This is a genomic window from Streptomyces sp. NPDC007929, assembly GCF_042959065.1.
In the GTDB taxonomy this organism is placed as follows: domain Bacteria; phylum Actinomycetota; class Actinomycetes; order Streptomycetales; family Streptomycetaceae; genus Streptomyces.
This window is the reverse complement of the sequence record NZ_JBIBKD010000012.1, coordinates 115343-171243: the sequence shown is the minus strand read 5'-3', so window position 1 is coordinate 171243 and position 55901 is coordinate 115343. Positions and strand designations below refer to the sequence as shown.

The 55901-nt window shown below is 71.8% G+C and carries 51 protein-coding genes, 1 pseudogene and 1 riboswitch (2 of these 53 running past the window's edge); of the genes and pseudogenes, 22 read left to right on the top strand and 30 right to left on the bottom strand.

The window, feature by feature from the left end; genetic code table 11:
• The 3 genes in view from ACFZDE_RS33585 to ACFZDE_RS33575 are tightly spaced (at most 55 nt apart) and all read right to left on the bottom strand, a layout consistent with a single transcriptional unit that may run on beyond the window.
• A protein-coding gene (locus tag ACFZDE_RS33585; RefSeq protein ID WP_391206496.1) for an AMP-binding protein crosses the window boundary here: on the bottom strand, nucleotides 1-1210 show its 5' portion. The gene continues 383 nt to the left of window position 1, outside the view; 1210 of the gene's 1593 nt are visible here — the first part of the coding sequence; it begins with the start codon at nucleotides 1208-1210; its stop codon lies off the left edge, out of view.
• 40 nt (nucleotides 1211-1250) lie between these two features.
• Nucleotides 1251-1802: an SRPBCC family protein gene (locus ACFZDE_RS33580; protein ID WP_391206494.1), complete on the bottom strand. Its 552-nt coding sequence runs from the start codon at nucleotides 1800-1802 to the stop codon at nucleotides 1251-1253.
• Between the two features lie 55 nt (nucleotides 1803-1857).
• Nucleotides 1858-2895, bottom strand: a complete 1038-nt coding sequence (locus ACFZDE_RS33575) for a beta-ketoacyl-ACP synthase 3 (RefSeq protein ID WP_391206491.1) — start codon at nucleotides 2893-2895, stop codon at nucleotides 1858-1860.
• A gap of 278 nt (nucleotides 2896-3173) precedes the next feature.
• On the opposite strand from ACFZDE_RS33575, the gene ACFZDE_RS33570 reads away from it, so the two are divergent.
• Together ACFZDE_RS33570 and ACFZDE_RS33565 are read left to right on the top strand one after the other, a co-directional pair.
• Complete coding sequence (locus ACFZDE_RS33570) at nucleotides 3174-4109, top strand: amidohydrolase family protein (RefSeq protein ID WP_391206485.1); 936 nt, start codon at nucleotides 3174-3176, stop codon at nucleotides 4107-4109.
• Nucleotides 4110-4122: 13 nt separating this feature from the next.
• Nucleotides 4123-4923 carry an arylamine N-acetyltransferase gene (locus ACFZDE_RS33565; protein WP_390994621.1) on the top strand — a complete coding sequence of 267 codons (801 nt, stop codon included), beginning with the start codon at nucleotides 4123-4125 and terminating at the stop codon, nucleotides 4921-4923.
• A 16-nt stretch (nucleotides 4924-4939) separates the two neighbouring features.
• On the opposite strand, the gene ACFZDE_RS33560 is transcribed toward ACFZDE_RS33565, so the two are convergent.
• Nucleotides 4940-5335, bottom strand: coding sequence for a DUF4440 domain-containing protein (locus ACFZDE_RS33560; protein ID WP_390994624.1), 396 nt, complete (start codon nucleotides 5333-5335; stop codon nucleotides 4940-4942).
• A 197-nt stretch (nucleotides 5336-5532) separates the two neighbouring features.
• Between ACFZDE_RS33560 and ACFZDE_RS33555 the strand changes: the two genes are divergently transcribed.
• Nucleotides 5533-6201 carry an NAD(P)H-dependent oxidoreductase gene (locus ACFZDE_RS33555; protein WP_390994626.1) on the top strand — a complete coding sequence of 223 codons (669 nt, stop codon included), beginning with the start codon at nucleotides 5533-5535 and terminating at the stop codon, nucleotides 6199-6201.
• Nucleotides 6201-7022 (top strand): VOC family protein, encoded by an 822-nt coding sequence (locus tag ACFZDE_RS33550; protein ID WP_391206480.1) that lies wholly within the window; start codon nucleotides 6201-6203, stop codon nucleotides 7020-7022. The genes ACFZDE_RS33555 and ACFZDE_RS33550 overlap by 1 nt, the downstream gene beginning before the upstream one ends.
• Before the next feature lie 23 nt (nucleotides 7023-7045).
• Here the strand turns inward: ACFZDE_RS33550 and ACFZDE_RS33545 are convergent, their stop codons facing one another.
• Nucleotides 7046-8665, bottom strand: coding sequence for a carboxylesterase family protein (locus ACFZDE_RS33545; protein WP_391206477.1), 1620 nt, complete (start codon nucleotides 8663-8665; stop codon nucleotides 7046-7048).
• 284 nt (nucleotides 8666-8949) lie between these two features.
• Here ACFZDE_RS33545 and ACFZDE_RS33540 point away from each other — a divergent pair, with 284 nt between their 5' ends.
• The 4 genes from ACFZDE_RS33540 to ACFZDE_RS33525 are packed head-to-tail and all read left to right on the top strand — an operon-like array spanning nucleotide 8950 to nucleotide 13570.
• The gene (locus tag ACFZDE_RS33540; protein ID WP_391206472.1) at nucleotides 8950-10167 is read left to right on the top strand and encodes a 3-deoxy-7-phosphoheptulonate synthase; all 1218 of its coding nucleotides are present in this window, start codon (nucleotides 8950-8952) and stop codon (nucleotides 10165-10167) included.
• A 2-nt stretch (nucleotides 10168-10169) separates the two neighbouring features.
• The gene (locus ACFZDE_RS33535) at nucleotides 10170-10958 is read left to right on the top strand and encodes a 2,3-dihydro-2,3-dihydroxybenzoate dehydrogenase (protein WP_391206469.1); all 789 of its coding nucleotides are present in this window, start codon (nucleotides 10170-10172) and stop codon (nucleotides 10956-10958) included.
• 15 nt (nucleotides 10959-10973) lie between these two features.
• On the top strand, nucleotides 10974-11654 hold the full coding sequence (locus ACFZDE_RS33530) for an isochorismatase family protein (protein ID WP_390994637.1): 681 nt from the start codon (nucleotides 10974-10976) through the stop codon (nucleotides 11652-11654).
• On the top strand, nucleotides 11651-13570 hold the full coding sequence (locus ACFZDE_RS33525) for a chorismate-binding protein (RefSeq protein WP_391206466.1): 1920 nt from the start codon (nucleotides 11651-11653) through the stop codon (nucleotides 13568-13570). Before ACFZDE_RS33530 ends, ACFZDE_RS33525 begins: the two co-directional genes overlap by 4 nt.
• Nucleotides 13571-13598: 28 nt before the next feature.
• Here the strand turns inward: ACFZDE_RS33525 and ACFZDE_RS33520 are convergent, their stop codons facing one another.
• Nucleotides 13599-14579 (bottom strand): zinc-binding dehydrogenase, encoded by a 981-nt coding sequence (locus tag ACFZDE_RS33520; RefSeq protein ID WP_391206463.1) that lies wholly within the window; start codon nucleotides 14577-14579, stop codon nucleotides 13599-13601.
• Between the two features lie 189 nt (nucleotides 14580-14768).
• Here ACFZDE_RS33520 and ACFZDE_RS33515 point away from each other — a divergent pair, with 189 nt between their 5' ends.
• The 5 genes from ACFZDE_RS33515 to ACFZDE_RS33495 all read left to right on the top strand — a co-directional run bounded on the left by ACFZDE_RS33515 (nucleotide 14769) and on the right by ACFZDE_RS33495 (nucleotide 21743).
• Nucleotides 14769-16775 (top strand): FAD/NAD(P)-binding protein, encoded by a 2007-nt coding sequence (locus ACFZDE_RS33515; RefSeq protein ID WP_391206460.1) that lies wholly within the window; start codon nucleotides 14769-14771, stop codon nucleotides 16773-16775.
• Nucleotides 16772-18160 carry a lyase family protein gene (locus ACFZDE_RS33510; RefSeq protein WP_391206457.1) on the top strand — a complete coding sequence of 463 codons (1389 nt, stop codon included), beginning with the start codon at nucleotides 16772-16774 and terminating at the stop codon, nucleotides 18158-18160. The genes ACFZDE_RS33515 and ACFZDE_RS33510 overlap by 4 nt, the downstream gene beginning before the upstream one ends.
• A gap of 742 nt (nucleotides 18161-18902) precedes the next feature.
• Nucleotides 18903-20126, top strand: coding sequence for a transposase (locus tag ACFZDE_RS33505; RefSeq protein ID WP_391206454.1), 1224 nt, complete (start codon nucleotides 18903-18905; stop codon nucleotides 20124-20126).
• Nucleotides 20127-20397: 271 nt separating this feature from the next.
• On the top strand, nucleotides 20398-21069 hold the full coding sequence (locus ACFZDE_RS33500) for a potassium channel family protein (RefSeq protein ID WP_381038107.1): 672 nt from the start codon (nucleotides 20398-20400) through the stop codon (nucleotides 21067-21069).
• The gene (locus tag ACFZDE_RS33495; protein ID WP_390994650.1) at nucleotides 21069-21743 is read left to right on the top strand and encodes an NAD-binding protein; all 675 of its coding nucleotides are present in this window, start codon (nucleotides 21069-21071) and stop codon (nucleotides 21741-21743) included. The genes ACFZDE_RS33500 and ACFZDE_RS33495 overlap by 1 nt, the downstream gene beginning before the upstream one ends.
• A gap of 110 nt (nucleotides 21744-21853) precedes the next feature.
• Here ACFZDE_RS33495 and ACFZDE_RS33490 read toward each other — a convergent pair whose 3' ends face one another.
• From ACFZDE_RS33490 to ACFZDE_RS33460, 7 genes and pseudogenes are all read right to left on the bottom strand, one after another.
• The gene (locus ACFZDE_RS33490; protein ID WP_390994653.1) at nucleotides 21854-22588 is read right to left on the bottom strand and encodes a DUF3159 domain-containing protein; all 735 of its coding nucleotides are present in this window, start codon (nucleotides 22586-22588) and stop codon (nucleotides 21854-21856) included.
• 3 nt (nucleotides 22589-22591) lie between these two features.
• Entirely contained in the window at nucleotides 22592-22990 is a 399-nt protein-coding gene (locus tag ACFZDE_RS33485; protein WP_390994656.1) for an OB-fold nucleic acid binding domain-containing protein, read from the bottom strand.
• A 63-nt stretch (nucleotides 22991-23053) separates the two neighbouring features.
• Nucleotides 23054-23170, bottom strand: a pseudogene (locus ACFZDE_RS33480) (DNA-binding response regulator); the annotation flags it as partial.
• Nucleotides 23171-23301: 131 nt separating this feature from the next.
• Nucleotides 23302-24468: an alginate lyase family protein gene (locus tag ACFZDE_RS33475; RefSeq protein ID WP_391206450.1), complete on the bottom strand. Its 1167-nt coding sequence runs from the start codon at nucleotides 24466-24468 to the stop codon at nucleotides 23302-23304.
• 158 nt (nucleotides 24469-24626) lie between these two features.
• Nucleotides 24627-25379, bottom strand: a complete 753-nt coding sequence (locus tag ACFZDE_RS33470; protein WP_390994661.1) for a DUF3710 domain-containing protein — start codon at nucleotides 25377-25379, stop codon at nucleotides 24627-24629.
• 1 nt (nucleotide 25380) lies between these two features.
• Nucleotides 25381-25917, bottom strand: a complete 537-nt coding sequence (dut, locus tag ACFZDE_RS33465) for a dUTP diphosphatase (protein ID WP_390994983.1) — start codon at nucleotides 25915-25917, stop codon at nucleotides 25381-25383.
• 65 nt (nucleotides 25918-25982) lie between these two features.
• Complete coding sequence (locus ACFZDE_RS33460; RefSeq protein WP_390994664.1) at nucleotides 25983-26567, bottom strand: hotdog domain-containing protein; 585 nt, start codon at nucleotides 26565-26567, stop codon at nucleotides 25983-25985.
• A gap of 58 nt (nucleotides 26568-26625) precedes the next feature.
• On the opposite strand from ACFZDE_RS33460, the gene ACFZDE_RS33455 reads away from it, so the two are divergent.
• The gene (locus ACFZDE_RS33455; protein ID WP_390994666.1) at nucleotides 26626-27084 is read left to right on the top strand and encodes a DUF3093 family protein; all 459 of its coding nucleotides are present in this window, start codon (nucleotides 26626-26628) and stop codon (nucleotides 27082-27084) included.
• Nucleotides 27085-27171: 87 nt separating this feature from the next.
• Here the strand turns inward: ACFZDE_RS33455 and ACFZDE_RS33450 are convergent, their stop codons facing one another.
• The 4 genes from ACFZDE_RS33450 to ACFZDE_RS33435 form a co-directional block, all read right to left on the bottom strand.
• Nucleotides 27172-28188 (bottom strand): hypothetical protein, encoded by a 1017-nt coding sequence (locus tag ACFZDE_RS33450; RefSeq protein ID WP_391206446.1) that lies wholly within the window; start codon nucleotides 28186-28188, stop codon nucleotides 27172-27174.
• A gap of 13 nt (nucleotides 28189-28201) precedes the next feature.
• The gene (locus ACFZDE_RS33445) at nucleotides 28202-28498 is read right to left on the bottom strand and encodes a DUF4193 domain-containing protein (protein ID WP_003993510.1); all 297 of its coding nucleotides are present in this window, start codon (nucleotides 28496-28498) and stop codon (nucleotides 28202-28204) included.
• Nucleotides 28499-28904: 406 nt separating this feature from the next.
• Nucleotides 28905-30137, bottom strand: a complete 1233-nt coding sequence (locus ACFZDE_RS33440) for an ATP-binding protein (protein WP_390994672.1) — start codon at nucleotides 30135-30137, stop codon at nucleotides 28905-28907.
• Between the two features lie 6 nt (nucleotides 30138-30143).
• On the bottom strand, nucleotides 30144-30797 hold the full coding sequence (locus tag ACFZDE_RS33435) for a response regulator (RefSeq protein ID WP_390994675.1): 654 nt from the start codon (nucleotides 30795-30797) through the stop codon (nucleotides 30144-30146).
• Between the two features lie 414 nt (nucleotides 30798-31211).
• Between ACFZDE_RS33435 and ACFZDE_RS33430 the strand changes: the two genes are divergently transcribed.
• Entirely contained in the window at nucleotides 31212-31385 is a 174-nt protein-coding gene (locus tag ACFZDE_RS33430; protein ID WP_390994678.1) for a hypothetical protein, read from the top strand.
• Between the two features lie 115 nt (nucleotides 31386-31500).
• Here ACFZDE_RS33430 and ACFZDE_RS33425 read toward each other — a convergent pair whose 3' ends face one another.
• Nucleotides 31501-32316 (bottom strand): inositol monophosphatase family protein, encoded by an 816-nt coding sequence (locus tag ACFZDE_RS33425; protein WP_390994681.1) that lies wholly within the window; start codon nucleotides 32314-32316, stop codon nucleotides 31501-31503.
• Between the two features lie 8 nt (nucleotides 32317-32324).
• Entirely contained in the window at nucleotides 32325-33452 is a 1128-nt protein-coding gene (locus ACFZDE_RS33420) for a ferrochelatase (RefSeq protein ID WP_391206443.1), read from the bottom strand.
• A 171-nt stretch (nucleotides 33453-33623) separates the two neighbouring features.
• Between ACFZDE_RS33420 and ACFZDE_RS33415 the strand changes: the two genes are divergently transcribed.
• Nucleotides 33624-34865, top strand: coding sequence for an MFS transporter (locus ACFZDE_RS33415; protein WP_390994686.1), 1242 nt, complete (start codon nucleotides 33624-33626; stop codon nucleotides 34863-34865).
• Nucleotides 34825-36144, top strand: a complete 1320-nt coding sequence (locus ACFZDE_RS33410) for a D-arabinono-1,4-lactone oxidase (protein ID WP_390994688.1) — start codon at nucleotides 34825-34827, stop codon at nucleotides 36142-36144. The genes ACFZDE_RS33415 and ACFZDE_RS33410 overlap by 41 nt, the downstream gene beginning before the upstream one ends.
• Here ACFZDE_RS33410 and ACFZDE_RS33405 read toward each other — a convergent pair.
• Complete coding sequence (locus ACFZDE_RS33405; RefSeq protein WP_391206440.1) at nucleotides 36068-36883, bottom strand: hypothetical protein; 816 nt, start codon at nucleotides 36881-36883, stop codon at nucleotides 36068-36070. The two genes, ACFZDE_RS33410 and ACFZDE_RS33405, sit on opposite strands and share 77 nt — an antisense overlap.
• Before the next feature lie 470 nt (nucleotides 36884-37353).
• On the opposite strand from ACFZDE_RS33405, the gene sepH reads away from it, so the two are divergent.
• Entirely contained in the window at nucleotides 37354-38388 is a 1035-nt protein-coding gene (gene sepH, locus ACFZDE_RS33400; RefSeq protein WP_391206437.1) for a septation protein SepH, read from the top strand.
• A 100-nt stretch (nucleotides 38389-38488) separates the two neighbouring features.
• On the opposite strand, the gene ACFZDE_RS33395 is transcribed toward sepH, so the two are convergent.
• Nucleotides 38489-39337: a rhodanese-like domain-containing protein gene (locus ACFZDE_RS33395; protein ID WP_391206433.1), complete on the bottom strand. Its 849-nt coding sequence runs from the start codon at nucleotides 39335-39337 to the stop codon at nucleotides 38489-38491.
• A 251-nt stretch (nucleotides 39338-39588) separates the two neighbouring features.
• Between ACFZDE_RS33395 and ACFZDE_RS33390 the strand changes: the two genes are divergently transcribed.
• On the top strand, nucleotides 39589-40392 hold the full coding sequence (locus tag ACFZDE_RS33390; RefSeq protein ID WP_391206430.1) for a VOC family protein: 804 nt from the start codon (nucleotides 39589-39591) through the stop codon (nucleotides 40390-40392).
• Between the two features lie 24 nt (nucleotides 40393-40416).
• Here ACFZDE_RS33390 and ACFZDE_RS33385 read toward each other — a convergent pair whose 3' ends face one another.
• The 4 genes from ACFZDE_RS33385 to ACFZDE_RS33370 all read right to left on the bottom strand — a co-directional run bounded on the left by ACFZDE_RS33385 (nucleotide 40417) and on the right by ACFZDE_RS33370 (nucleotide 45806).
• Nucleotides 40417-41067 (bottom strand): thymidine kinase, encoded by a 651-nt coding sequence (locus tag ACFZDE_RS33385; RefSeq protein ID WP_358566892.1) that lies wholly within the window; start codon nucleotides 41065-41067, stop codon nucleotides 40417-40419.
• A gap of 81 nt (nucleotides 41068-41148) precedes the next feature.
• Nucleotides 41149-42345, bottom strand: a complete 1197-nt coding sequence (locus tag ACFZDE_RS33380) for an alkaline phosphatase family protein (protein WP_390994701.1) — start codon at nucleotides 42343-42345, stop codon at nucleotides 41149-41151.
• Complete coding sequence (locus ACFZDE_RS33375) at nucleotides 42345-42932, bottom strand: DUF5998 family protein (RefSeq protein WP_189592852.1); 588 nt, start codon at nucleotides 42930-42932, stop codon at nucleotides 42345-42347. Before ACFZDE_RS33375 ends, ACFZDE_RS33380 begins: the two co-directional genes overlap by 1 nt.
• A gap of 51 nt (nucleotides 42933-42983) precedes the next feature.
• The gene (locus ACFZDE_RS33370; protein WP_391206425.1) at nucleotides 42984-45806 is read right to left on the bottom strand and encodes a GNAT family N-acetyltransferase; all 2823 of its coding nucleotides are present in this window, start codon (nucleotides 45804-45806) and stop codon (nucleotides 42984-42986) included.
• A gap of 180 nt (nucleotides 45807-45986) precedes the next feature.
• On the opposite strand from ACFZDE_RS33370, the gene ACFZDE_RS33365 reads away from it, so the two are divergent.
• Nucleotides 45987-46268, top strand: a complete 282-nt coding sequence (locus tag ACFZDE_RS33365) for an HPr family phosphocarrier protein (protein WP_003993478.1) — start codon at nucleotides 45987-45989, stop codon at nucleotides 46266-46268.
• Between the two features lie 187 nt (nucleotides 46269-46455).
• Here the strand turns inward: ACFZDE_RS33365 and ACFZDE_RS33360 are convergent, their stop codons facing one another.
• The 4 genes from ACFZDE_RS33360 to ACFZDE_RS33345 form a co-directional block, all read right to left on the bottom strand.
• Nucleotides 46456-47151 carry an FCD domain-containing protein gene (locus ACFZDE_RS33360; RefSeq protein ID WP_391206422.1) on the bottom strand — a complete coding sequence of 232 codons (696 nt, stop codon included), beginning with the start codon at nucleotides 47149-47151 and terminating at the stop codon, nucleotides 46456-46458.
• Nucleotides 47152-47340: 189 nt separating this feature from the next.
• Complete coding sequence (locus ACFZDE_RS33355; RefSeq protein WP_390994711.1) at nucleotides 47341-48129, bottom strand: peptidoglycan DD-metalloendopeptidase family protein; 789 nt, start codon at nucleotides 48127-48129, stop codon at nucleotides 47341-47343.
• 12 nt (nucleotides 48130-48141) lie between these two features.
• Nucleotides 48142-48306: riboswitch (cyclic di-AMP (ydaO/yuaA leader) on the bottom strand.
• A gap of 200 nt (nucleotides 48307-48506) precedes the next feature.
• A complete protein-coding gene (locus tag ACFZDE_RS33350; RefSeq protein ID WP_390994714.1) occupies nucleotides 48507-49895 on the bottom strand; it encodes an insulinase family protein in 1389 nt (462 codons plus the stop codon).
• The gene (locus ACFZDE_RS33345; RefSeq protein ID WP_390994717.1) at nucleotides 49892-51271 is read right to left on the bottom strand and encodes an insulinase family protein; all 1380 of its coding nucleotides are present in this window, start codon (nucleotides 51269-51271) and stop codon (nucleotides 49892-49894) included. The genes ACFZDE_RS33350 and ACFZDE_RS33345 overlap by 4 nt, the downstream gene beginning before the upstream one ends.
• 219 nt (nucleotides 51272-51490) lie before the next feature.
• Here ACFZDE_RS33345 and ACFZDE_RS33340 point away from each other — a divergent pair, with 219 nt between their 5' ends.
• Complete coding sequence (locus tag ACFZDE_RS33340; RefSeq protein WP_390994720.1) at nucleotides 51491-53947, top strand: DNA topoisomerase (ATP-hydrolyzing); 2457 nt, start codon at nucleotides 51491-51493, stop codon at nucleotides 53945-53947.
• On the opposite strand, the gene ACFZDE_RS33335 is transcribed toward ACFZDE_RS33340, so the two are convergent.
• Nucleotides 53944-55068: a GTP-binding protein gene (locus tag ACFZDE_RS33335; RefSeq protein WP_391206418.1), complete on the bottom strand. Its 1125-nt coding sequence runs from the start codon at nucleotides 55066-55068 to the stop codon at nucleotides 53944-53946. The two genes, ACFZDE_RS33340 and ACFZDE_RS33335, sit on opposite strands and share 4 nt — an antisense overlap.
• Nucleotides 55069-55389: 321 nt before the next feature.
• Between ACFZDE_RS33335 and ACFZDE_RS33330 the strand changes: the two genes are divergently transcribed.
• Nucleotides 55390-55901: the 5' portion of a DUF6082 family protein gene (locus tag ACFZDE_RS33330; RefSeq protein WP_391206415.1), read on the top strand. Its footprint extends 46 nt past the window's final position; the window shows 512 of its 558 coding nt (coding positions 1-512); its start codon is at nucleotides 55390-55392; the stop codon falls past the right edge of the window.

Here is a 55901-nt window from a genome sequence, read left to right as displayed (position 1 = left end):
GCCACCAGCGTTGGTCGGCCTGCCGGTCGAAGCGGTCCTGCTCGCCCAGGTAGGTGCGGATCCGGCCGTCGCTGCTGACCTCGATGTACCCCGGTGAGGACGAGGTGGGCCGCTTGCCGTCGCGGCTCACCACCCGTACTCCGGTCATGCCCGGGAACGGTATGCCCACGCAGCGGCCGTCCGCCTCGGGGGAACGGTAACGGCCGTAACTGCGGGCGACGGTCGGCCCGATCTCGCTCTGCCCGTAGATCTGGCCGAACTTCGGAGAGCGGCGGCGGGACGCACCGATGAGGGTGCGCACCGTACGCGGGTGCAGCGCGTCGAACGTGCTGCTGAAGAGCTTGACGTTGGCGAGCGGTTCGAGCGGCTCGCCGGCGAGCCGCTCCCAGCTCATGTACGTGTTCGGGTGGGCTTCCAGGACGGCGGGGCGCAGCCGGGCGAACAGCCGTGCCACGTGCCCGGGTTCGGCGTCGGCGAGGATCGCCACCGGGAAGCCGCGCAGCAGGGCGATGGCGAGTGCCGTGAAGAGCCGCGAGTGCACGAACGAGACGTGGATGGCGACCGGTTCCCGTCGCCGCATCAGCGCGGTGGCGAGCGCCTGCGGCCGGTACCGGGCCTGGAGGCTGAACGCCGTGTGGACGGCCAGCTTCGGGATGCCCGTGGTGCCGGAGGTGTGTGTGACGAGGGTCGGATGGTCGGCGGGCAGCTCCAGCAGGGGGATGCGCGGGGCGCCGGCCAGGTCGGCCAGCGGGGTGGCGCGGTCATGGGTGCCGGACGCGAGCAGCACGCGGCGGGTGAGGGCGAAGACCGCCTCCGGCAGGGAGCCGGCGAGCAGTGCGGCGTCCGTGATGAGGTACGGCCGGTCGACCCTGCGCAGCAGGGCGGTGACCGTGTCGCCGTCCAGCTGGGGGGACAGCAGGACCGGTACGGCGCCGATCCGGGTGGCCGCGACGGCGAGCAGGGTGATGTCGAAGGCGTTGCTCTTGTGGATCACCACGTGGTCGCCGGGCCGGAGTCCCGCCCGCCACAGGCGCGAGCCGAAGTCGGCGACGAGGTCGGCGACGTCGGTCATCGTCATGGCCCGGCCGCGTTCCGGCGCGATGTCCAGGTCGTGGTCGAGCAGCAGGACGTTCGTGGGGTATCGGGCGGCCGCCCGGTCGAACAGCGCACCCAGCCTGATGCCGCGATTTCCTACGCGCTGGAGAAACATGCGTCAACCTCGATCTGGTCGGATGTCCGGGAACGCCGTGTCAGTCGCTTTCGATGATCTTTTTCAGCCGTTCGAGCGTGGCGGTCATGTCGTTCTCGACCTTTGTCCCCCACTCGTGGAAGAACCTTTTCCGCTCGTCCTCGTCCATATCGGCGGTGATCTTCTGGATGCCTTCGGTGGGGGCGCCCATACGGAAGTGGTGGACGAGCCGGGTCGCGCCGTCGGCGGTGTGCAGGGTGAAGCCCCAGACGCTGTCCTGGGCCCGGCCGGACAGGGTGCGCATGGCCCAGGCGAAGCGGTGCGGGGGTTCGCTGGTCACGATCTGGGCCGTGGTGGTCCAGGAGCCGCGGACCACCGGTGCCCAGGCCACGACGTCGGCGGGCCGGGTGTTGTGCCCGCGGAAGACGGCGCCGAGGGCGCCGGGTTCGCCCTCGATCCACTCACCGCCCGTGCATTCCTCGCTCCACTGGTGACTGCGCGGCAGATCACTGACCACCGTGTAGACGAATTCGGGAGTACGGGCGACGTGCGTTTCGACGGACAGGTCGAAGAGGGGCGGCTTTTCGTTTTCCGTATTGATTTCTGAGTCCATGGGCTCATGGTGGTCGGGTGGGTGAGGGGCGGGCAATGCGGCCCTGCCGGATTCGTCAGGTCGCGTCCGTCCGCCCGCGTGGCCCTTTCGCGGACCATTCGACCAGGGCCAGCCCCGCGGCCATGCCGCCGCCGAATCCGGCCAGGACCACCAGGTCGCCGGGGGCGATCCGGGCGGCGGCCCGGTCCAGGGTGAGGGGGACGGAGGCGGATCCGGTGTTGCCGGACCAGGTGACGGTGGTGTGCACGCGCTCGGGCGGGAAGCCGAGGTCCGCGGCAAGTCGTTCGATCATCCGGCCGTTCGCCTGGTGCGGCACGAAGTGCAACGGCCGTGTGGCGTCCGGGAGATGGGTGTCCAGGAAGGTCCGGATCAGCGGTGCGACCCGGCTCTCCACGAAGCGGCGTACCGCCGGGCCGTCCATCGTGAAGTGGTGCAGGCCCTGTTCGACGGACTCCGGTGAGGCGGGGATCTGCGAGCCGCCCGCGGGGACCCGGATGAGGCCCCTGTGCTCGGCGAAGGTGGCGAGCCGGGTCGCGAGCACGCCACCGCTCCCGGTGGGTCCCAGGACCACGGCGCCGGCTCCGTCACCGAAGAGGATGACCGTGCTCCGGTCGTGCGGGTCCAGGGTGCGGGAGTAGATGTCGGCGCCGATGACCAGGGCGCGGCCGCCGGAACCGCGGATCATGCGTTCCGCCGTGGCCAGGGCGAAGACGAAGCCGCTGCAGACGGCGTTGAGGTCGAAGGCCGGTGTTCCGGGGGCGACGCCCAGTTCCGCCGCGACGGCGGTGGCGGTGGGTGGCTGGGGCGAGTCGGGCGTCGACGTGGCCACCACGACCAGCGTGATCTCCTCCGCTCGCAGGCCGGCGTCGTGGAGCGCCATGCGCGCGGCCATCGTTGCCAGGTCCGAGGTGGACTCGTCGGACTTCGCCCAGCGTCGTTCCCGGATGGCGGTCTTCCGCCTGATCCATTCGTCCGTCACACCCGCGGGGAGTCCGACGTCGTCGTTGGTGACGACGTTGCCGGGCAGGCACGAGCCCGTGCCCAGGATCCCGATCGCGTCCTCGTCACGGACCCGTATTGCACGACTGTCCATGGTGGCTCATTTCAGGTCGCCCGATACTTCGGTTCCGCGTCGGAAGATAGTCAGCCGTGCGGGGCCAGCCCCAGTGTCGGGGAGAATGAGTGTCACCTCCGGGGCGTATACGTCCGTCACTCGTACGGGAGTTGACAGACTTCCCGTCGGATTCGTCGACGCCGCGGAGTTCGAATCGTAGCGTTGGGGCCCGATATGCCTGTCCGTCCGACAAAGGACACCGCATGGGGAGTAGTGACCCGGCGACGAGAGATTCGCCTTGGTCCAATGCCATCGACGTGCATCACCACATCATTCCGGATTTCTATGTGGAGGAACTGGGGAACATCGGGTTCGCCTCCACTCTGCCCGGTGTCGACAAGCCCGAATGGCGGGTGGAGACCAGTCTGTCGATGATGGACCGGCAGGGCATCCGGGCCGCCGTGGTCAATGTGTGGCCCGGTGTGCCGGCCGTCGACGCCGTCACCGCGGCCCGGTTCGCCCGCCGGGTCAACGAGCACCTCGCGGAGCTCGTCGCCGCGCACCCCGGGCGCCTCGGGGCCTTCGCGGTGCTGCCGCTGCCGCACGTGGACGCCTCGCTGGAGGAACTCGCCCACAGCACCGACGTCCTCGGTCTGGACGGAGCGGGGCTGGTCACCAACTACGGCGGCGTGTACGTCGGGGACCCGTCCCTCGACGCGTTCCACGCCGAGGCCGCCCGGCGCGGGACGCCGCTGTTCGTCCATCCGACGGCGCCTCCGGTCGATCAGCCGGCCTTCGGTCTGCCGGTCTCCCTCTGCGAGTTCCCCTTCGAGACGGTGCGGCTGGCGGCCCAGTTGCTCTACAACCGCACCCTGGACCGCCATCCGGGACTGCGCGTGATCCTGTCCCACGGCGGTGGCGGTCTGGCGTACTACGCGGCGCGGCTGGCCTGTGGGCCGCTGATCCGGGCCGATCTCGCCGAGCGGCTGCCCGCCGACCCGATCGCGTATCTGCGGCGTCTCTACAGCGACACCGCCATGATCGGCGATCCGCACGCGTTTCCCGCGGTGCGTGCGTTCGCTTCGCCGGACCGGGTTCTGGTCGGTTCGGACTTTCCTTTCATGCCGGAGGAGTTCAGCGGGCAGGGCGGCCGCTACATCACCGAACACGGCGGATTCTCCGGCCAGGAAATGGAACGCATCGAGACCGGAAACGCCCTCGACCTTTTCCCTCGGTTGGCGAAGTACCAGTAGAGAGGCTCTCAGCGTGCTCGACGAAACCACGATCACCGCGTATCTGGACCGCATTTCCGCACCGCGCGCTCAGCGGGCGGACCTGGAGTCGCTGCGGAACCTGCAGATGCGTCATCTGCTGTCGGTGCCCTTCGAGAATCTGGGCTACCACCTCGGTGAAGAGATCCACATGGACGAGAGGGTCGTCGAGAAGATCGTCAAGGAGCGTCGCGGCGGCGGTTGTTACGAGGTCAACCCCGGCCTGGCGTATCTGCTGCGCGGCCTCGGCCACGACGTGTCGTTCCTGCCGGGGCGGGTGTGGATCAAGGGCCGGCTGACGGCGCCGCTGTGCCACCTGGCGCTCAAGGTCCGCGTCGACGGGCACGCGTGGCTGGTCGACGTCGGCTTCGGGCGCAACAGCCGGTACCCGCTGTCCCTGGAGACGGGCGGCGTGCAGCCCGACCCGCACGGCGAGTACCGGGTCGAGGCCGCCGACGACGGCGGTGTGGACGTGAGCGTCAACGGCGCGCCCCTGTACCGCGTGTACGACGTGCCGTGCGAGGTCGCCGACTTCGGGCCCACCCTGTGGTGGTACCGCACGGCACCGGACTCGCCGTTCCTGCAGAACCTGTTCTGCTCGCTGCCGACGGAGAACGGCCGGGTCACGCTGAAGGAGAACCAGCTCACGCTCGTCGACGGCGGTGAACGGGAGAGCCGGGTGCTGGCCGACGACGACGAGGTGCGCGCGGCGTACGACAAATGGTTCGGCATCAGGCTGGAGCGGCTGCCGGTGAAGGCGGACTCGGGCACGAGCGTGCCGATGTCGTTCGACTGAGCCCGCCCGCCCGGGGTCAGCCCGTACCGGACGGGTTGGAGATGAGGTAGCGCCAGTGCCCGTCGGTTCCCCGGCGGGCGATGTCCGTGGCCGTGCCCTCGGTGTGCACCCGGGCACCGTCCGGCCCGATGCCGTCGTGGACGTAGTCGTTGATGATCAGGGCGATGTCGCCGACCACGTAGGCCTGACGCAGCGACACGGTGATGGGGATCCGGTCCCGCACCACCGTCGGCAGCGCCGCGCGCCGTCGCGCACCGGACGACACCGTGCCGGGCCGCACGACATGCGCGGCCTCCGGTTCGAACAGGGCCTGGAGCAGATCCAGGTTCCGCGCGTTGAAGGCGTCGGCGAACACATAGGGAAGGTCGGCCGCGTCGACGGGCAGGCCGGCACTGACAGGTATGTCGGACATGGGACCGAGTACAGCAGCCCGGAATGCCTGCGGGCAGTGCGCGAAACCGATATCTGTCACCTTTGCCCGCCGGCCGAGCGGAACGTGACGACCTGACAGATCACGACGGTGGACGTGGCCGGTCGCGGGAGCGCACGGGCACGATGCCGATGAAATGCGCAGCCATGAATCCGCAAGGCCGGCAAGGAGTGTTTCCTTTGACGAACCTCACCATTGTCTTCCATTCCCGCAGCGGTAACGTCCATCAGCTGGTGGAAAGGGCGGCGAAAGCGGCGCTCGACGCGGGTGCCGAGGTCCGCGTCCGCAAGACGCCCGAGCTCCCCGACCCGATGATCCTCGACCGGGAGGCGTACGCCGACCTGGCCGCCGCCACCCGGGACGTGCCCGAGGCGGGCCTGGACGACCTGGTCTGGGCCGACGCGATCATGGTCGGCACACCGGTGCACTACGGCCTGCCGGCGCCGCAGATCCTCAACTTCATCGACCACACCGGTCCCGTCGCCATCCCGGGCAAGCTGATGGACAAGGCGGTGTCCGCGTTCGCCTCCGGCTCGATGCCGCACGCCGGCCAGCAGGCGGCGATCCTGGCGCTGCACAACGCGTTCTGCCACTGGGGCGCGATCATCGTGCCGAACGGCTCCGCGGCGGCCGTGCTGCACCAGCCGGGCAACGGCGCCCCGTACGGCACCGGGACCATTTCGCGGCACCAGGCCAACAGCGTGACCGAGGACAACTTCGACGCGATCGAGTACCAGACGCTGCGCACGCTGCAGGTCGCCCGGGCGCTGTCCGAGGGGCTGCGACCCGAGCCGAAGATCGCCATGGTGAGCGACGAGCGGCTGCGCACGTTCGGTCTGGACATCTGATGCGCCCCGGCAAGGTGCTGCGCGACGGGCCCTGGCCGGAGGGTCAGCCGTGCTGGGTCGAGGTTCAGGTCGAGGACGTCGAGCGGGCCTCCGCCTTCTACGGGCAGCTGTTCGGCTGGACGTACTTCGACCACGGCCCGGACTACCAGCACTATCTGACGGCCCGGCTGGACGGCCGGGCGGTGGCCGACATCGGGCCGAGGCCCCCCGAGCACCCCGGGGAGGGGCCCTCCGCCTGGCTCGTCTGCTTCGCGGTGGACAGCACCGACGCGGCGGCGCAGCGGATCACCCGGGCAGGAGGCACCCTCCTGCTCCCCCCGCTCGACGTGGGGACGCACGGCAGGTTCGCGGTCGCCGCCGACCCGGCCGGGGGGACGTTCGCCGTCTGGCAGGCGCGGGAGTACGCGGGCACGCAGATCGCCGGTGTGGCCGGTGCGGTGGTGTGGCACCACTGTCTGAGCACCGACGTGGCGGCGTCACTGGCCTTCTGCACCGAGGTGTTCGGGCACACCGTGGGCCGGTCCCGCGGCCCGGACGGCGAGCGGCACCTCGTGCTGGAACTCGACGGGCGTCCGGTGGCCGGGATCGGCGAGGCGGGTACGGACGGGTCCGCCGGGGTCTCCTCGCACTGGCGGGTCCGGTTCGGCGTCGGCGATCTGGACACAGCCCTGAAGACGATCACGGAACTCGGCGGCTCGGTGCACGAGGGCCCCTTCGGCACCCCTCAGGGACGGTGCGCCCGCGTCGCCGACGAGCAGGGCACGCCGTTCGAGGTGCTGGAGGTCGGCGCGGAGGTGCCGGAGGCCGGCGAGCCGCTCTGACCTGGTCGCGCGGCCCCGGCCGGTCAACGGCCGGGGCCGCCGCGCGCGCCCGGAGCCGGGTGCCATCCGGCCGTGTCCCAGAATTCCAGCTGGGCCGCCTTGGGCAGGGCCGTGATCCGCGGCCCCGCCGGACCTCCGAGGCACAGGACCCTGGGGTCCCGCGCGGTGAAGGCGGGCCAGTACGGAACCTCCTTACTGCGGGGGACGCCGTCGTGCGCGAAGGACGACACCAGGTCCATGAGGGTCCGCGACACCTGCCGTTCGACCGGTCCGTCGCCGAAGATCTCGCGGTGCCAGGGGATGCCGTGGGTGCCGAAGAGGAACGGCGCGGTCGCTTCGTGCGGCGTACCGAAGGAGGGCGGTCGCACCGGGTGGTCGAAGTGCAGGACGTATCCGGGCGCCCTGCTCTGTGTGGCGGCCCGCTCGGTCAGGCGGACGATCTGGTGGCGGAACATGCTGTCCCCGACGATCTCCGCGTAGAGGGAGACGGCGTCGTCGGCGCGTCCCTCCTCGCGGGCCCGTGCGCGGTAGTGCCGGACGGCCAGGTCCGCGACCTCGCCGGGGACGCCGGCCCGCCCGTGGAGCAGGTGGGCCCGCACCATGGCGCGCAGTTCCGTGGCGTCGACCGGATGCGGCAGCGCTCCGGCGGTGTAGAACGAGCCCTCGGTGTCGGTCGTCACGGTCAGGGTCGGCAGGTCGGGCACGGGCCGATCGGTGTCCGGTCCGGGCACCAGCTCGCCGTCCTGGACGGGCCCCCGGTACCAGCGTCCCGAGGCCACCGGCCGCTGGTCCGGGGCGCCGCTGAAGCAGTCCTCCCAGGCGGCCAGCAGCGTGTCCGCGGCCACGCCGCGCAGCCCGGCGACGCCGACGCCGAGCCGGTCCGCGAGGACGTCGAACGCCGTGCGGGCGTCGTCCGGTTCCAGGGCGTAGGCGGGCGCCCAGAGGTGGGCGGCGCTGATCGGAACCAGGCGGCGGACCGCGCCGCGCAGCCGTGGCAGCAACGCGAGCTGCCGGACGGCGGCACCACCGGCCGACGTACCGCACAGCGTGATGTTCTCCGGGTCGCCCCCGAAGGCCGCGATGGAGGACCGCACCCACTCCACGAGGGCGGCCTGGTCCTGGAGGCCCCAGTTGGCGCACCGTCCGGTCTCCGGGTCGGCGAGCTGCTCGTGCAGGCCATAGCCGAAGGGCCCCAGGCGGTGATTGAAGGTGACGACGACGAGGTCCGCGCGGGCGGCGAGTCGCGCGCCGTCGAAGGTCGGGCTGGAGGCGGAGCCCGACCGCCAGCCGCCGCCGTGCACGTAGATCAGCACCGGACGCAAGCCGTGGACGTCCGGCGTCCAGACGTTGGCTCGCACGGCGTGCTCGGCGAAGACCTCGGCGGGTGCCGGGGCGCCGACCGGTCCCGGGCCCTCGGGCTGCGGGAAGGCCGGTGGCAGCACGGCCGCGGGCCGGACACCGGTCCACGGCTCCACCGGCCGGGGTGAGGCGAACCGCAGCGGTCCCACCGGCGGGGCCATGAAGGGCACGCCGAGGAACGCGTGGACGGGTGCGTCACCCCCCGCCGGACCGGCCGCCGTCGCGCGCAGCGCACCGGCCGGGGTCCGCACCACCGGCGGCCGGGTCTGCCGTGTCCGCCCCATCACAACCCCTCCCCCGCACACCGGTGTCCGCAGCACGTTCGCAGCCGCCGGCCGGCGCGGCCAAGAAGCCGGGAAAGCATGTGTCAGGTGCGCTCAATTGACAGACTTCGGCCGACCTGACGAACCGGACCGGCGCATGTTGGCCACCCCCCGGGGAGGCGCGAGTGTGGTGGCGTGCCTCCTTTACTCATGTCGCATCGATATCCAGATCACTTTCCACGCCGGGCCATTGTTTCGAGCACCTTCGACCGTCCCGGATCGGCATATGAGGGATGGAGTCGGGAATGACTGGTGACTTGGTGTCCGTTCCGTCGGAAAAGGCGGGGCAGCAGCCCGAATGGGAGGACCTCTCGCGGCTGCGGCGTGCCCGGGAGACCCTCGCGGGGCGGCCGGGGCTCGTCGAGGCGCACGACGTCGAGACGCTGCGCGGTCAGCTGGCGCGGGTCAGCGCGGGCGCGGCGGAGGTCGTGCAGGCCGGTGACTGCGCCGAGGACCCTGCCGAGTGCACGGCGCCGGACGTCGCCCGCAAGGTCGCCGTGCTCGATCTGCTGGCGGGTGCGATGAAGCTGGCCGGACACCGTCCGGTGGTGCGGGCGGGCCGGATCGCGGGTCAGTTCGCCAAGCCCCGGTCGCAGCCGACGGAACGCCTCGGCGACCTGGAACTGCCCGTGTACCGCGGCCACTTGGTCAATGGGCCTGCTCCCGAACCCGAGGAGCGCAGCGCGGATCCGCTGCGTCTGGTCACCGGCTACATGGCCGCCGCGGACATCATGGGCCACCTCGGCTGGGGCCGCCCGGACGGTATCGGGCACCCGGTGTGGACCAGCCACGAGGCACTGGTCCTGGACTACGAACTCCCCTTGCTGCGGCGCGGCGCGGACGGCGGGCTGCTGCTCGCCTCGGCGCACTGGCCGTGGATCGGAGAGCGCACCCGTCAGGCGGACGGCCCCCATGTCGCGCTGCTCGCGCAGGTGCTCAACCCGGTGGCGGTCAAGGTGGGGCCGGGCATCGACCGGGACGAACTCCTGGCGCTGTGCGAACGGCTGGACCCCGAGCGCACTCCGGGGCGGCTCACCCTCATCGTGCGGATGGGGGCACGGACCGTGGCCGAGCGGCTGCCCCCGCTGGTCCGCGCCGTCCGCTCGGCGGGGCATCCGGTGGTGTGGCTGGTCGATCCCATGCACGGCAACACCGTCGTCACGCCGAGCGGCCACAAGACCCGTTACGTGCGGACGATGCAGCGTGAGGTGCGTGAGTTCCGTGCCGCGCTCATCGAGGAAGGCGCGTTCCCCGGCGGTCTGCATCTGGAGACCACGCCCGACCAGGTCACCGAGTGTGTCCTCGACGAGTGGGAGGCCGACCGGGTCGGCAAGGCCTACACGAGTTTCTGCGACCCCCGGCTCACCGTGGACCAGGCGCTCGACCTGCTGGAGGCGTGGACGGCTCTTCCCTCGCCCACGCTGACCGGTGCAGCCGCCCGGCGGCACACGACAGGAGGCTGACGATGGCTGAAACGACCGTGGAGCAGGGCGGTGTCGCCCTGGTCACCGGCGCCGCCGGCGGGATCGGCGGGGCCGTGGTCCGGGCGCTCGCCGAGCGGGGCACGGCCGTCGCGGCCGTCGACCGCGACCACGGCGCCCTGCACACCCGCGTCGCCGAGTTGAAGCGGTCGGGGCTGCCCGTGACGGCGTGTCCCGCCGACGTCACCGACGCCGACGACGTGGAGGCGGCGGTGGCGATGGCGGAGGAGCGCCTGGGGCCGGTGGAGTACCTGGTCAACGCCGCGGGTCTGCTGCACCTGGGCCCGGTGCGGGAGTTGAGCCCGCGTGACTGGGCTGCCATGTTCGCGGTCAACGCCGCCGGGGTGTTCCATGTCTGCCGTGCCGTGGTGGACCGTATGGTGCCGCGCGGCCGGGGCGCGGTGGTCACCGTGGCCTCCAACGCCGCCGCCACACCGCGGGCGAAGATGGCCGGATACGCCGCGTCCAAGGCGGCGGCCACGATGTTCACCAAATCGCTGGGCCTGGAGGTCGCGCGGCACGGGATCCGCTGCAACGTCGTGGCACCCGGTTCCACCGAGACGCCCATGCTGTGGTCGATGTGGGCGGACGACAGCGGGCGCGCCCACACGCTCCACGGCAGCGCCGACGACTTCCGCGTCGGCATCCCGCTGGGCAGGATCGCCCGGCCCGAGGATGTCGCCGCCGCGGTGCTCTTCCTGCTGTCCGAGAAGGCCCGGCACATCACCCTGCACGATCTGACGGTCGACGGCGGCGCCTCGCTGGGCGCCTGAGAGGAAGACCTGACCATGCCCGGGATCCCCGACATCGCCGCATACCCGATGCCAGGCGAGGACGACCTGCCGGCCAACACCGTGCGCTGGACGGTGCGCGCGGACCGTGCCGTGCTGCTCGTGCACGACATGCAGCGGTACTTCCTCAGGCCGTTCGCCGAGGGCCAGCGCCGTGAACTGATCAGCAACATCGCGCTGCTGCGGGAGCGGTGCGACCGTCTCGGGATACCCGTCGCGTTCACGGCGCAGCCCGGCAGCATGACCAGGGAGGAGCGCGGGCTGCTCATGGACTTCTGGGGCCCGGGGATGCGTCCGGCGCCCGAGGACCGGGCCGTGACCGACGCGCTGGCGCCGCGCCCGGGCGACTGGCGGTTCACCAAGTGGCGCTACAGCGCCTTCGTCCGCTCCGGCCTGCTGGAGCGGCTCCGCGCGTCCGGCCGCGACCAGTTGATCCTCTGCGGGGTCTACGCCCACATCGGCGTCCTCGCCACCGCCGTCGACGCGTTCGCCCAGGACATCCGGACGTTCCTCGTCGCAGACGCCGTCGCCGACTTCTCCGCGCAGGAGCACCGGCTCGCCCTCACCTACGCCGCCCGGCGCTGCGCGTTCGTGTCCACCACGCGGCGGCTGCCCGTCGAGGGCGGCACGCTCCTCGGCGAGGACCGCGCCGAGCCCGGCAAGCGAGCCGTCGCATGACCGCCCGGCCGGTGGTGACCGGGGCGGCCGAGGCCCTCCTGGACCGCGTCCTGTCCTTCCCCCACACGCAGCCGTTCGCTCTGCTGTACCGCCCCACGGTCACCGACGTCGACCGGGTGGAGATCCTGACCGGCCCGGTGGGCGCGCTGGACCGGGTCGCCGACCTGCCGCTGCCGGAGTCGGCGCACGGCCCGGCCGGGGCGGACGTCCTGGCGCTGCTGCCGTACCGGCAGTTGGCCGAGCGCGGCTTCCCCGTGCCCGACGACGGGCGGCCGCTGCTCGCCATGACCGTGCGGGAGCAGGCCTCGCTCAGCCGGGCGGCGGTGCTCGCCCGCGTACCCGACGTGCCGATCCGGATGACGGGCGAGCACTTCGACATCGACGACGACACGTACGCGGATCTCGTGCGACGGGTGCTCGCCGACGAGATCGCTGTCGGCGAGGGTGCGAACTTCGTCGTCAAGCGCCGCTTCCTCGCCGACGTCTCGGACTACTCCCCGGCGACGGCAGCGGCGCTCTTCCGGCGGCTGCTGGCGCGGGAGTCCGGTGTCTACTGGACGTTCCTGGTCCACACCGGCGAGCGGACCCTGGTGGGGGCCACCCCGGAGCGGCACGTCAGCCTGCGGGACGGGACCGCGGTGATGAACCCGATCAGCGGCACCTACCGCTACCCGGCGTCGGGGCCGACCCTGTCGGGCGTCATGGACTTCCTCGGGGACCACAAGGAGAAGTACGAGCTGTTCATGGTGGTGGACGAGGAACTCAAGATGATGTCCCGGGTCTGCGACAGGGACGTGCGCGTGGTGGGCCCGTACCTCAAGGAGATGGCCCGGCTCGCCCACACCGAGTACGTCATCGAGGGGCGCACGGAGCGCGACGTCCGGGAGATCCTGCACGGCACCCTGTTCGCCCCGACCGTCACGGGCAGCCCGCTGGAGAACGCGAGCCGGGTGATCGCCAAGTACGAACCGGAGGGCCGCGGTTACTACAGCGGTGTGGTCGCCCTGGTGGGCCGGGACGGCCATGGCGGTCGCACGCTGGACTCGTCGATCCTCATCCGCACCGCCGACATCGACGCCTCGGGGCGCCTCGCGATCGGGGTGGGCGCGACCCTGGTGCGCGACTCCGACCCGGTGGCGGAGGTGGCGGAGACCCGGGCGAAGGCGACCGGCCTGCTCAGCGCCCTGCGGGCCGAACCCCAGGGGGCGCTGGGCCGTCATCCGTCCGTGCTGTCCGCGCTGCGCGCCCGCAACGACGACATCGCCGACTTCTGGCTGCGCGGCCCGGCCCCCGCGGCGGCGGCCGGTGCGGTGCCGTCCGGCCGGCGCCTCCTGGTCGTCGACGCCGAGGACACCTTCACCTCGATGATCGCCCACCAGCTGGAGGCGACCGGTCTGACGGTGACCACCCGCCGGCACGACGAGTCCTACGCCTTCGACGAACACGACCTGATCGTGATGGGCCCGGGCCCCGGCAACCCGCTGCACACCGGCGAGCACCGGATCGCCAAGCTGCACGACGACATCGGCACACTGCTCGCCGAGCGGCGTCCCTTCCTCGCCGTCTGCCTGAGTCACCAGGTGCTCTGTCATCGGCTGGGCCTCGACGTGCGGCGGCGGGACACACCGCACCAGGGGGTGCAGCGGGACATCGACCTCTTCGGCAGCCGCGAACGCGTCGGCTTCTACAACAGCTTCGTGGCGCGCAGTGCGTCCGGCCGGCTCGATGTGCCGGGCGTCGGTGACGTGGAGATCAGCCGGGATCCCGTGGCCGGTGATGTCCACGCGCTGCGCGGTGCGTTCTTCGCCGGCGTGCAGTTCCACGCCGAGTCGGTACTCACCCGGGACGGGGTGCGCATCCTGGGCACCCTGCTCGCCGGCGTACTCGAGGGAACGCAACGCCCGGTCCCTTCCTGAGTCCCGTGGGGCCGGGACGTCGGCGGCCTCACGTGGTGGTGGTCAAAGCCACCCGCCTGCCGTTCAGTTCGTTCGCCTCCAGCATGCGGTGGACCTCGGCGGTGGCGCTCAGCGGCAGCACACGCACTTCGCGGGGGCGCAGGCGGTCCTGAGCCAACAGCTCGTTGACGCACCGCGCGGCGTCGGCGAGTTCGGCGGCCGGGGCCCCGGTGATGGCGAAACCGACGACCGACCGGTCCCGCACGTACAGCGGCCCGGCCGGCAGGGCCGGTGTGGTGCGCAGGCCCGCGAGCAGGACGATCCGGCCCCGCCAGGCGAGCAGGTCCACCGCGGTGGCCAGGTCGTTGACGCCCGCCGCGTCCACGTAGAGGTCGACGCCCTCGGGGCACACCCGGGCCAGCCGCGCCCCGAGGTCGTCGCGCGTGCGGTCGACGACGGTGTCGGCCCCCAGCGCGCGGCAGTGCGCGGCGTCGCGTCCATGGGCGACGGCCACGACCCGGGCACCGGCCCGGGACGCGATGACCACCATGGCGGAGCCGACGTTGCCGGCGGCCCCGACCACCACCACGGTCGATCCGGCGCGCAGCCCTCCGTGGGTGACCAGGCCGAGATAGGCCGTGGTGGCGGGGTGCAGCTGGGTCACCGCGGTCTCGGGGTCGACACCGTCCGGGAGCCGGTACAGCCGCTCGGCCGGTACGACGGCGCGCTCGGCCGCCGCGCCCTGCCGGCCGGCGTGGCCGAGGCTGTTGCACCACACCCGCTCCCCCACCTCGAAGCCCGTCGCCCGCTCCCCCACGGCGGCGACCCGGCCGACCAGGTCGCGGCCGACGACGAAGGGGAACTCCACCTCGGTACGCACCGCACCGGCCCTGATGAAGGTGTCGACGTGGTTGGCGGTCGTCACCTCCACGTCCACCAGGACGTCGTGCGCGCCCGGCCGGGGGTCGGCGAGCGCGCCGAAGCGTATGGAGTGTGCGGGACCGAATTCGTCGATGTAGGCAGCACGCATACCGAGAGCTTTGCCCCGCGGGCTCCGGCACGGCCGTCTTCCGGGGCCGACGGCCACCGAATGTGTCACCTCGCCGCCGGATTCACCGCCTGTGACACCGCACCTGACGGACTGTCGGACCCAGCGTTGCCCACGTGCGGCCGCCGGTTTCAGGATCAGAGCGTCCGGAGTGGAGAAGGGGTGCTCGGATTGACCAGGACAGTGCACGAGATCGCGGTCATCGGCGCCGGCCCGCGTGGACTCGCGGTGCTGGAGCGACTGTGCGCGCACGAGCGGGCGCGGCCCTCGCACCCTCGGGTGCTCATCCACGTCGTGGACGCCGGCCCGCCCGGAGCGGGCGCGGTGTGGCGCCCCGACCAGTCGCGGTACCTGCTCGCCAACACCGTCGCGTCGCAGATCACCGTCTACTCCGACGCGGCGTCCCGCATCGCCGGACCGGTCGAGCCGGGGCCGAGCCTGTACGAGTGGGCGGTGTCGTTGCGGGACGGATACGCGCCTGAGGGGCGTGACCTCGTGGACGGCGGGGCCGACGGCCCGATGCCCGACGCCGCCACCCTGGCCGAGGCGCGCTCGCTGGGACCGGACGGCTACCCGACCCGCGCCCTGTGCGGGCAGTACTACGCCGACTGCTTCCGCCGCGTCGTGGCCGCGGCCCCCGGCCATGTGGAGATCCGGGTGCATCGCTCGCGTGCCGTGGCGGTGGCCGACACCCTGGGCTTCCCTGGCGGCCCGCAGGGCGTGCGCCTCGCGGACGGTACCCGGCTGAACCATCTGGACGGCATCGTGCTGGCCCAGGGCCATGTGCCGACCCGGCCGACGCCGCAGGAGGAACGCACGGCGAGCCTGTCCCGGATCCACCACCTCACCTATCTGCCGCCCGGCAACCCCGCCGATGCCGACCTGGACGGCGTCCGGGCCGGGCAGCCGGTGCTCCTGCGCGGCCTGGGGCTGTGCTTCTTCGACTACATGGCGCTGCTCACCCTCGGCCGCGGCGGCCGGTTCGAGACCGCCGGCGACGGGCTGGTGTACCGCCCCAGCGGCGAGGAGCCGGTGCTGTACGCCAGTTCACGGCGCGGGGTGCCCTTCCATGCGCGCGGCGCGAACGAGAAGGGCTCGTCCGGCCGTCACCTGCCGCGACTGCTGTCCGCGCGGCACGCGGAAGACCTGCGCCGGCGGACGGCGGCGGGCGGCCCGCCCCTGTCCTTCACCGAGGACCTGTGGCCGCTCATCGCGCGCGAGGTGGAGTCCGTCTACTACGAGACACTGCTGGCGAACGGCCGAGGGAACACCGCGCGCGCCGGGTTCGCCGAGCGCTACCTCGCGTGCGCGCAAGCGCCCGAACGCGAGGCCGTGCTGAGCGAACACGGCGTACCGCCCGAACTCCGTTGGTCCTGGGAGGCTGTCGCCGACCCCGCGGGGCAGCGGGACTTCGCGGACCGGGACGACTTCCGGACCTGGTTGCTCGGCTGGTTGCGCGAGGACGTCCGGCACGCGCGGCAGGGCAACGTGAGCGGCCCGCTCAAAGCCGCCCTGGACGTGCTGCGCGACCTGCGCAACGAGGTAAGGCTGGCCGTCGACCACGGTGGCCTGGACGGAGTGTCGCACCGCGACGAACTCGAGCGGTGGTACACCCCGCTCAACGCGTTTCTGTCCATCGGTCCCCCTCCGCGGCGCACCCAGGAGATGATCGCGCTGATCGAGGCCGGGGTGCTGCAGCTGACCGGCCCGGGCACCCGGATCCGGATCGACACGGGCGGCGGCTGGTTCGTCGCCGGCTCCGACACGGTCCCCGGGCCCACCGTCCGGGCGCGCACCCTCATCGAGGCCCGGCTGCCGACGCCCGACCTGCGACGTACGGCCGACCCGCTGCTGCGGCACATGCTGAGCACCGAGTCCTGTGCCGCGTACCGCATCCCCACCGGGGACGGGGCGGCGTACGAGACGGGCGGTCTGGCGGTGACGACCCGGCCCTACCGACTGATCGACCCGCAGGGACGAGCGCACCCGCGGCGGTTCGCGTACGGCGTGCCGACCGAGTCGGTCCACTGGGTGACGGCGGCGGGGATCCGGCCGGGTGTCGACTCGGTGACCATCGCCGACGCGGACGCGATCGCCCGGGCGGTGCTCGCCCTGGGTTCCAGCCGGGCGGACGCGGGCGGGGACACTGAGCACACCCCCGTCGAGGTGACCGTGTGACGACGCGTGGGACGGAGGGGGCAACGGGGGACGGTCCGCACACGACGGACGCGGGCCTGCTGTCGCCGGTGCGCGCCGGCACCCCCGTGGAGCGGGCGGTGTCCGACCATGCGTGGCTGCGGGCGATGCTGGACGCGGAGGCCGCGCTGGCGCACGCCCAGGCCGCGATCGGCGTCGTGCCGCCGTGGGCGGCGGAGACCATCGGCCGGGCCGCGCGAGCGGACCGGCTGGATCCGCGGGCCCTGGCCGTGGCGGCGCGCGAGAGCGCCAACCCGGTGGTCGCCCTGGTCCGGGAGCTGACGCGCGCGGTGGCCGCCCTGGACCCCGCCGCGGCCGAGTACGTGCACCTGGGGTCGACCAGTCAGGACATCTTCGACACCGCGGCGATGCTCGTCGCCCGCGACGCGTTGGGACTGTTGCGCGCGGACCTCGCGCGCGTCGCGGCCGCGTTCGCGGTGCTGGCGCGCGAGCACCGCGACACCGCGCTTCCCGGACGCACCCTGGCCCTGCACGCCGTGCCCACCACGTTCGGGCTGAAGGCCGCCGGCTGGCGCAGGCTGGTGCTCGACGCCGACGCCCGGGTGGCCGGGGTGCTCACGGCCCTGCCGGTGTCCCTGGGCGGCGCCGCGGGAACGCTGGCCGGGTATCTCGAGCACGGCGCCGACGCCGAAGGTCTCCTGGCGGCCTTCGCGGCCCGTACGGGGCTGTGCGCACCCGTGCTTCCCTGGCACGCGCTGCGCACGCCGGTGGCCGATCTCGCCGCCGCCCTGGCCCACACCACGGGCGCCCTGGGCAAGGTGGCCGTCGATGTGCTGTCACTGACCAGGACCGAGGTCGGTGAGGTGGCCGAGCCGGCCGTTCCCGGGCGGGGCGGTTCGTCCGCCATGCCGCAGAAGCGCAACCCGGTACTGGCGACGTTGATCCGCAGCGCCGCGCTCCAGGTGCCCGCGCTGACGGCGGTGCTGACCCAGTGCCTGGTCACCGAGGACGAGCGGTCGGCCGGGGTGTGGCACGCGGAGTGGCAGCCGCTGCGGGAGTGCCTGCGGCTGGCCGGCGGCGCCGCCCACACGGCGGTGGAGCTGGCCGAGGGCCTGGTGGTGCGGCCGGAGCGGATGCTCACCGATCTGGGGCTCACCGGAGGCCGGATCGTCGCCGAGCGTCTGGTGGCGCTGCTGGCTCCCCTGGTGGGCAAGGAGGCCGCGCGTGACGTCCTGACGCGCGCTGCCGACGCCTCGGACCGTCTCGGCAGGCCGCTGGCCGAGCAGCTCCTGGAGCAGCCCGAGCTCACGGGTCGATTCACCCCGGATCAGCTGGCCCGGTTGTGCGATCCGGGCAGCTATGTGGGCGCCGCCGCCGACCTGGTGGACAGGTCGCTGCGGGACTGAGCCGAAGGACACCCGGTTCCGGTCTTCCGGCACTTCGCCGACGCCCTCCTGACCCCGATCTGACCGTTGCCGGACCGACGTACGGTGCTGACCAACCTGACCTTGCTCATGACGAGCTGACCGGTCGACGACCTTGCGCGGCGCGGGGGCGCTGGGTTTGAATTTCAGAAAGTCCGAGAGACCACTGAGGGGCAAGAAATCCACTTGAATTACGGTGGCACTTTCAGCTGAAGGAACCCCTCGAAAGGTGCTCGAAAAAGGGGGACGTGATGGATGGTCCAGGTCTGACACGGAGAAACCGCCTCACGATGCACACCGCCGCTCCGAGAAGGAACCACTGAGTTTGCGGCCGTAGGCGCGCTGAATTGTTCGGGGAATCCGCGCCGTTCCCTTTCACCCGGGCACCCTCGGGCACGCCGCACAACCGCGGCCCGGGGCCCGTCATGTCCGTGGACCGACGTGCTCTTCTGAGCATGCCCTCCCCCGGTCCCGCAGCCGTGCCACCGGCACAGTCGCCGTAGCACGCCGCCCGCCGTTCCCGACCGAGCCCGTCCACACCGCCGTGGGCGACATCCGCCCGCGCGCCGACGGTTCGCCACCAAAGCGGCGATGCGCCGCGCCCGCGGGAGAGCACGGCCCGACGTCCGGCATCCGGTGGGGCGTCCACGCATGCCGAACGCATTCCATTCACGCGGGAATAAAAGCCGCCCTCTTCCATCGAACCCCCCACGAGGAGATCGGTATGACCATGATCAGCGGTGTGCCCGACCACACCCGGATTCGGCCTCCACTCGCGAACCCGCTCGACTCCGACGCAATGCGCAGAGCAGCCCTCGACCGCTCCCTATCCGAATTGTCCCCCATTGTTTTCTCGTCGCTCCCGCGGGCCGATCAGCGACGAAAAGGGATGATGTACCTGCGGGGCCTGCTGGGCGCCACCGGACGGAAGTCGATAAGAAATATCGCCGCCTTCCTCGGAGACCAGGTCAACGACCAGGGCCTGCACCACTTCATCAACGACTCGACCTGGGAGTGGGCCCCCATGCGCGAGACCCTCGGTCGTCACCTGGTCCATCACCTGCCGCTGCAGGCGTGTGTGCTGCACCTGATGGTCATACCGAAGTCAGGTCCCCACTCGGTCGGTGTGGCCCGGACGTTCTCCTGGGAGCGCGGTCAGGCCGTCACCGCACAGCAGGTGATCGGCGTCTGGGGGGTGTCCGCGCGCACGGCGAGTCCGCTCAACTGGTGGATCCACATGCCGCCGGAGGGAGCCCGGGGAGCCGCCCGGGACGATCGGGCGGCGTCCGTCGCTGAGGCGGCCGGACCGGCCACGCCCGAGGACTCGATGGTCAGCGCCTATCTGGAGACGGTGTCCCGTCTGCACCTGCCGCGCTGCCCCGTGACGCTGAACGCGGAGCGGCTCGACGCCATCAGGATCAGCTCGCGACTCAGCGCCGCCGGCCTGAACCACATCGCCCGGATCTCCGGCGACACCTGGCTGCTGCCCGACGACCCCGCGCTGCCCGGCTGGGGGGAGAGCCCCTTACAGGCGAGCCAGATCGCGCATCTGGCCAAGGCGGGCCGACGGCGCGTGGCGGTCTACCCGACGGGCACGCACGGCTCCATGGAGCTCGTCGCCACGGTGCGCGTCCGCCTGCCGACCGTGCTCGACTCCACCCGCCGCGGCCGCGGCCGTCCGGAGTTCCTGCTCCTCGCCGTCGGCCGCGGCGGATCCCGCTGGCCCGAGGAGCTGTGGCTGACCGATGTGCGAACGGCTGATCCTGCCGCCCTGCTGCGGCTGGTGGGTCACAGCCGGCGGGTGGAGAGCCGCGGCATGCCACGCGCCGAGCGCGTGGGCATCCGGGACTTCGTCGGCCGCTCCTTCGCCGGCTGGCACCGCCACGCCACCCTCGCCTCCGTCGCCCACGCGGCCACGGAACTGGCGGAACGCAGACTGGCGGCCTAGCCGACCCGCGTGACCACCCACCCCGCCGGGACCCTGGACCCGCCGTACCCGAGGGCCCTGGTGGGCCGACCCGGCCTTGCCTATACGTTGGAGACGGACGGTCGGCCGGGCGTGCGGACACCGATGGGGATCACACCCGGCATTCCCCGGCATGATGGTGCCTGGCGGCCCGCACAGAAGGCCGCGAAGTGCTGCCCGGCGAGCCGAGAGAGAGACATGAGCAGAACACGGACGCAGGCCGGAAGGTCTGCGGGAAGCGTGGTGTGAGCCCATGCACATCGTCATCATGGGGTGCGGAAGGGTGGGTTCCGCACTGGCCCAGAACCTGGAGCAACAGGGGCACACGGTCGCCGTGGTCGACCAGGACCCCACCGCCTTCCGCCGCCTCGGCTCCTCGTTCGGCGGCCGCCGGGTCACCGGTGTCGGCTTCGACCAGGACACGCTGCGCGAGGCGGGCATCGAGGAGGCCGGCGCCTTCGCCGCCGTCTCCAGCGGTGACAACTCCAACATCATCGCCGCGCGCGTGGCCCGTGAGATGTTCGGCATCGAGAACGTCGCCGCCCGCATCTACGACCCGCGCCGCGCGGAGGTCTACCAGCGCCTGGGCATCCCCACCGTCGCGACGGTCCGCTGGACGGCCGACCAGATGCTGCGCCGTCTGCTCCCCTCCGGCGCCGAGCCGCTGTGGCGCGACCCCACCGGCGGCGTCCAGCTCGCCGAGGTGCACACCTCCACCGCCTGGGTCGGCCACAAGATCAGCCGGATGCAGGAGGAGACCGGCGTACGCGTGGCGTTCCTGACCCGGCTCGGTGAGGCGGTCCTGCCCACCTCACAGACGGTGCTGCAGGAGGGCGACCTGGTGCACGTGATGATGCGCACCGACGAGGTCGACAAGGTGGAGGCGGCGTTCGCCAAGGGTCCCGAAGAGGAGGGCGGTCACTGATGAGGGTCGCCATTGCCGGAGCCGGCGCCGTCGGCCGCTCGATCGCGGGCGAACTGCTGGAGAACGGCCACGAAGTCCTGCTGATCGACAAGGCACCGACCGCCATCTCGGTCGAACGGGTCCCGCAGGCCGAGTGGCTGCTCGCCGACGCCTGCGAGATCACGTCCCTGGACGAGGCGGCGCTCCAGCGCTGCAACGTCGTGATCGCCGCGACCGGCGACGACAAGGTGAACCTGGTCGTGTCCCTGCTGGCGAAGACGGAGTACGGCGTCCCACGCGTCGTCGCCCGCGTGAACAACCCCAAGAACGAGTGGTTGTTCAACGAGTCCTGGGGCGTGGACGTGGCCGTCTCCACCCCGCGTCTGATGTCGGCCCTGGTCGAGGAGGCGGTGAGCGTGGGCGACCTGGTCCGACTTCTCCGCTTCAGCCACGGCGACGCCAACCTGGTGGAGCTGACCCTGCCGGAGGAGTCGGCCCTGGCCGGCACGCAGGTCGGCGACGTCGAGTGGCCGCAGGACACGTCCCTGGTGACGATCATCCGTGGCAACCGCGTCCTGACTCCCTCCCGCGAGGACTCCCTGGAGGCCGGCGACGAACTCCTCTTCGTGGCCGCCCAGGCCCGTGAGGAGCAGCTGGAGGACCTGCTGTCGGTGCGGCGCGGCGCGACGGGCTGAGCCGGTCGCCGTGAACGCCGAAGGGGCGTCCCGAGTGCTCGGGACGCCCCTTCCGTCGGCTGTGGAGGTTCTCCGTCAGCGGCGGAGGCTCGCTGATCAGCGGTGGAGGCTCACTGCTCGGCGGACCGGGCGGCGGCGTCCTGCCGCTCCCGCTCCTCGGCCGCCCTCTCCTCCGCCTCCATCTCCGCGAACACGTCGATGGGCGCGGGCGCCTTCGCCAGGAAGACCCACGTCAGGTACACCGCGAGCAGGAACGGCGGGATCTTCAGGGCGACCAGGACCCAGCCCAGCTGCGTGGTGTCGGCCCACCAGTACAGCGGGAAGAGGATCGCGCACTTGGCGAGCAGGATCGCCCCCCACGCGTAGCTGGCCTTGGCGTACGCCTTCTTGCGGCCGGGGTTGCGGGTGCGCCAGGAGAGGTTCTCCTTGAAGACCGGGCCGAGGATCAGCCCGATCAGCGGCACGCCGCACAGGGTCGTGATGATGTAGGCGAGGCCCAGTCCCAGCGTGTAGAGCATGCCGGGCAGGTAGAAGTCCTTGGCGTTGCCGGTCATCATCGCGAAGACGACGCCGAATGCCACGCCGAAGACACCGCTGAAAGCGTGCTTGACGGTGTCCTTCGTCACCAGCCGGACCACGACCAGCACCAGCGACACGGCCAGCGCCGCGATCGCCGACATGTGCAGGTCCTTGTTGATCGTGTAGATGGTGACGAAGAGGAGACCGGGAACCACCGTCTCCACCATGCCCCGCACGCCGCCGAACGCCTCGAACAGGGCGGCCTCGGTCACCGCCCGGGCGTCGTCCGCAGATGTCTCTTCGGTCGGCTTGTCGAGCGACGTCACCGGCTACTCCCGTCCGAGGGGTCTCAGTTCGTACTTGGGATTGAACAGCACCCGACGGCCCCGGCTCATCGAGATCCGGCCCGATGCGATCAGCTTGCGCCCCGGCTCTATCCCCACGATGGAGCGTCTGCCGAGCCACACCACGTCCAGCGCGGCGGAGCCGTCGAACAGCTCGGCCTCCAGGGCCGGGACTCCGGCACGCGGCCGAAGGGTGACCGTGCGCAAGGTACCAGTAACCGTCACTATCTGCCGGTCCTGGCAGTCTCCGATCCTGATACAGCCGGCCGTCGCGGTGTCCTCCCGCAGCTCCTCGGACTCCAGGTCCTCCTGCGACGAGGAGAGCCGGTCGAGCATGCGCCGGAACCGGCCCACCGGCTTTTCGGAACGAGGAACAGCACTCATGTCTGAAGCGTACCGGGGCCCGCTGACGATGGGCGAGGAGCCCGATTCCCGCTGCGGCACCCCTCACTTCTCGAACCGGTACCCCGTCCCCGGCTCGGTGACGAAGTGCATCGGATACGGGGGATCCGCCTCCAGCTCGCGTGGCAACCGCGCCATGTACACGCGCAGACAGGTGGTGTCAGCGATCGCATCGCCCTCGCCGTGACCACGGTGAGCCCGCCGCCGGGCGCCCCCGGCGGCGTACCGCGTGGGCCGCCCACGGCCTCGGCGAAGCCGCGCGCCACCGCGGGCCCCAGCCCCATGCCCCCTGGTCAGGCCGGGTTGTCGCCGTGCGTGAGGGTCTCCCAGGCCACGAAGAGGTTGTTGCTGCCCGCGGGGCGGCCGCGCTGGGTCAGCGTGGTGGTGTTGGTCATGGCGTGCCCGAGACGGTTGGCCAGGGCGTTGTGGCCGACCTCGGTCACCGGTCCGAGCCCGAGCTTGAGCGAGCCGCCGCACAGCCCGCCCCCGGGGCCGGCGCCCAGCTGGTACTTGGCGTGGAAGCCGAGCCCGTGCCGCAGCCGCTCGCCCACGTCGGTGCCGTAGAGGTCCTGGCCCTGGATGCGGCTGGTCTCGGCGACGTGCGAGATGGCCGAGAGGCCGTAGCCGGTGTGGGTGAAGTCGCGGCAGGTCTCCTGGCTGAGTCCGTTGACGAAGGTCGACTGGCCGTGCCAGTACTTGATGATCTTCTCCCGGGTGTTCAGGTTCTGGCTCGGCACGGTCTTGGGCAGCGCACCGTCGGACTCGAGGTAGACGTAGGCGGCCGTGCGGGTGCGGAACTTCGCCATGGCCTTGTCGTACGACGCCTTGTCCTCCAGGAAGACGGAGATGCCGACGGCGGCCTCCATCATCGACAGTTCCCAGTTGCCGTTGGAATTCGAGCCGTTGATGATCTCGGGCAGGTAGACCGTGCGGAGCATGGTGGCGAAGCGGCCGGAGTTCGCCCAGGTGCCGGTGTACGTGTACTTGATGATCTCGGCGGCCTTCGGCCAGGAGGAACCGGCCCAGCCGGTCTGCAGGGGCGCGTTGCTGTTGGTGTGGTCCCTGATCACGGCGGACCAGGCGTCCATCAGCTCGATGGCCTTGCGGGCGTGCCGTTCGTCGCGGGTGAGGTACCAGGCGAGGGCGTGGGTGTACGCGGCGATCGCGTCCTCACGCTCGTCGGTGCAGCCGAAGTTGGGGTTGGAGTACGAACCGCATTCGACGACCGCCCGGGGCTTGGGCGCGCGGTTCAGGTCGGCGTACTTGCTCGCCATCATCTGGTCGAAGGCGCCCTTCCAGGGCTGGGCGCCGGCGTTGACCTTGGACCGGGTGAAGTCCAACTGGCCCTTGGAGACGGTGACTCCGGGGTGGGCGAACGTGGTGGGCGCGGCGTCGGCGGGCCAGGTGAGAGCACCGGCGACGAGGGCGGCCGAGGCCGCGAGGAGAGCGGTTCTGCGCATGCGTGGGGGGCCTTCCGTTCTCGTATGTGAACGCGAAGCGCCTTTATGAACAGACGCGTTGGACGGAGACGGTAGGTACAGACCAATGCGGCGTCAAGGTTCCGTGCATGAGAAAGGGCCGCACCCCTGGTGGGATGCGGCCCTGGTGTCTCTGTGGGTCAGCGGACCTCGGTGATCTCCGGTCCGCGCTGGAGCTGACCCATCCCGCCTGCGAAACGGGAGCCCTCTTCCTGCTGGACGCCCTCGGGGACCATCTGGGCGTCGTTCGGCAGCTTCAGGACGATCGGGTCGCGGGGCGCCATCGGGCCCTCGCCGCGAACCACGACCGTGTCCCGGAAGATCTGCTCGAGCAGCCCGGCGGCCTGCGGCTGCACCGCGCCCTGGCCCGAGATGACCCCGCGCAGGAACCAGCGGGGGCCGTCCACACCGACGAACCGCACGACCTGGAACCCGCCGGTGCCGTCCGGCAGCTGTACGGGCACCTGCGCGCGCAGCTCCCAGCCCAGCGGCCCCTCGACCTCGTCGACGATGCCGCCCTGCTGGGTGATGCCGGTGCCGATCTCCTCGCGCACCTCGCCCCAGATGCCCTCGCGCTTGGGGGCGGCGAAGCCCTGGAGCTGGATGGCGCTGTCGCGCAGCACGACCGTCGCCGCGACGATCGCGTCGCCCGCGACCTCGACCCTGAGCTCCATGCCGTCGACGCCCGGCACGAACAGGCCGCCCAGGTCGACCCGGCCCTCGGCCGGGTCACGGACCTCCGAGTCGTCCCAGGGCCCGTCGGGGCGCGGCGCGGGCTCGAGCCTCAGGCGCTCGCGCTCGTCGTCCGCCTCAGTGTCGACACCGTCGACGACCTGCTCGGCCTCGCCGGCCGCGTCCTCGGCGGCATCCCTCTTCTTGCGACGTCCGAACACGTCACTGTCCTTCCCGGTCGGATACGACCGAAGCGTATCGATTCCCACCCGCCTGACCGCCCACGGCGGCCTGACCGCTTGTGCCGCTCGTCCCGTCCACCGCCGCATGGCCTCCGGTGGACCCGAAGCCCCCCTCGGCCCGCGTCGAGTCGGGAAGTTTTGCCACCTCTTGGAAGCGAACCTTCTCGACCTGCTGGACTACCAGTTGGGCAATCCGGTCGAAGCGCTCGAACCGCACGGCCTCGCGCGGGTCGAGATTCACCACGATCACCTTGATCTCCCCACGGTACCCGGCATCAACCGTCCCCGGGGCATTCACCAAGGCGACGCCGCAGCGGGCGGCCAGGCCGGATCGCGGGTGCACGAAGGCCGCGTACCCCTCCGGCAGTGCCACAGACACTCCCGTGGGCAGCACGGCCCGCTCGCCCGGCTCCAGCCGGCACGCCTCGGTGGTCCGCAGATCGGCTCCGGCGTCCCCGGGCTGCGCATACGACGGAAGCGGTACGTCCGGATCGACGCGACGGATCAGCACGTCCAGCGGCGGGCGGCTCACGGGGGTCGTGGGGCGCGTGGGATCGGTGTCGCTCCCGGGTCCGGTCGGGCTCACGGGTTCACCTCGAAGGCGCGGGCGCGACGGACCTGGTCCGGGTCGTTCATGGCGGCCTGGATCTCCTCCTGGCGGCCGTGGTCGACGAAGTGGTCGACCTTCACCTCGATGAACAGCGCGTCCGCGCGCACCGCGACGGGCCCCTCGGGGCCGCCGACGCGTCCGGTCGCGCGGGAGTAGATCTTGCGCCCGGCCACCGCCGTCACCTCCGCCTCCAGGAACAGCGTGGTACCGACGGGCACGGGCCGTACGAAGTCGGTCTCCAGCCGTCCGGTCACCGCGATCGTGCGCAGCAGCCAGTTCAGCGAGCCCAGGGTCTCGTCCAGGGCGGAGGTCAGCACGCCACCGTGCGCGAGGCCCGGGGCGCCCTGGTGGGCGGGCTGCACCGTGAACTCGGCGGTGAGCGAGACGCCCTCGCCGGCCCGCGCCTCCAGGTGCAGCCCGTGCGGCTGCTCGCCACCACAGCCGAAACACTGGCCGTAGTGCGCGCCGAGGAGCTCGCCGGGCGCGGGCGCGTCCGGGTGCCGCACCGGTTGCACGGCGTCGGCCGGAGGCTGAAGAGCTGCGGAAGTACCACTCACAGCCGGAGACCTTACCCGCGCGTCGGCCCCTTCCGGACACCGTGTCAAGCTTGGCTCCATGCAGCTCTCCGCCGCCCCCTACGAAGAACGCCTCACCGCCCCGCGGACCTGGTGGCTGATCTCGTTCCTCGTGGGCGTCTCGATGGCCCTGGTCCTGCTCCCGTTCGGCACACTGCCGATGCTCGGCGGTCTCGCCGGGGGCACCGCGGTCGCGGCCGTCGCCGCGAGCTCCTACGGCTCGGTCCGCATCCGGGTGGTCGGGGACTCTCTGATCGCAGGCGAGGCGAAGATCCCGCTGGCGGCGCTGGGCGAGGCGGAGGTGCTGGACGCGGAGGAGGCCCGCGCCTGGCGCACCTACAAGGCCGATCCGCGCGCCTTCCTCCTGCTGCGCGCGTACATCCCCACAGCGCTGCGCGTGGAGGTCACGGACCCGCAGGACCCGACGCCGTACCTGTACCTGTCCACGCGCGAGCCGGAGCGGCTGGCGCAGGCGCTGCGGACGCGACCGCCCGCGTAACCACCCGCGCGGGCCGCGCGACCCGCGTACTCCGCGTAGCACACATGCGCGGGGTGTCACCCGGCAGCCGCTGTGCGGCGGCCGCCCTCACCGCCCGCGGCCGCGCCGACCGTCGTCGTTTCTGCTGCGCCCGCCGTGCTCGCCGTCTTTGCCGTACGCGGCGTCTTTGCCGTCGGGCCGGTGGCCCTCGTGGCGGCCCAGGGGGTCCGCGGTGATCTCGCCCATCTCCAGGGCGTCCGCCGGACGTTCCAGGGCGGGGAGCGCCTCCAGAGCCTCCCAGGGCACCTGGATCTTGCGCAGGTCCCGGCGGATCCGGCCGGCGAGCTTTCTCGTCTCGCCGCGGTTCATGACCGCCCCCACGGCGGCGCCCACCAGGAACGGCATCAGGTTCGGCATGCTGCGGACCATGCGCTTCATGATCCGCTGCCGCAGTTCGCGCTTCATGCGGCTGTTCAGTGCCGCGCTGAGCGTCGACGGCTTGGTGGCGTCGATCCCGCGCTCCCCCGACCACGAGTCGAGGTACGCGGTGCTGCGCTGCTTGAGGTTGCCGGGCGGCCGTACGCCGTAGACCTCGTGGAGTTCGGCGATCAGCTTGAGTTCGATCATCGCGACGCCGGTGACCTCGGCGGCCAGTTCCGTCGGCATCGCCGGGGGGACGGGGAGCATCGCGGCCGCGCCGACACCGGCTCCGACCGTGGCCGTCGCGTTCGCGGCGCCCGTCACGAGTTTGTCCGCGATCTGCTCGGGCCCGAGGCCCGGGAACTGTCTGCGCAGCGTGGCCAGGTCCCGCACGGGGACGCGCGGGGCCAGCTCGATGATGCGGTCGGCGAGGTAGGCGAGTCCGGCCCGGGCCCGGTCGCCGCCCTTGCGGGCGCCTTCCCATGCCCGCTCGCGGATCGTCCCCGCCCGTCGTCGCGCGACGGGTGCGGGGGCGTCCACGGATGCCGGGAGGTCACCCCGGCCTGCCCGTTCGAGCGAGGCCGCCCCGGTACCGGTGGTGCCTCGCTCGTCGTCACGCGCGCCGTACTGCGGGCCGTCCTTCGGCCCTTCGTCCGCTTTCCGCTTGGAGAAGCGGCGCTTCCAGGGAGGGGTCGAGCCAGTCACGGCCGACCCGTCCTCAGTCGCAGTCGCGGCAGATCGGCTGACCGTTCTTCTCGCGGGCCAGCTGGCTGCGGTGGTGGACCAGGAAGCAGCTCATGCAGGTGAACTCGTCCTGCTGCTTCGGGAGCACCCGGACGGCCAGCTCCTCGTTCGAAAGGTCGGCGCCGGGCAGCTCGAGGCCCTCTGCCGCCTCGAATTCGTCGACGTCCACGGCGGAGGCCGACTTGTCGTTCCTCCGAGCCTTCAGCTCTTCGAGGCTGTCCGAGTCGACGTCGTCGTCGGTCTTGCGTGGAGTGTCGTAATCGGTTGCCATGGTCGCTCTCCCCCTCTGGGTGTCTGCGGTGTCTCCAGCGCACGTAACGCGTGAGAGGCCGGACTTGTGCCCGACCTGAGGCGGAGATTTTGCCTCACATCAAGGTCTGTTACTCAATCGACACCCAACCGGACTCCTGACGAGTGATCGGCTTGGATGGCGATGGGGACCGTACACGGTCCGAATGCTGCACGCCAAAGGCGTCTCACCGTGTACTTCCCGTGATCAAGACCCCCGAAAACCGGGATTTTCCCGGCTTTCCGACAGCGTGCATGATCACGGAGAGTAGATGGCCGGAAAGGCGTCCCTGTGATCGATCACACACGGTGCGCGCGCGGTGCAGCCTCAGAAATTCCGCGCAAAGCGAACATCCCCGTGTGCCGCCGAGTTGATCGGCGACATGATCTCAGATCGGCAGCGTGACGCGCATGACGAGCCCACCTCCCTCACGCGGCTGGGCATAGATGTGCCCGCCGTGCGCCCGGGCCACCGACCGGACGATGGAGAGCCCGAGCCCGACGCCCTTGTCGCTGCCCGTCCGCTCCGTGCGCAGCCGCCGGAAGGGCTCGAAGAGGTTGTCGATCTCGTAGGCCGGCACGACCGGGCCGGTGTTGGACACGACCAGGACCGCCTGGCCGTGCTGGACGTCGGTGGTGACCTCGACCCAGCCGTCCTCGGGGATGTTGTAGCGCACGGCGTTCTGGACCAGGTTGAGCGCGATCCGCTCCAGCAGTACGCCGTTGCCCTGGACGACCGCGGGCTTCTGCTCGCCCCGGATCAGTACGCCCTTGCCCTCGGCCTCGGCATGCACCTGGTCCACGGCCTGCTCGGCGACCTCGGCGAGGTCCACCGGTCCGCGCTCGACGATCTGGTTGTCGCTGCGGGCGAGGAGCAGCAGCCCCTCGACGAGCTGCTCGCTGCGCTCGTTGGTGGCCAGCAGCGTCTTGCCGAGCTGCTGGAGCTCCACGGGCGCGTTCGGGTCGGACAGATGCACCTCGAGGAGCGTGCGGTTGATCGCCAGCGGCGTTCTCAGCTCGTGCGAGGCGTTGCCGACGAAGCGCTGCTGGGCGGTGAAGGCCCGCTGGAGCCGCTCCAGCATGTCGTCGAAGGTGTCGGCCAGCTCCTTCAGCTCGTCGTCCGGGCCGTCCAGCTCGATCCGGCGGGAGAGGTCCGAGCCCGCCACCGCGCGGGCGGTGCGGGTGATCCGGCCGAGCGGGGAGAGCACCCGTCCGGCCATGGCGTAGCCGAAGGCGAAGGCGATGACCGCCAGGCCCAGCAGCGCCAGCAGGGAGCGGCTGAGCAGGCTGTCCAGCGCGTGCCGGCGCTGCTCGTTGACGCACGCGTTCATGGCGTCGTTGAACTCGGCGGGCGAAGCCTGGCCCGGCAGGTTGCAGATGTCGCTGGTGACCTTGCCCTCGACGATCTTGAACGGCAGGTCGCTGCCCACGTTCAGGGCCTGCGCGGCCAGCAGGTAGATGATCGACAGCAGCAGGATGCCGGCGATCAGGAACATGCCGCCGTAGAGCAGCGTGAGCCTTATGCGGATGGTCGGGCGCAGCCACGGGAAGGGCGGTACGGGCCTTCTGGGGTCCCAGGTGGGCTTGGGGGGCGCCTGCGGGGGCGCGGGAGTCGTGGCCACGGGGTATCAGATCCGGTAACCGGAGCCGGGGACGGTGACGATGACGGGCGGCTCGCCCAGCTTGCGGCGCAGGGTCATGACCGTCACGCGCACCACATTGGTGAACGGGTCGGTGTTCTCGTCCCAGGCCTTCTCCAGGAGCTGCTCCGCGGAGACGACGGCGCCCTCACTGCGCATCAGCACCTCCAGGACCGCGAACTCCTTGGGGGCGAGCTGGACCTCCTTGCCGTCGCGGAAGACCTCGCGGCGGTTGGGGTCGAGCTTGATCCCGGCACGCTCCAGGACGGGCGGCAGCGGCACGCTGGTACGCCGGCCGAGGGCGCGCACGCGCGCGATGAGCTCACTGAACGCGAAGGGCTTGGGCAGGTAGTCGTCGGCACCGATCTCCAGCCCCTCGACCCGGTCACTGACGTCACCGGAGGCCGTCAGCATCAGCACCCGCGTCGGCATGCCCAGTTCGACGATCTTGCGGCAGACCTCGTCGCCGTGCACGAGCGGGAGGTCGCGGTCGAGGACGACCACGTCGTAGTCGTTGACGCCGATGCGCTCCAGGGCGGCCGCGCCGTCGTACACGACGTCGACGGCCATGGCCTCCCGGCGCAGTCCGGTGGCCACCGCATCGGCGAGCAGTTGCTCGTCCTCGACGACGAGTACGCGCACGTTCCTGGTCCTTCCTCATGCCCCCCGCGTGCGCCCTGCATCGGGCGCACGCGGGCAGGGGTCTTTGACGATGCCTGGTGTGTTGCCCTCCATCCTGCCCTTTTCGGCCATAAGTCGGAGGTAAGGCGGGTGAGGGCTCCGGCCCCGGGAGGGAATACGAGATTTTCTCCTCCGGTTAGGTTTCCACGGAAGGGAGCTTGGGGAGGACGGCTTTACATCCCACGATCACGCTCTGCTGGCGCCGCACCACCGTGCGGTGCGCATCAGTCCGCTTTTCCGCAGGGCGGGCGTGGGTGTCCGGCACCGTCGCCGCCCGGCCGAGCGGCGCTGGGCATCCGCGGGCGGCGTGATCGTCCCTTCCGAACGGCACACCCCCGTGCCACCGACCCACGACCCAGGACGAGGGGGCGCAGCATGGACGCTTTCACCGCAGGACTTCTGCAGCGCATAAGGGCGACCGAGTCCGATCTGTCCCGGGCTCGCGACGAGGGCGACGAGTTCCTCGTCGAAGTGGAGCAGGGCGAGCTCGACGACCTGCGCCGACTCGCTGCCGAGCACGGAGTGGTGGTCAGCGCGACGAGCGTCTGATCGTGCAGTACGCGGCGGGCCCCGGCGAATCCAGCGCCGGGGCCCGCTTCGTCTTCACCGCGCAGTCACGCCAGGCGCCCTGGACCACTCAGTCGTGCCAAGAGCCCTGCACCGCTCAGTCGTGCCAGGCGCCGAAGTCCTCCAGGAGGCGCTGGAGGGGCTCGAAGACACCGGGGGTGCCCGCCACCGCCAGATCGCCCGAGGGGCGCTCTCCGGGGCGCCCACCGGTCAGCGCGCCCGCCTCCCGGGCGATGAGGTCCCCCGCGGCCAGGTCCCAGGGGTGCAGGCCGCGCTCGTAGTAGCCGTCGAGGCGGCCCGCGGCCACGTCGCACAGGTCGACCGCGGCCGAGCCGCCGCGCCGGATGTCGCGCAGCAGCGGGATCAGCCGCCGCGCCACCTCCGCCTGGTGGGCGCGGACGTCGGCGACGTAGTTGAAGCCCGTCGAGACCAGCGCGTGGTCCAGCTGCGGCGCGGGCCGGCAGGCCAGGGCGCGCTCGCCGTCCCAGGCGCCGGTGGCCCAGGCGCCCCGGCCGCGCACGGCGTGGAAGGTCTCGCCGCGCATCGGGGCCGCGACGACCCCGACGACGGTCTCGCCGTCCTGCTCGGCGGCGATGGAGACGGCCCAGGTGGGCAGCCCGTACAGGTAGTTCACGGTGCCGTCGAGCGGGTCGATCACCCAGCGCACACCGCTCGTGCCCTCGGTGGCGGCGCCCTCCTCGCCGAGGAAGCCGTCGTCCGGGCGGCGCTCGGCGATCAGGCCCGTGATCAGCTTCTCCGCCGCGATGTCCATCTCGGTGACGACGTCGATGGGACTGGACTTGGTCGCGGCGACCGCGAGGTCGGCCGGACGCCCGTCCCGCAGCAGCGACCCGGCGCGGCGAGCCGCCTCCCGGGCGAGTTCGAGCAGGTCCGTGTGCAGGGGGTCGGTCACGGGGCTCCTCACGCGTAGGTGCTGTCGGCGCCCGCGGCGGCGGGCCGGGGGGCGCGGGCCGGGCAGCAGCCGACCGGACACAGGTTGCGGCTCGCTCCGAGGGCGCCGAGAGCGCACGGCGTGACGTCCTGCCCGCGCTCGGCGGCGGCCCGCTCGGTGACGAGCTCGCGGATCGCGGCGGCGAACCTCGGGTCGGCGCCGACGGTGGCGGAGCGCCGCATCGGCAACCCGAGCTCCTCGGCCCGGGCCTTGGCCTCCGTGTCGAGGTCGTAGAGGACCTCCATGTGGTCGGAGACGAAGCCGATGGGGGCGATGACGACGGCCGGGACACCGGCCGCGTGCCGCTCGTCGAGGTGGTCGCAGATGTCGGGCTCCAGCCACGGGATGTGCGGGGCGCCGGAGCGGGACTGGTAGACGAGCTGCCAGGGGTGGTCGACGCCGGTGCGCTCCCGCACGGCGTCGGCGATCTGCCGGGCCACGTCCAGGTGCTGCTTCACGTACGCGCCGCCGTCGCCGTGCTCCTCGACCGGGCCGGAGGTGTCGGCGGAGGCCGTCGGGATCGAGTGCGTGGAGAAGGCGAGGTGCGCCCCGTCCCGGACGTCCTCGGGAAGCTCGGCGAGGGACCGCAGCACCCCGTCGATCATGGGCTCCAGGAAGCCCGGGTGGTTGAAGTAGTGCCGCAGCTTGTCGACCTTCGGCAGGTCCAGGCCTTCCGCCGCCAGGGCCGCGAGCGCGTCGGCGAGGTTCTCGCGGTACTGGCGGCAGCCCGAGTACGAGGCGTAGGCGCTGGTGGCGAGGACCAGGATGCGGCGGCGGCCGTCGCGGACCATCTCGCGCAGCGTGTCCGTCAGGTACGGCGCCCAGTTGCGGTTGCCCCAGTAGACCGGCAGGTCCAGGCCGTGCTCGGCGAAGTCCTTGCGCAGGGCGTCCAGCAGGGCGCGGTTCTGGTCGTTGATCGGACTGACGCCGCCGAAGAGGAAGTAGTGCTGCCCGACCTCCTTGAGGCGTTCCTTGGGGATGCCGCGCCCACGCGTCACGTTCTCCAGGAACGGAACCACGTCGTCCGGGCCTTCCGGGCCACCGAACGAGAGCAGGAGCAGGGCGTCGTAGGGGCTGACATCGCGCGCGTCTGGCATGCCTCGATCCTGCCACCCTGCACTGACAGCCGGGGAACGGCGGGGTGGCACTCGCGCGGTCGGCAGGGCTGACGGACGCGGCGGGGATGCTCCGAACGGGTGCGTCCACGGCGGCCCGGGCCGTAAGCTGTGTCGACTGCGTTCGCAGCTTACTGAGCCTTCGGAGACCCCGTGCCCAGCCCCTATCGCGCCCTGTTCGCAGCCCCCGGCTCCAAGGGTTTCTCCGCTGCGGGCTTCCTCGGCCGGATCCCGGTGTCGATGATGGGCATCGGCGTGATCACGATGATCTCCCAGCTGACGGGGAGATACGGCCTGGCCGGGGCCCTGTCAGCCACCATCGCGCTGTCCGCCGCCGTGGCCGGACCGCAGGTCTCACGCCTGGCCGACCAGTTCGGACAGCGGCGCGCGCTGCGCCCGGCGACACTGATCTCGCTGGCCGCCGCGGCCCTGCTGCTGTGTGCGGCACACTACGGGTGGCCGGACTGGGTGCTGTTCGTGGCGTGCGTGGGCATCGGCTGCGTGCCGAGCGTCGGCGCGATGATCCGGGCCCGCTGGGCGGCTCTGTACCGGGGGACGCCGCAGCTGCACACCGCGTACTCCTTCGAGTCCGTGGTGGACGAGGTGTGCTTCATCTTCGGGCCGATCATCTCCATCGGCCTGTCCACGGCATGGTTCCCGGAAGCCGGTCCGCTGCTCGCCGCCTGCTTCCTGGCCGTCGGCGTGTTCTGGCTGACCGCGCAGCGCGCCACCGAGCCCGTGCCGCACCCGCGCGAGCGGAAGGGCGGCGGCGGCAGCGCGCTGCGGGCGCCGGGGCTCCAGGTCCTGGTGGCCACCTTCGTCGCCACCGGCGCGATCTTCGGGGCCGTCGACGTGGTCACCGTGGCGTTCGCCGACGAGGAGGGGCACAAGGCCGCGGCCAGCATCGTCCTGGCGGTGTACGCGGCGGGCTCCTGTGTGGCGGGCATGGTGTTCGGGCTGCTGCACTTCGGCGGGGCGCCGGAACGACGGTGGCTGCTGGGCGTCTGTGCCATGGCCGTGAGTATGATCCCCCTCCTACTGGTCGGAAACTTGCCGTTTCTGGCCGTGGCGCTGTTCGTTGCGGGTCTGTCCATCGCTCCCACGATGATCACGACGATGTCCCTCATCGAAGAGCACGTACCACGCGCGCAGCTCACCGAAGGCATGACCTGGGTGAGTACCGGGCTCACGGCGGGAGTCGCGGTCGGCTCCTCCACGGCCGGCTGGGTGATCGACGCGGCCGGGGCGCGTGCGGGGTACGGGGTTCCGGCGGTGGCCGGTGCCGTCGCGGTCGCGGTGGGTTTCCTCGGGTTCCGCCGGCTCAAGCGACCGGCACCGGGTCGGGGAGGCTCCGTTGAGCAGCACAGCGAACGGAAAGAACGGCACGTGGCGTAACTGGGGCGGGAACGTCTCGGCGCGTCCCGCCCGGGAGGTCACCCCTGCCTCGGTCGACGAACTGGCCGCCGCGGTGCGGCGGGCCGCCGAGGACGGGCTCAAGGTGAAGGCCGTCGGTGCCGGGCACTCCTTCACGTCCATAGCCGCGACCGACGGCGTATTGATCCGCCCTCAACTGTTGACCGGCATCCGTGACATCGACCGCGAGAACATGACGGTCACGGTGGAGGCCGGCACCCCGCTCAAGAGACTCAACGTGGCTCTCGCCCGCGAGGGGCTGTCGCTCACGAACATGGGCGACATCATGGAGCAGACGGTCTCGGGAGCCACCAGCACCGGCACCCACGGCACCGGCCGCGACTCGGCCTCGATCGCCGCCCAGATCAAGGGTCTGGAGCTGGTCACGGCCGACGGCTCGGTCCTGAACTGCTCCGAGAAGGAGAACCCGGAGGTCTTCGCCGCCGCCCGCATCGGCCTCGGCGCCCTGGGCATCGTCACCGCGATCACCTTCGCCGTCGAGCCGCTCTTCCTGCTCACGGCCCGCGAGGAGCCGATGCCGTTCGACAAGGTCCTCTCCGACTTCGAACAACTCTGGGCCGAGAACGAGCACTTCGAGTTCTACTGGTTCCCGCACACCGGCAGCACCAACACCAAGCGCAACAACCGCAGCGCGGGCCCCGAGAAGCCCGTGCCGCAGCTCAAGAGCTGGATCGAGGACGAGTTCCTCTCCAACGGCGTCTTCCAGGTGGCCAACTGGGTCGGCCGCGCGGTGCCCGCCACGATCCCCGCCATCGCCCAGATCTCCAGCAAGGCCCTGTCCGCGCGCACGTACACGGACATCCCCTACAAGGTCTTCACGTCCCCGCGCCGGGTGCGCTTCGTGGAGATGGAGTACGCCGTTCCGCGCGCGGCCGTCGTCGGGGCGCTGCGCGAGCTGAAGGCGATGGTCGACCGCTCCGGCCTCAGGGTCAGCTTCCCCGTCGAGGTGCGCACCGCCCCGGCCGACGACATCGCGCTGTCCACCGCCTCCGGCCGGGACAGCGCGTACATCGCCGTCCACATGTTCCAGGGCACGCCCTTCCAGCGGTACTTCACGGCCGCCGAGCGCATCTTCACCGCGCATGAGGGCCGCCCGCACTGGGGCAAGATCCACACACGGGACGCCGAGTACTTCTCCCGGGTGTATCCGCGCTTCGGCGAGTTCACGGCGCTGCGGGACCGTCTCGATCCTGATCGGCGGTTCCAGAACGACTACGTGCGGAGGGTTCTGGGGGCGTAGAGGGTGCACCGGGGGTGGTGCTCCCGGTGTCCTCACTCCCGGTGGCGCTCGGGGTCGGGCTCGGGCTCGGCGTCGTAGCGCCGCCCTCGCCGGTGGGGGGTGCGGGGGTGGCGCCCTGAGGTGCGCCGGTGCCGGACGGGTCCGCCGTGGGAGCCTCGCCGGTGCCGGTGCCGTCGGGGGTGCCGATGCCGTCGGGGGTGCCGGTGCCGGACTCCCCGTTCGTGCCCGAGCCGCCCGCGTCACCCGGGTCCGGCGTGGAGTCGCCGCGGGAGAACGCGTCGCCGACCGTGGTGTCGCGGCCGCCGCTGAGGTTGTGGCCCGAGGCCAGCTCGTAGGTGGTGATTCCGGCCATCGTCACGCCGAAGACGACCGCCGCCGCGAGCACGGGCCGCTTCCAGCTCCTGGTCCGCGCCCGGTACACGGTGCCCTCGGTGAACTCGCCGGGCCCCGGCGGGGCTTGCCCGGCCGCGGGCCTTGCGGCCACCGCCGTCACGTCCCTGATCTGCTCGCCGGTGCGCTTGAAGAAGTGCTGGAAGAGGCTGCCGCCGCAGGTGGCGACCACACTGACGACACCGGCGCCCAGGATCGTGCCGTACACCCCGAAGTACGAGGCCAGCTTGGCCGCCAGGACCGCCGCCACGGCACCGCCCGCGACCTGGGGCACGTTCAGGTCGATCCGCCTGCTCTTCTCCGTCGCTCGCTCGCTCGACTCGTCGACGCCGTCGGACCTTTCACGCATCCCCGGACCTTGCCTGCCTTTCCCGTACACGGTCGTTCATCTGCACAAGAAGGGGACGTGCGGCCGTAACCCTTAGTTCCGATTCAGGTGATTACGTGAAGTTCCCCACGTTCAAGATCGCGGAATGGGGGCAGGGGCGGCCAAGTCCCACCCCTTGCGAGAAGTTGGGCGGCGCGCCAATCCACGCACGTGGCCCGAATGGAGTACTGTTGCGAGCCCTGGGTCCGGTCTCCCGTGAGGGTGTACAGGGCCTTTAAGGACCGCCGGGAGGGGGCTAGTTGCACAGGGTGACAGGGTTCGTCACTTAGCGTTGCGAATAGGTAACCGTGCCATAACGGCGATCCAGGGCCCGCGCCCGACACGCCGGGCAACTCGGCAAGGTTGTGGCAGGCTGCACCCGGGCAGGCCACACTCGACTAGCGGAAGCAGCGACGCACGTGACGTCGGCAGGCACCACCCGGGAGGTCCCCATGCCCGAACTGCGTGTCGTGGCCGTCTCGAATGACGGCACACGGCTGGTGCTGAAGGCTGCCGACTCTACGGAGTACACGCTTCCGATCGACGAACGCCTGCGCGCCGCCGTGCGCGGCGACCGTCCCCGTCTCGGCCAGATCGAGATCGAGGTCGAAAGCCACCTCCGCCCCCGCGACATCCAGGCACGTATACGTGCGGGCGCGACCGCGGAAGAGGTCGCGCAGATGGCCGGCATCCCCGTCGACCGGGTGCGCCGCTTCGAGGGCCCCGTGCTCGCCGAGCGCGCCTTCATGGCCGAGCGGGCCCGCAAGACCCCGGTCCGCCGCCCCGGCGAGAACTCCGGTCCACCCCTGGGCGAGGCCGTGCAGGAGCGGCTGCTGCTGCGCGGCGCCGACAAGGACACCGTCCAGTGGGACTCGTGGCGCCGCGACGACGGCACCTGGGAGGTCCTGCTCGTCTACCGCGTCGCGGGCGAACCGCACGCGGCGAGCTGGACGTACGACCCGCCCCGGCGGCTCGTCCAGGCCGTCGACGACGAGGCGCGCTCCCTGATCGGCGAGTCCGACGACCTGGCCGCTCCCGAGCCCAGCTTCCCGTTCGTCCCCCGGATCGCCCGGCTGCCGCGCGACAGGCCGCTGGACCGCCCCGAGCGCGAGCGGCCCGGCCTGCCCGCGCAGGCGTCCGAACCGATCGAGGAGACCACGGGCGAGCGCGACTCGCTGACCAGCCTGCTGGAGGCGGTGCCGAGCTTCCGCGGCGACCTGGTCGTTCCGGAACTCCCCCCGGCGGAGCCCGAGGAGGAGCCCGTCGTCGCGGAGGTCGAGGAGGAGGAGCCCCCGGCTCCCGCGGCCTCCGCCGGTTCCGCCTACGCGGACGTCCTCATGCCGCGCTCCGTGGGCAGCCACCGCGACCGGCTCATCGGTGCCACCGACCGCCAGGCCGAGGCGGACGGGGTGCGTCCGGGCCGCCGGGCGGCCGTGCCGAGCTGGGACGAGATCGTCTTCGGGACGCGGCGCAAGAAGCAGGAGTAGCCGAGTCGGCTGCCGAAGGACGAGGGCCGCGCTGTCCGGGCGCGGCCCTCTCTTCGTATCAGGCGTACCGTGTCGGACTCTCCGCGTCAGGCTCTTCAGGTCACCGCGGGTCCGGGCCGACCGCCACCGGCCGGTCCGGGTCCGAGGACCACTCCGACCAGGACCCCACGTACAGCTCCGCCGGAATGCCGGCGGCCGCCAGCGCCAGGACCTCGTGGGCGGCGGAGACCCCCGAACCGCAGTACACGCCGACCCGCGTTCCCTCGGTCACGCCAAGTCCCTCGAACCGCGCCCGCAGTTCAGCGGCCGGCCGGAGACGCCCGTCGGCCGTCACGTTCTCCGTCGTGGGCGCCGACACCGCACCCGGGATGTGCCCCGCCACCGGGTCGATCGGCTCCACCTCGCCCCGGTACCGCTCCCCGGCCCGCGCGTCCAGCAGCACCCCGGACCGCGCCAGCGCCGCGGCGGCGTCCGCGTCGAGCAGCCCCGCCCCCGGCTCGGGCACGAAGTCGCCCTCCTTCACATCCGGCGCGGACGTGTCCAACGGCCCCTCCCAGGACGGCAACCCGCCGTCGAGGACACGCACGTCCGAGTGACCCGTCCAGCGCAGCAGCCACCACGCCCGGGCCGCCGCCCACCCCTGGCCGCCGTCGTAGACGACCACCGGTGTCCCGGCCGACACGCCCGCCCGGCGCATCGCGGCGCCGAAGTGCGCGAGATCGGGCAGCGGATGCCGGCCGCCCTTGCCCGGCGCGGAGGCCAACTCCCGGTCCAGGTCGACGTATACGGCCCCCGGGAGATGCCCCGCCTCGTACGCGGCGCGGCCGTCGAAGGGCGGCTCCCCGGCCGCCTTGGCGGCGGTGAGCTGCCAGCGGATGTCGAGCAGGACCGGCGGCCGGTCGCCCGCGAGATCCCTGACGAGGTCGGATGCGGAGATGATGGCGTTCATGGCCCCCATCCTCGCGCACGGGGGTGGCCGAGCCGTCCGTGTCCGGCTACTCTGCTCGGCCGGAGCGAAGCGATCACGCGGCGTACGGGAACAAGCACATGCTGTACAGCTGAACGACACATGCCGACAAGCGCGCCGCGAGGGACGAGGCCCGCACATCGGGCGTTCTCCCGGACAAGGGACGCCCCACAGGGCCACCCCGCCAAGGCTGCGGAGAGCACGGCCACCGCGAGGCCGAGAAGAGAGTGACGATGACCGACGCACGGGGGTCCGCCGGCCCGAACGGTGACACACCCGCTCGGCACGCGCCCGGCGCGCCCTGCTGGGTGAGCCTGATGGTGCACGGCCTGGACGCGACCGAGGAGTTCTACGGAGCGCTGTTCGGCTGGGAGTTCCAGCCGGGGCCCCAGCAGCTCGGCCCGTATGTGCGCGCCCTGCTCGACGGGCGGGAGGTGGCCGGCATCGGACGGCTGCCCCCGGACCGCCATCTGCCCATCGCGTGGACGCCCTACTTCGCGTCGGAGGACGTGGATCTCACCGCCGGGACGGTACGCAGCCGCGGCGGCACGATCGGCGTGGGCCCGCTGGACGCGGCGGACGCCGGCCGCCTCGCGATCGGCTCCGACCCCTCGGGGGCGGTGTTCGGCATCTGGCAGGCCGCCACGCACCTCGGCACCGCCGTCTCGGACGTGCCCGGCACGCCCGCCTGGAACGAGCTGCTGACCTTCGAGTCGGCGAGTGTCGCCAAGTTCTACCGGATGGTGTTCGGCTACGAGGAGGAGCCGGTGGTCTCCGCCGACTTCGACTACGTGACCCTGCACCTGGGCGGCGAACCCGTCGCCGGCATCCACGGGCTGGGGCAGGCCCTGCCCCGCGACCGGGGGCCGCACTGGGTCACGTACTTTCAGGTCGCCGACGTCGACGACGCGCTGGACCATCTCGTCCACCTGGGCGGCCAGGCACTGAAGCCGGTGCACGACACCCCCCACGGACGGGTCGCGTGCGTGGCGGACCCGGAAGGGGCGCGGTTCGCGCTGCTGCAGCGGCCGAGTTGAGGGCCGGCTGCGGGAAGCGGGGAGTCAGGCGGACGTCACCGGCAGCACGTCCGGGGACAGGGCCGCCGCGCGGGACGTCGCCGCGGTCATCCGGCGGCGGTGGTGGCGGCGGCACAGGACCTCGTACCCGACCTCGTCGGCGGAGTGGGTCACGTCGCCGACGACCACCTGGGCGCCCTCGACGACCATCACCCCGCCTATCGTGCGGGCGTTGTGCGTGGCACGGGCTCCGCACCAGCACAGGGCCTCGACCTGAAGGACCTCGACCCGGTCGGCCAGCTCCACCAGCCGCTGCGAGCCGGGGAACAGCTTGGAGCGGAAGTCGGTCGTGATACCGAAGGCGTAGACGTCGAGGCTCAGGTCGTCGACCACGCGCGCCAGTTGGTCGATCTGCTCCGGCGCGAGGAACTGCGCCTCGTCGGCGATCACGTAGTCAGCGCGGCCGCCCTGCGAGAGGTGGTCGACGAGGTGGCCGTAGAGGTCCTGCCCGTCGCCGACCTCCACGGCGTCCGTCACCAGGCCGAGGCGGGAGGACAGCTTGCCCTCGCCGGCGCGGTCGTCGCGCGAGAAGATCATGCCCTGCAGGCCGCGCGCCGAGCGGTTGTGCTCGATCTGGAGAGCCAGCGTCGACTTCCCGCAGTCCATCGTTCCGCAGAAGAACACCAGCTCGGGCATGTGGAGTTGAGCACCTTTCGGCGTGGGAGGACGGGGTGGGAGGACGGGTGGGACCGGGGTGAGGCTCAGGGCGGGGCTGTTTCAGGAGCGTACTTCGAGCAGGGGGACCAGCTGCTCGGCGGGGGTCATCGAACCGTGGTTGCCGACCATCGCCGACTCCTTCGGCTCCCGCTCGGAGGCGATGAGCAGGACGTCGTCCCGCGCTGCGGCGACCACGTCACCGATCCTGCCGTACACCCGTTCGTCGATCCGCGGGCCGAACCAGCCCGCCGCGATGGCCTCGTCGCGTGAGGCCACCCAGAACTGCTCGCCGAGCACCTCGCGCCAGCACGTCAGGACGTCGTTCGCCGCGCCGGGCACCGCGTAGACGTGGCGGGCACGGCCCTCGCCGCCGAGCAGGGCGACCCCGGCGCTCAGCTCCCAGTCCTCGTCGAAGTCGATGCGGTGCTGCTCGTCGAAGGGCACGTCGATCATGCCGTGGTCGGCGGTGACGTAGAGCGCGCTGCGCGGCGGCAGCTGCTCGGCCAGACGCTGGACCAGGCGGTCGGCGTACATGAGCTGGCCGCGCCAGGCGTCGGAGTCGACGCCGAAGCGGTGGCCGGCGCCGTCGACCTCGGCGAAGTACGTGTACACCAGGGAGCGGTCGCCCGCGGCCAGTTGCTCGGCCGCGAGGTCGACGCGGTCCTCGCCGGACAGCCGCCCGAGGAACGTTCCGCCACTGAGCGCGACCTTGGTCAGCGGGGTGTTCTCGAAGGTGGGGGACGACACCTGCGCCGCGTGCACCCCGGCCGCGTGCGCCAGCTGGAAGACCGTGGGGTACGGCTGCCAGGGGCCGGGCGGGCTCCAGGGCTGCCAGCGCAGCTGGTTCATCAGCTCGCCGGTGTCGGGGTTGCGGACGGTGTAGCCGGGCAGGCCGTGCGCGCCGGGGGGCAGGCCGGTGCCGACGGAGGCCAGCGAGGTGGCCGTGGTCGCCGGGTAGCCGGCGGTGAGCGGACGCCCGGTGCCGCCGCGTGAGGTGGCGAGCAGGGACGTCATGAAGGGCGCGTCCTCGGGATGCGCCCTCAGCTGCTCCCAGCCGAGCCCGTCGATCAGGAACACGCAGTTGCGGTCGGTGGGGGTCAGCTCGGTGATCGTGGCGCTCATCTCCGGCACTCCCAGGCCGGCGGCCAGGGTGGGCAGGAGGTCGGCGAGCGATCCGCTGCCGTACTCGGGGACGGGCGCGGAGGTGACGGTGAGCGGTTCGGGGTGGTCGTCCCAGGCCGTCTTGGGCTGTGCCATCAGCGGGTCGTGTCCGCGGTCGCCTCGGAGAGGGACTGGGCGAAGGCGAGCGCCTCGCGCACGGTCTCCGGTCCGTCCCCGGCCTCGCTGACGCGCAGGCTGAGGTCGTCCGCCGTCGAGTTGCCGGTGTAGCCGTGGTCCGCCTCGCAGTTGGGGTCGCCGCACGCGGCCGGCTCCAGGTCGATACGGGAGACGGCGCCCCAGCCGATCGTGAGGACGACCTCGCGGGGCAGGGTGCCCGGCTTGTACGACTCGGGGTTGGCGACCACGCGGCTGACCACGACCGAGGAGATGCGGCCGATCTTCACGGACTCCGTCGACGTGGTGGCGTACGGCGTCGGGGAGGTGCTGTCGGCGGCCTGCTCGTCGGTGTGGCTGACGATGAAGCGGTTGTCGGTGAGGACGAGCACCGTCACATGCCGCCGTACCTCGTTCTGGTCGAACGTCGTCTCCTGGTGGACCAGGTACGACCGGATGGGCTCGCCGCCCACGGCGGCCTCCACCGCCTCGGCCACGAGGGCCGGGTAGTAGCCGCTGCGCTCGATCGCCGCCCGCAGCCCCTGGGTCGTCGTACTGGTCTTGGCCATGACGCCCATCCTACGGGGGACCACTGACTGCGAGGGACAGCTCGCCCCCTGTCAGTACGCGGGGAGGGTCCGCGGGCCGAGGTCGTCGCGGGCGGGCGGGTGCGCGAGGCGCACGGAGGCGCCGAGGACGCTCAGGCCGTGCGCGGCGACGACCACCGGTTCCAGGGTGACCGCGACGACCTCGGGGTGATCGTCCACCAGCCGGGACACCCGCAGCAGCAGCTCCTCCAGGGCGCGGGTGTCGGCCGGTGCGGAGCCGCGCCAGCCGAACAGCAGCGGGGCGGTGCGGATCGAGCGCACCAGCGAGTGCGCCTCCCGGTCCGTGACCGGGATCAGCCGGTGCGCGGTGTCCCCGAGCAGCTGTGAGGCGGCCCCGGCGAGCCCGAAGGAGAGCACGGCTCCGGCCGCGGGGTCGATGACGGCGCGTACGACGACGTCCACGCCGCGTGGCGCCATCCGCTGCACCACCGGCCGCAGCTCCTCCGGCGCGCCGAACAGCTCGGTCAACTCGGCGTACGAGCGGCGCAGTTGCTCCTCGTCCGCGAGGTCGAGGCGGACGCCGCCCAGGTCGGCACGGTGTCTGAGGTGCGGGGCGGTGGCCTTGAGGGCGACGGGGTAGCCGAGGTCGCGGGCGGCCTCGGCGGCGGCGTCGGGGGTCGGGGCGGGCAGCGCGCGGTGGACCTGGACGCCGTAGTGACCGAGGAGGTCACACGTCTCGTCCGTGCCGAGGGTGAGCCCCTGGCCGCGCGCGAGGAGGCCGTCGATCAGCGCGGCGGCGCCCTTCTCGTTGATGTCCTCGTACTCGGGCACCTTGCCGGGCTCGGCGGCGTCGCGCCGCCATTGCGCGTAGGCCACGGCCTGGCCGAGGGCGCGGACGGCGCGCTCGGCGGCGGGGTAGGCGGGGATGAGGTGGGCGCCTTCGGGGGCTTCGGTGGTGGGGAGTCGTTCCGCGGCGAGCACCGGAGTTGGGATGGTTTGCGGCGGGTTGTCCGACCCGGCCTGCGGTGCCGTGCTCGCCGCCGCCGACAGGGCCTCCGCCAGGCCGCCGAGCTCCACGTGGACCACGAGGACCGGCTTCGCCGGGGCCGCCGCCGAGGCCGAGCGCAGGGCCTGCGCCAGGGCCGCGTCGCCGACCGAGCCCTCCCCCACCGCCGGTATGGCGGTGACGACGACGGCGTCGCACCGGTCGTCGGCCAGGGCCCGGGACAGGGCGGTGTGGAAGTCGGCCGCCGAGGCCGCGGTGGTCAGGTCCTGCGGGGGGTGCGGTCGCAGCCCCTCGGCGAGGCACGCGTCGTAGGTGAGCAGGCCGAGCGACTCCGAGTTGCCCAGGATCGCCACCCTGGGACCGCCGGGCAGGGGCTGACGGGCGAGCAGCAGGCCCGCGTCGACCAGCTCGGTGATCGTGTCGACGCGGATGACCCCGGCCTGCCGCAGCAGCGCCGAGACGGTCGCATGCGGCAGCCGGGTCGCCCGGACGGCGTGCCCCTGGGGAGCGGCGCCGTGCCGTGCGCCCTGGACCACGACCAGGGGCTTGGCGGCGGCGGTGCGGCGGGCGAGGCGGGTGAACTTGCGGGGGTTGCCGATGGACTCCAGGTACATGAGGACGACATCGGTGTCGGGGTCCTCGTACCAGTACTGCAGGACGTCGTTGCCGGAGACGTCGGCGCGGTTGCCGGAGGAGACGAAGGTGGAGACACCGGTCACGCCCGTGACACCGCCGCCGCGCCGGTGCAGCCGGGACAGCAGGGCGATGCCGATGGCGCCGGACTGGGCGAACAGCCCGATGCGGCCGGGACGCGGCACCTCGGGGGCGAGGGAGGCGTTCAGCCGGACCCGGGGCGAGGTGTTGATGATGCCGAAGGCGTTCGGGCCGATGATCCGCATGCCGTACGTACGCGCGTGCCGTACGAGTGCGCGCTGGCGTTCGCGCCCCTCGGGGCCGCTCTCGGCGTACCCGGCGGAGACGACGACCAGCCCCTGCACGCCGTGCTCGCCGCACTCGGTGACGACCTCGGGGACGTGCTCGGCCGGTACGGCGACGACCGCGAGGTCGACCGGGCCGTCGATGTCGCGCACCGAGCGATGGGCGGGCACCCCGTCGAGCTCCTTCTGCCCCTCCGGGAGGGCCTTGTTCACGGCGTGGAGGCGGCCGGTGTACCCGGCGTCCCGGATGTTGCCGAGGACGCTGCGGCCCACGCCGCCCGGGCTGCGGCCGACCCCGATGACGGCGACCGAGCCGGGGGCGAGCAGCCGCTGCACCGAGCGGGCCTCGGCACGGTGCTCGCGCGCGTACTGCACGGCCAGGGAGCGGTCGGTGGGTTCGAGGTCGAACTCCAGACGGACGACGCCGTCCTCGAAGCTGCGCTTCTGGGTGTATCCGGCGTCCGTGAACACCTTGATCATCTTGGTGTTGGCGGGCAGCACCTCGGCGGCGAAGCGGCGGATGCCGCGCTCGCGGGCGACGGCGCCGATGTGTTCGAGCAGGGCGGAGGCGACCCCGCGGCCCTGGTGGGCGTCCTGCACGAGGAAGGCGACCTCGGCCTCGTCGGCGGGCGCCGACGCGGGCGTTCCGTCCGCGCCGATCCGGTCGTAGCGTACGGTGGCGATGAACTCGCCGCCGACCGTGGCCGCGAGTCCCACCCGGTCCACAAAGTCGTGGTGCGTGAAGCGGTGGACGTCCTTGGCGGACAGGCGAGGGTACGGCGCGAAGAAGCGGTAGTACTTCGACTCGTCGGAGACCTGCTCGTAGAAGCTGACCAGACGATCGGCGTCATCGACGGTGATGGGCCGGATGCGCGCGGTGCCTCCGTCGCGCAGCACCACGTCGGCTTCCCAGTGGGCGGGATACTCGTGCCGGTCCGGCGAGGTCTGCATGGGCCCCAGAGTACGGCTAGCGTCCGACAGCGGACGCGAGGCAGTCTGTGGAGGGCGTCAGTCGGGTCGAGGCCGCGATCCGACGGCACCCCGGGGCGGTTCTTCGAGGACCGCTCCGGCACAGCTTCACGATATGGGAAACTGGTCTAGACAACCCTGAACACCGAAGGGCAGCAACACATGGCTGAGCGCCGCGTCAACGTCGGCTGGGCCGAGGGCCTCCACGCCCGCCCCGCTTCCATCTTTGTCCGAGCCGCCACGGCCGCAGGCGTCCCGGTGACGATCGCCAAGGCTGACGGCAACCCCGTCAACGCGGCCTCCATGCTGGCCGTCCTGGGCCTCGGCGCCCAGGGGGGCGAGGAGATCGTCCTCGCCTCCGACGCCGAGGGCGCGGACGCCGCCCTGGACCGGCTCGCCAAGCTGGTCTCCGAGGGTCTCGAGGAACTGCCCGAGACCGTCTGACCCACCGAGCGCCCGATTCGGCGCACAGCGAGGGGCTCGCCCATATGCACGGGGCGGGCCCTTCGCCATTCCCTGTCGGCGAGGGCAACCCGCCACAATTCCCCATCGGCACGGCGCGGAATTCCAAGAATCCAGGCAGCAGAAATAGCCCCCCGGAATTGACTGCTCTTTGTATACAGCCACCGTGTTAATGTCGCGGGCTCGCCGTGTTTACGGGATGTTGCGAGTTCCTCACACGCTCGGCGCGCTCCCGGGCGGAGGCGAACCGCAGGCGGTACGCGCCCTTCGCGCGCTCGGCGTGCAGCGCCGTGACCGCCCGCGCGCGCTCGCCGTCACCGCGCGCCACCGCGTCCACGATCGCGCCGTGCTCGGTCCAGGATTCCACCGGGCTGACCGGCGCCTCCACGGCGTACATCCAGGCGATCTTGTGGCGGAGCTGGGTGAGCATCGAGGTCAGCGCCGGACTGCCGGAGGCCTGCGCGAGCGTCTCGTGGAACCAGCCGCCCAAAGAGCGCAGGTCGTCGCTGTCGCCCCGGCGGGCCCGCTCCTGGCCCAGCCGGACCAGGCCGCGCAGGACCTTCAGATGCGCCTCGGTGCGGCGCTGGGCGGCCCGGGCCGCGCCGAGCGGCTCCAGCAGCAGGCGCATCTCCAGCAGGTCGCCGGCCTCCTGCTCGGTGGGCTCCGCCACACACGCGCCCGCGTGCCGGCGGGTCACCACGAAACCCTCGGCCTCGAGCGTGCGCAGCGCCTCCCGGACCGGCACCCTCGAGACGCCGTAGCGGCGGGCGAGGAGTTCCTCGGTGAGCCGGCTGCCACGCGCGTGGACCCCCGCGACGATGTCGTCCCGGATGGCCGTGCACACCGAGTGCGCGGGAATACGCATGACCGACCTCCGCTTAATCCCCGTGAAACGCCGACGAGCGGCGTGCGTTCCGTGACTCTATTGCAATCGGCCGGAATTTCCGACGGCAGGCGGCAATCCATGGATATTTTTTGGACAGCGGGCGGCCGTAAACGCCGAAAGCCCCGGCTTGAACAGCCGGGGCTTTCGGGGGGAACGGAGACGTTCCGGTCAGATACCCACGCCGTGGGAGCGGAGGTAGGCGACCGGGTCGATGTCCGAGCCGTACTCGGGGCTGGTGCGGGCCTCGAAGTGCAGGTGCGGGCCGGTGACGTTGCCGGTCGCACCGGACAGGGCGATCTGCTGGCCCGGGGTGACCCGCTGGCCCACCGAGACGCTGATGGAGGACAGGTGGCCGTACTGGGTGTACGTCCCGTCCGTCATCTTGATGACGACCTGGTTGCCGTAGGAGCCGCCCCAGCCGGCCTCGACGACCTCGCCCGAGCCGACCGCGTGCACGGAGGTGCCGCTGGCGGCGTGGAAGTCGACACCGGTGTGGCTGCCGGAGGACCACAGGCCGCTGCTGGCCTGGTAGCTGGTGGAGACGTACGAACCGGAGATCGGGGAGACGAAGGTGTTCAGGCGCTTGCGCTCGGCCTCACGGGCGGCTCGCTCCTTGGCCGCACGGGCCTTCTCGGCCGCCTCCTTGGCCCGCTCGGCCATCTCGGCGGCCTGCTTGCGGGCGGCCTCCTCGGCCTTCTGCTTGGCGGCGGCCTCATCGGCGGCGTGCTGCTGCGCGAGGGCCTGGGCGTCGATCTGCTGGGCCGCGGTGTCCCCCATGGTGACGACCGGGGTGAGGCCGGTCTGCTCGACGCTGGGTTCTGCGGCGAAGGCGGCGGGGGCCGCCACGGTGCCGATCACGCCGGTGGTGGCGAGGGCCGCGACGCCCGCCGCGCGGGCGGTGGAGCGCTGCATCCTGCTGGGACGACGGTGCTTCCCGGTGGCGCGAGTGAACGCCATGTAGTGGCTGGTCCTTTCCTTCCCTCTCGCCTACCGGGTTAGCTGACGGGTTCGGAGCAGGAAGGTCTCCTACGGACTCCCTCGCGGCTCGCGCGGGCGCCCGATTCACCCCAGGGACTGCGATGGGTCCCCGGCTCCCCTGGCTCGCGCCGTACGGGGACTCGGCGATGACTGTCCGGTGCCGCGGGTGCGGCGCACTGCCTGACGAACAGCCCGGACGACGCTAAGCGGCGCCACTTTCAATTCCCAAACGAATCCCGGCTTTTGTAGCGCATCCCACAGGCCAGACAGGCAACTCCCATCCCAATTCGGGCATAAAGGGGCCCTGGCGCCTTTGACGACAACCAGGGCCCCCGCGCGCGTGGCGACGTGTACCGCTACTCGGCGGCGACGACGGTGACTTCGCCGATGCCGAGGGCCTCGACCGGCGCCTTGATCTGCGCCGCGTCACCGACGAGGACGGTCACCAGACGGTCCACCGGGAAGGCGCTCACGGCCGCCGCGGTGGCCTCCACGGTGCCGGTCGCGGCGAGCTGCCGGTACAGCGTGGCCTGGTAGTCGTCGGGCAGGTGCTGCTCGACCTGGTCGGCCAGCGTGCTCGCGACGGCCGCCGCCGTCTCGTACTTCAGCGGCGCCACACCCACCAGGTTCTGCACGGCGACGTCCCGCTCGGCGTCGGTCAGCCCCTCGGCGGCGAGGGTGCGCAACACCGTCCACAGGTCCTCCAGGGCCGGGCCGGTGTTGGGGGTGTCGACGGAACCGCTGATGGCGAGCATCGCGGCACCCGTGCCGTCCGGGGCGGACCTGAGGACCTGGCCGAACGCCCGTACGCCGTAGGTGTAGCCCTTCTCCTCGCGCAGGACGCGGTCCAGGCGGGAGGTGAGGGTGCCGCCGAGGCAGTACGTGCCCAGCACCTGCGCGGGCCACACGCGGTCGTGCCGGTCCGGCCCGATCCGGCCGATCAGCAGCTGCGTCTGGACGGCGCCGGGGCGGTCCACGATGACGACCCGGCCGGTGTCGTCGGCGGTGACCGGCGGCACGGGACGCGGCTGGGCCGAGGATCCCGTCCAGGCGCCCAGGGTGTCCCCGAGCAGGGCGTCCAGGTCGATGCCGGTGAGGTCGCCGACCACCACGACGGTGGCCGTGGCGGGGCGGACGTGCTTCTCGTAGAAGGCCCGTACGGCCGCGGAGTCGATCGCGGCGACCGTCTCCTCGCTGCCCTGCCGGGGCCGCGACATGCGCGAGTCCGCCGGGAACAGCTCCTTGGAGAGCTCCTTGGCGCCGCGGCGGGAGGGGTTGGCCAGCTCGTGCGGGATCTCGTCGAGGCGGTTGTTGACCAGCCGCTCGACCTCGCTGTCGGCGAACGCGGGCGCCCTGAGGGCGTCGGCGATCAGGCCCAGGCCCTTGGTGAGCCGGGAGGCGGGCACCTCCAGGCTGAGCCGGACGCCGGGGTGGTCGGCGTGCGCGTCGAGGGTGGCGCCGGCGCGCTCCAGCTCCGCGGCGAAGTCCTCGGCGGAGTGCTTGTCGGTGCCCTCGGAGAAGGCCCGGGCCATGATCGTGGCCACACCGTCGAGTCCGGCCGGCTCCGCGTCCAGGGGGGCGTCCAGCAGCACCTCGACCGCGACGACCTGCTGGCCGGGGCGGTGGCAGCGCAGCACCGTCAGGCCGTTGTCGAGCGTGCCGCGCTCGGGGGCTGGGAAGGCCCACGGCCGGGCGTCGCCCGCCTGCGGCCGGGGGTGGAAGTCCATCGTGGCGAGCTCGGTCACTTGGCCGCCTCCTCGTTCTCGTCGGTGGCCGCGGCTGCGGTGGCGTCGGTGGTGGCGTCCTCGGCGGGCTCGTCGGCGACGGGCTCGTAGACGAGCACCGCGCGGTTGTCGGGCCGCAGGCGGGCCTTGGCGACCTCCTGGACCTCCTCCGCCGTGATCTCCAGCACGCGCTGGACGGCGGTCAGGGCGAGCTGCGGGTCACCGAAGAGCACGGCGTACCGGCACAGTTCGTCGGCGCGGCCCGCGACGGTGCCGAGCCGGTCCAGCCACTCGCGCTCCAACTGGGCCTGGGCGCGCTCCATCTCCTCGGGCGTGGGGCCCTCCTCGGCGAACCGGGCGAGCTCCTCGTCGATGGCGCTCTCGATGACCGGGACCTCCACGTCACCGGACGTCTTCACGTCCAGCCACCCCAGGGAGGGCGCACCGGCGAGCCGCAGCAGCCCGAAGCCGGCCGCCACGGCCGTACGGTCGCGGCGCACGAGCCGGTTGTAGAGGCGGGAGGACTCGCCGCCGCCGAGGACGGTGAGAGCCAGGTCGGCCGCGTCGCACGCGCGCGTGCCGTCGTGCGGGAGCCGGTAGGCGGCCATCAGGGCGCGGGCCGGGACGTCCTCCTCGACGACCTCGCGCAGCTGCTCGCCGATGGTCTCCGGCAGCGACCCGTCGCGCGGGGCGGGCTTGCCGTCGTGACCGGGGATGGAGCCGAAGTACTTCTCGACCCAGGCGAGCGTCTGCTCCGGGTCGATGTCGCCGACCACGGAGAGCACGGCGTTGTTCGGCGCGTAGTAGGTGCGGAAGAACGCGCGCGCGTCCTCCAGGGTCGCCGCGTCCAGATCGGCCATCGAGCCGATCGGGGTGTGGTGGTAGGGGTGGCCCTCCGGGTAGGCGAGGGCGGTCAGCTTCTCGAAGGCGGTGCCGTAGGGGACGTTGTCGTAGCGCTGGCGGCGCTCGTTCTTGACGACGTCCCGCTGGTTCTCCATCGACTCGTCGTCGAGGGCGGCCAGCAGCGAGCCCATGCGGTCGGCCTCCAGCCAGAGCGCGAGCTCCAGCTCGTGGGCGGGCATGGTCTCGAAGTAGTTGGTCCGCTCGAAGCTGGTCGTGCCGTTCAGCGAGCCACCCGCGCCCTGGACGAGCTCGAAGTGACCGTTGCCCTTGACCTGCGCGGATCCCTGGAACATGAGGTGCTCGAAAAGGTGAGCCAGGCCGGTACGCCCCTTGACTTCGTGGCGTGAGCCGACGTCGTACCAGAGGCACACCGCCGCGACCGGGGTCAGGTGGTCCTCGGAGAGCACCACGCGCAGGCCGTTGGCCAGGCGGTGCTCGGTCGCTGTCAGGCCCCCGGAGCCTGCCTGGGCTGTGGCCGTGTGACCCATGGGCATGTACGTCCCTTCGATCGCTGAGCGGTTGTTCAGACCGCGGATTCCTGCCGGTCCTGCCACTGTATGCAAGCGCGCGAAGCCCTGGTGAAGTTCCCGGTGGCGACCTCGGTCCTCGGACGGGGACACCGCTTGCCCCCGGGTCCTGGTCCCGCTTGTCAGTGCGGCGGTCCACAATGGTCCGCGTCAGATCTGGATCGCAGCAGCAAGGAGCCGGCAGCGATGGCCCGCCGCAGCACGAAGACCCCGCCGCCCGACGACTCGTACGAGGAGCGGATCCTCGACATCGACGTCGTCGACGAGATGCAGGGCTCCTTCCTCGAGTACGCGTACTCGGTCATCTACTCCCGCGCCCTGCCGGACGCACGCGACGGCCTCAAGCCGGTGCACCGCCGCATCGTCTACCAGATGAGCGAGATGGGCCTGCGCCCCGAGCGCGGGTACGTCAAGTGCGCCCGGGTCGTCGGCGAGGTGATGGGCAAGCTGCACCCGCACGGCGACGCGTCGATCTACGACGCCCTCGTGCGCATGGCCCAGCCCTTCTCGATGCGCGTCCCCCTGGTCGACGGCCACGGCAACTTCGGTTCGCTGGGCAACGACGACCCGCCGGCCGCCATGCGGTACACCGAGTGCCGGATGGCCGCGGCGACGAGCCTGATGACGGAGTCGATCGACGAGGACACGGTCGACTTCAACCCCAACTACGACGGCCAGGAGCAGGAACCGGTGGCCCTGCCCGCCGCCTTCCCGAACCTCCTGGTCAACGGCGCCTCGGGCATCGCGGTCGGCATGGCCACGAACATGGCGCCGCACAACCTCCGCGAGGTCATCGCCGCCGCCCGCCACCTGATCAGGCACCCGAACGCCGATCTCGACGCCCTGATGAAGCACGTCCCGGGCCCGGACCTGCCCACGGGCGGCCGCATCGTCGGCCTGTCCGGCATCCGGGACGCCTACGAGTCCGGCCGCGGCACCTTCAAGATCCGGGCGACGGTGTCGGTGGAGCCGGTGACCGCCCGCCGCAAGGGCCTCGTCGTCACGGAGCTGCCCTTCACGGTCGGCCCCGAGAAGGTCATCTCCAAGATCAAGGACCTGGTCGGCTCCAAGAAGCTCCAGGGCATCGCCGACGTCAAGGACCTCACCGACCGCGCGCACGGCCTGCGCCTGGTCATCGAGATCAAGAACGGCTTCGTACCGGAGGCGGTCCTCGAGCAGCTCTACAAGCTGACGCCGATGGAGGAGTCCTTCGGCATCAACAACGTGGCGCTGGTGGACGGCCAGCCGCTCACACTGGGCCTCAAGGAGCTCCTGGAGGTCTACCTCGACCACCGCTTCAACGTCGTACGGCGGCGCTCGGAGTTCCGCCGCGGCAAGAAGCGCGACCGGCTGCACCTGGTCGAGGGCCTGCTGACGGCCCTGCTGGACATCGACGAGGTCATCCGCCTGATCCGCTCCAGCGAGAACTCCGCGCAGGCCAAGCAGCGCCTGATGGAGCAGTTCTCGCTGAGCGAGGTGCAGACGCAGTACATCCTCGACACGCCGCTGCGCCGCCTGACCAAGTACGACCGCATCGAGCTGGAGTCGGAGAAGGACCGGCTCACCGCCGAGATCGAGGAGCTGACCCGGATCCTGGACTCGGACTCCGAGCTGCGCAAGCTGGTCTCTTCCGAACTGGCCGACGTCGCCAAGAAGTTCGGCACCGATCGGCGTACGGTGCTGCTGGAGTCGGGCGGTGCCCCGGTCGCGGCCGTGCCGCTCCAGGTGGCCGACGACCCGTGCCGGGTGCTGCTGTCCTCCACGGGGCTGCTGGCGCGTACGGCGAACGCCGAGCCCTTCTCGGAGGCGCCCGGGGCCAAGCGTGTGAAGCACGACGTGATCGTCTCGGCGGTGCCGGCCACCGCCCGCGGTGAGGTGGGCGCGGTCACCTCGGCGGGCCGGCTGCTGCGGCTGAACGTGGTCGACCTGCCCCAGCTCCCGGAGTCGCCGGCGTCGCCGAACCTCGCGGGGGGCGCGCCGCTGGCGGAGTTCGTCACCCTGGAGGACGACGAGACGGTGGTCTGCCTGACCACGCTCGACGAGTCGTCGCCGGGCCTGGCGCTCGGCACGGCCCAGGGCATCGTCAAGCGCGTGGTGCCGGACTATCCGGCCAACAAGGACGAGCTCGAGGTGATCACCCTCAAGGAGGGCGACCGGATCGTGGGCGCGGTCGAGCTGCGCACCGGCGAGGAGGACCTGGTCTTCGTCACCGACGACGCGCAGCTGCTGCGCTTCCAGGCGTCCCAGGTCCGCCCGCAGGGGCGTCCGGCGGGCGGTGTGGCCGGCATCAAGCTCACCGAGGGCGCGAAGGTCATCTCCTTCACGGCGGTGGACCCGGCCGTGGACGCCGTCGTCTTCACCGTCGCCGGATCGCGGGGCACGCTGGACGACTCCGTCCAGACGACGGCGAAGCTGACCCCGTTCGACCAGTACCCGCGCAAGGGCCGGGCCACCGGCGGCGTCCGCTGCCAGCGGTTCCTGAAGGGTGAGGACTGCCTGTCCCTGGCCTGGGCGGGCCCCGCTCCCGCGCTCGCGGCCCAGAAGAACGGCACCCCGGCCGACCTCCCGGACATCGACCCGCGCCGTGACGGCTCTGGCGTGTCCCTGGCGAAGACGGTGGCGGTGGTGGCCGGACCGGTCTAGGCCGGGTCCGCGCCCTGCTCCTCGGGGTCGCGTACGTACCTCAGGACGCCCCACATGCCGTGCTCGTCGGCGTGTGGGGCGTCGCTCCTGGACGCCTCCAGCTCCTTCTCGAGCGCGGCGGCGTCGATCCCCGAGCCGATGAGGACCAGCTGGGTGAGGCGCTCCTCGCCGTCGGGCCAGGGCTCCGGGTAGAACCGCAGGAACCGCCCGACGGCATGGACGGCGTAGCGGTTGCGGACGTCGTGGGGCCCGAAGTCGACGTAGCCCTTGATCCGGTACAGCCCTTCGGGGCGGCTGTCGAGGAACGCCATCAGCCGGCGCGGGTCGAGGGGGGCCTGGGAGACGAACGACAGGCTGTCGTAGGCGGCGTGCAGGTGACCGGCGTGATGGTCGGCTTCGTGGACGTCGGCTTCGTGGACGTCGGCTTGGTGGAAGTCGGCTTGGTGGAGGTCGTCGTCCCCGACGTGCTCGTGCAGGTCGTCGAAGGACAGCTGCCCGATGCGTTCCTCGCTCGGCCGGCAGTCGAAGAGGAACTCGGGGTCGATCCGGCTGTAGGTGGCCGGGACGACGGCGGCGCGGTCGACGAGGCTCCGCACCAGCCCGAGGACGCGCTCGCCGTCCGCTGCCCGGTCCAGCTTGTTGACCACGACGAGGTCGGCCAGCGCGAGATGCCGGTCGATCTCGGGGTGCCTGGCCCGGGTGTCGTCGAACTCTGCGGCGTCGACGACCTCCACGAGCCCGCCGTACACCACCCCCGGATGCTCGCTGGCCAGCAGCATCCGCACGAGTTCCTGCGGCTCGGCGAGACCGCTGGCCTCGATGACGATGACGTCGATGCCGAGGCCGGGCTCCGCGAGGCGCTCCAGGTACTGGTCCAGTTCACTCGCGTCGACGGCACAGCACAGGCAGCCGTTGCCGAGGGAGACCGTGGAGTCGCCGAGCGCTCCCGCAACGGCCATCGCGTCGATCTCGATCGCCCCGAAGTCGTTGACGAGGGCGCCGATACGGCTGCCGCCGCTGCGGTGCAGGAGGTGATTGAGCAAGGTGGTCTTTCCCGAGCCGAGGAATCCGGCCAGGACGACGACCGGGATCTGCTGCGGTTTCGGACTCGGCTGACTCACCGTGCGACCTCTCTCGCGCCGACGCGTGCACCGGCTCGCGCTCCCGGCACACGTGGGAAATGGGGATGCCGCCCCAGGATACGAGCCATGAGATCCACTCTTGAGTGAACGATTGTTAGCAGCACTCGCGGGGCAGACGTTGGGCATGGCGCCGGTTTGTGCGACCCTCGCTTCCCTCCGTGCGCCTCCTCTCCGCCTCCCCGCCGATCAGAGCCGCTCGGCACTCTGGGAGACGGCAAGCGCCGCCCACCGCTCGCCGGTCCCCTCCCGTCGACCCGCACCCCGACGACCGGCGGACGGCCGCCTGAACCGGGGGTTGACATGACCACACAGAAATTTGGGTTCCGAGGGCTGAAGGCCACCGCCTCGGCAGGGATGGGCCTGGCGGCGGGTGCCGCCGTCGCCCTGGCCCTGCAGTGGCCCGCGTTCCACGCGTTGCGCGCCAGGATCGAACACCTGGAGGAGGCCGCGCAGTCACAGCGCCGGACCAACTTCGCACACCAGCAGCGTCTGCACTGGGAGTTGCTGAGCAAGGCGATGGACGACCCGGAACTGGCCGAGGTCCTCGACGCCTACGACGGAACCGTCTCCCCGAGGAAGCAGCGCCAGTTCCTCTTCGCCAACGCCCTGTACACCAACGCCCTGTGCTACTACCGCATGGGCAACGTGACGAGAGAGGAGTTCTTCGGGTTCGCCCGGAGCATGCTGCAGAACCCCCTCTTCAGGGAGTACTGGTACGCCACCCGCCCGCATCGGGCGACCCTCATCGACACCTCCGACGAGGCCGGTCTGGGCCGCATGGTCGACGATCTGCTCGTGCAGCTGGAGGAGGC

What these genes read in the sequence shown, in the direction of transcription:
- ACFZDE_RS33580 (WP_391206494.1), bottom strand. Translation starts at nt 1,802, where the DNA reads ATGGACTCAGAAATCAATACGGAAAACGAAAAGCCGCCCCTCTTCGAC.
- ACFZDE_RS33575 (WP_391206491.1), bottom strand. Translation starts at nt 2,895, where the DNA reads ATGGACAGTCGTGCAATACGGGTCCGTGACGAGGACGCGATCGGGATC.
- ACFZDE_RS33560 (WP_390994624.1), bottom strand. Translation starts at nt 5,335, where the DNA reads ATGTCCGACATACCTGTCAGTGCCGGCCTGCCCGTCGACGCGGCCGAC.
- ACFZDE_RS33550 (WP_391206480.1), top strand. Translation starts at nt 6,201, where the DNA reads ATGCGCCCCGGCAAGGTGCTGCGCGACGGGCCCTGGCCGGAGGGTCAG.
- ACFZDE_RS33545 (WP_391206477.1), bottom strand. Translation starts at nt 8,665, where the DNA reads ATGGGGCGGACACGGCAGACCCGGCCGCCGGTGGTGCGGACCCCGGCC.
- ACFZDE_RS33540 (WP_391206472.1), top strand. Translation starts at nt 8,950, where the DNA reads ATGACTGGTGACTTGGTGTCCGTTCCGTCGGAAAAGGCGGGGCAGCAG.
- ACFZDE_RS33535 (WP_391206469.1), top strand. Translation starts at nt 10,170, where the DNA reads ATGGCTGAAACGACCGTGGAGCAGGGCGGTGTCGCCCTGGTCACCGGC.
- ACFZDE_RS33530 (WP_390994637.1), top strand. Translation starts at nt 10,974, where the DNA reads ATGCCCGGGATCCCCGACATCGCCGCATACCCGATGCCAGGCGAGGAC.
- ACFZDE_RS33525 (WP_391206466.1), top strand. Translation starts at nt 11,651, where the DNA reads ATGACCGCCCGGCCGGTGGTGACCGGGGCGGCCGAGGCCCTCCTGGAC.
- ACFZDE_RS33520 (WP_391206463.1), bottom strand. Translation starts at nt 14,579, where the DNA reads ATGCGTGCTGCCTACATCGACGAATTCGGTCCCGCACACTCCATACGC.
- ACFZDE_RS33505 (WP_391206454.1), top strand. Translation starts at nt 18,903, where the DNA reads ATGACCATGATCAGCGGTGTGCCCGACCACACCCGGATTCGGCCTCCA.
- ACFZDE_RS33500 (WP_381038107.1), top strand. Translation starts at nt 20,398, where the DNA reads ATGCACATCGTCATCATGGGGTGCGGAAGGGTGGGTTCCGCACTGGCC.
- ACFZDE_RS33495 (WP_390994650.1), top strand. Translation starts at nt 21,069, where the DNA reads ATGAGGGTCGCCATTGCCGGAGCCGGCGCCGTCGGCCGCTCGATCGCG.
- ACFZDE_RS33485 (WP_390994656.1), bottom strand. Translation starts at nt 22,990, where the DNA reads ATGAGTGCTGTTCCTCGTTCCGAAAAGCCGGTGGGCCGGTTCCGGCGC.
- ACFZDE_RS33475 (WP_391206450.1), bottom strand. Translation starts at nt 24,468, where the DNA reads ATGCGCAGAACCGCTCTCCTCGCGGCCTCGGCCGCCCTCGTCGCCGGT.
- ACFZDE_RS33455 (WP_390994666.1), top strand. Translation starts at nt 26,626, where the DNA reads ATGCAGCTCTCCGCCGCCCCCTACGAAGAACGCCTCACCGCCCCGCGG.
- ACFZDE_RS33445 (WP_003993510.1), bottom strand. Translation starts at nt 28,498, where the DNA reads ATGGCAACCGATTACGACACTCCACGCAAGACCGACGACGACGTCGAC.
- ACFZDE_RS33430 (WP_390994678.1), top strand. Translation starts at nt 31,212, where the DNA reads ATGGACGCTTTCACCGCAGGACTTCTGCAGCGCATAAGGGCGACCGAG.
- ACFZDE_RS33420 (WP_391206443.1), bottom strand. Translation starts at nt 33,452, where the DNA reads ATGCCAGACGCGCGCGATGTCAGCCCCTACGACGCCCTGCTCCTGCTC.
- ACFZDE_RS33405 (WP_391206440.1), bottom strand. Translation starts at nt 36,883, where the DNA reads ATGCGTGAAAGGTCCGACGGCGTCGACGAGTCGAGCGAGCGAGCGACG.
- sepH (WP_391206437.1), top strand. Translation starts at nt 37,354, where the DNA reads ATGCCCGAACTGCGTGTCGTGGCCGTCTCGAATGACGGCACACGGCTG.
- ACFZDE_RS33395 (WP_391206433.1), bottom strand. Translation starts at nt 39,337, where the DNA reads ATGAACGCCATCATCTCCGCATCCGACCTCGTCAGGGATCTCGCGGGC.
- ACFZDE_RS33390 (WP_391206430.1), top strand. Translation starts at nt 39,589, where the DNA reads ATGACCGACGCACGGGGGTCCGCCGGCCCGAACGGTGACACACCCGCT.
- ACFZDE_RS33385 (WP_358566892.1), bottom strand. Translation starts at nt 41,067, where the DNA reads ATGCCCGAGCTGGTGTTCTTCTGCGGAACGATGGACTGCGGGAAGTCG.
- ACFZDE_RS33380 (WP_390994701.1), bottom strand. Translation starts at nt 42,345, where the DNA reads ATGGCACAGCCCAAGACGGCCTGGGACGACCACCCCGAACCGCTCACC.
- ACFZDE_RS33375 (WP_189592852.1), bottom strand. Translation starts at nt 42,932, where the DNA reads ATGGCCAAGACCAGTACGACGACCCAGGGGCTGCGGGCGGCGATCGAG.
- ACFZDE_RS33370 (WP_391206425.1), bottom strand. Translation starts at nt 45,806, where the DNA reads ATGCAGACCTCGCCGGACCGGCACGAGTATCCCGCCCACTGGGAAGCC.
- ACFZDE_RS33365 (WP_003993478.1), top strand. Translation starts at nt 45,987, where the DNA reads ATGGCTGAGCGCCGCGTCAACGTCGGCTGGGCCGAGGGCCTCCACGCC.
- ACFZDE_RS33360 (WP_391206422.1), bottom strand. Translation starts at nt 47,151, where the DNA reads ATGCGTATTCCCGCGCACTCGGTGTGCACGGCCATCCGGGACGACATC.
- ACFZDE_RS33355 (WP_390994711.1), bottom strand. Translation starts at nt 48,129, where the DNA reads ATGGCGTTCACTCGCGCCACCGGGAAGCACCGTCGTCCCAGCAGGATG.
- ACFZDE_RS33345 (WP_390994717.1), bottom strand. Translation starts at nt 51,271, where the DNA reads ATGCCCATGGGTCACACGGCCACAGCCCAGGCAGGCTCCGGGGGCCTG.
- ACFZDE_RS33340 (WP_390994720.1), top strand. Translation starts at nt 51,491, where the DNA reads ATGGCCCGCCGCAGCACGAAGACCCCGCCGCCCGACGACTCGTACGAG.